Below are 47,495 nucleotides of genomic sequence, written 5' to 3' on the forward strand. Positions count from 1 at the left end.
TTCGATTATCTTGCGTCTTTTTGTTGTTTGTTCGTGTGGTGCACCGTGGGGGGCCCGGAGACGCAGGCCCCCCCCCCCCCCCCCGACACTGCTAGTGCCTCATGAACGACTTCCCATTCCTGAAGCACGTCCTTGCCGGAACCATCACTCCCCGGGTGAGGACCCCAGGTCGGGAAAGAGCCCGTTGCAACTTGTAGTCGAATGCGGGACCCTGACGCGAATCTGTGCGCGAGGGGGGCCAAAGGGATGGTGACCTGTCGTGTCAGTGTCTCCGGGATGCTGGTACGGCAGAACCCTTCCGACACAAACAGTGACTTTCCCTTTCGGTTGACCTCGCACATCCTGACGTGTATGTCCAAATGGCCTGCTGAAGCAGCCCTCAGAGCAAGCTCGACCTCAGGTGTGCCCATCACAAGAAGTGACTCGCTGAGGGATTCCCAAGTGTAGACGCGGACATCCTCGCGCTGCTCACGTTTGCTGTTGTCACATACAGGTGACTGAGGAAGGAAGGCTCTGATTCCCCCGACGGCTGGAGTGGGTTGGTCCTCGAGAACCAGTCTGCTTGTGCTGGCAGTTCCCGGTGGGTCTTCATGGAGCCGTTCTTGATGAATGTGGAGAGTCAGTTCCGAGGATAGTGGAGGCCAGACGTTCCACTCGGACCATCCCGGGCGTTCACCGGTAACCCAGATTCTTGCTCCCGATTCAATACGCATGCCCTTTGTGAGCTCCAGCGACTCCGGAAGTACGTGGCGGAGATAGTTGCTGTCCATGTGTTTCCATGGGCCCACCACGAGCCGGACGGACCGACCTTCTTTGATCAGGGTCTCGTAATCTTTGAGAGCCGCTTGAAGGTAGACGTCATGCCATCCGGCGGTGACGTGCCAGGTAGTGTTCTCGTTCCGCGCGGCGGCGTTCCGGTGTTCCGTGACAAGCCACCAGGGGTCCTCGGGTCCATGGGCGGCCCAGTCCCTGAACCAATCAACCTGACCGTAGCCGGCACGTTCGTCCATGGAGGAGTACGGCAGTTGTTCTGCCGCTCGACGCTCTCGGGACGTCGCTCTGAAGTCGGTTGCCAACCGCAGGAGCGAACTTTGTGCGCGAACGATCCGAACCCAGGCCAAGACATCGGCAATCGCGAGAGCTCCGTGCTGGTAGACGAACCCGTCGCGCATCGATGATGCGCCCAGTTGGACCACGCAGGCCGAGACGTCGGTCTCCTGCTGTGCGGCGAGAGCCCACTGGTTGTATCCCTCGTAGCTGGCGCCCCACAGCACGATCCGCCGGTCCTTCCCCCAGCTCTGGGCGCGTACCCATTGAAGCGTGTCGCAACCGTCTGCTGCCTCATTGACGAAGGGTTCGAACCGGCCTTCGGAGTCAAACGTGCCCCGGCAGGACACCACCACAACCATGACTCCGGTACTGGCGAGGAGTCGTGCGGTGAGTCCGGTTCCGAGGGCCCTTCGTCCGTACGGAGTCCTGATGATCACAACCGGCTGGGTCTCGTCCGAACGTGGAGCACCTGTCGGCCGAACGACGTCGGCCATCAACCGGACCCCATCGCGCATGGGGATCCCCAGTCGCTTTTGCGTCTCGGTTCGGTATTCCAGCAGATGCGCGACGCCCCACCTTCGCGAGCACAGGTACACGACCGCACGGGCAGCCGAGTTGTCAGCGGAAAACGCGGTACTCATTTGTGAGCCACCACCGCAACGGCGCTGCCTCCGGGGGTCAAGGACCGTGTTTCTGTCTGAGAGAAACCTACCTGTTCGAGTTCACTCACTATGTCGGCCGAGGCTGGCGGTGGCCACAGTCCATCGCTCAGCCGAAAGAGTAGCGAGTACTGTGCTGTCATCGGGTCACGAGACGCCGTGAGAAAGACAAGGATGAATGCACCGCCGTTGTTCAAGAGCTCATGGATGCGCTGGAAGAAATCCATGCGGACTGCGGGGGCGACGTAATAGATCATCTGCAGACCAAGAATCGCATCGAACTGCTCTTGATCGTCGATATCGCTCAGAGTCCCCAGTATGACCCGCATGCGGTGACTCAGATCATTCTTGCGGGCTTCCTCGTTGGCGATATGCACGACGGACGGGTCCATATCAAGGCCGACGCCACTCCAGTCGGGATGCTTGCCCAGAACGCTGAGGAGGTGGCCGCAATCACCACAACCCACATCCAGTATTCGCCCTGTGATTGGCAGAACAAGAGCCTCGAGTACAGGTGTTATGCAGTCGTCCAGCGCATGCGAGGCAGCGGATACCGCTGGTCCGGCCCTTTCAAGCGGGTTGGCTGATCCACCGTCTCGGAGGATGTCGGCCGACTCCGCCCAGACCTGGCAGTCCAAACGGTAGGTCTCGCGCAGCCGCCCAACCGTCGCTACCTCTGATTCGTATGAGAGGAATCGCGCCCAGCCCTTCAGCTCGTAACGATCCTCGCGCTGCCCGAGAACGTGCAACTCAACGCCTGCTCTGACGAATGCTTCGAGGTTCTCGTGCGACACACCGCTGACCTTGTTCAAAGCAGCGAGCGTCGCACCAGGTTGACCGAGTAGCGGAAGGATGCCAAGTTCTGCTGCAGACGCGAGGAAGCAAGTCCGCTGGAACTCCAGTAGCGAGCCGGCGAGTTTTGCCTCACCCCGCAGGCGTCGGAGCTGGTTACCTCGCCCCCACCACTGCCGTAAGGCCCTGAGCCAAATTTTTCTCGATGCTGGAAGAGGCGACCGTTGGAGTGGAATCACGTTCAGTCCTTACTGACAGCTGACTCATTTCCACGAACCACTCAGATAGTGCATCCTTATCGGGATGCTTGTCGGATTCGAGCCAGCCGGCTAGCAGCCCCCCTAATCCTGACAGCATACTGCGCCGCCGCACAGAACAATCCAATTGATCCTCAGCGAGGCAATCAAGCAGTTTTTCGAGAAATTTAGCCGCTATTTCTCGCTCGCCTCTTGTTTCCGCCTCGCACAGTATCGTCCGATAGAGGGCGGACCGTAGATGCATCTTCTTGAGCAGCCTGGAGAGGAACAGTGCTGGTTCATGAGTGCCTTGCGAGGCTTCTTTGAGGTCGTGATCGAGGATGCTGTTTACCAGCCCTTCCTTGCTCTGGTACAGCTGGTAGAAGCGAGATCTATTGATTCTCGCCAGAGAGGTGAGAGTCACCACCGAGACCGCCGAATAGGGCATCCGCTGACATAAATATGTCATCGTCCACGCGAGCCGACCAAAGCATTTACCCAGATCCACGACTTCCCCATACCTCCCATGCGCGTCATTTCGCCACCCTGGGCCCTGAGCCGTAAGTAACTTGGCGGCCGTTTGAACTCGCGGATACCGGGCGCTAATCCGATGCCGCCGAACTCGTCCGATCCTGAACTCCTGGCGCTGAAAGGGGTTGCTGCGGCTCCGCTTTCAGGGATGCGCGAAAGTCTATCCATGGGCGGGTCAAGCCCGGATCGAGATCTCAGTATTAACTCCCCTCTCAGGAATTTACAATAGAACATACGTACGACATTTAGGAATGATCAATTCCAGCTAAAAGAGTATTCCTGTAACCGCTGGTCACGACGTCGGAGTCATCCTGAACCCAGTGGCTGAGCGTTCTCGGCTGATGGGTGTGTGACCAGGTCGAGTGCGTGGTCGGGACGTGACCGGTGGTGATCTGCGGCTTCCGATTCCGGGTGATTGCTCCAGCGGACGAGGTTGGCCAGGGCGATCGTGGGGTTGCGGAAGGTGGCCAGGGCTCGGGGAGTGTTACCGGTACGCACGCGGCGGGCGTCCTTGTGGAGGGTGGTGTCACGGACGTGGTGCAATGCCTCCACTTGCCGGTGCCCGCCTGCGGCCTCGGCAGGTTGGGACGCAGTGGCCCTGCTCGGCGGTCAGGCTGATGACGGCGTAGACGCGCTCGATGGTGACTTTGCCGGTACGTATGTCGCGTCGGCGGCCGCACGACCTGAAGCGCCTGCACGGCGTGCGGGAAGGCGATCGGGTGACCGTGGCGGCCTTGAGCCGGCGGATCTCGTCGCGGCCGTGACCGGTCTGGCACGTCTTGTCCAGGAGCGGAACGTCCCGCCGGGCAGCTGCCCCACCACCGCTTGAAGGTCGGGATGGTCGGCCTTGACCAGCAATGCAGTGGGCGTTCTTCTCCTCGAAGGGCTCACAGCCCTTCGGCCGGTTCGACGCGGCCGACGAGCCGGTCTCCGACAGCCCGGTCCAGGACGTCGGCGTCGATCCGGGCAAACAGGCGCGCCCCAAGGCCCAGGCGCGGGGAACCCTCGGCCCCAGCCCGACACAGGCGCGGATCCCGGGCGGAGCAGCGGCCACGAACCGAGCGATCGCCACCAGGACGGCCACGACGGTACAGAACGCGAGCAAGGCCCCCAGACGATAACGGCGACCCTGACATCGACACGGACCCGGAAGACCTTCCAACACCTCTGCAAGGGCCAAGAGCTCCACCGAATCCGCAGTCGGCAAGTCCGCATCGCGGGCACAGTGGCAGGACAGAACCTCGATCGTGGAAACCGACATGCGGACGCGACACCTGAACGATCATTGGCTTCAGACACCTTGATCACCAGAGGTCGCGTCCGTCGTATGACCACCAGGCCCACCAGGCCGAACGCGCACGATCACAGCCAACTACTCATCCCGCCAGGCGAGAACGCTTCAGCCCTGCGGGGTCACCGTGACCGGGATGGCGTTGAGTACGGCGGTGCCGGACAGCGGGTCCAGGAGAGTGCCGTCGAGCAGCTGGTTGACGTTTGCCCCCGGGTGGGCGGCGGCTACCGACATCCGGGTGCCGGGGCGGCTGTGGCCCCAGCCGTGCGGGAGGCTCACCACTCCGCTGCGTACGGTGTCCGTGATCTCGGCCGGGGCCTCGATCCCGCCGCCCGCCGACTCGATCCGTACGGTGGTCCCGTCCGCGAGCCCGAGCCGGGCCGCGTCGTCGGGGTGGATCTGGAGGGTGCAGACGTTGGACCCGCCGGTCAGTGAACCGACGTTGTGCATCCAGCTGTTGTTGGAGCGCAGATGGCGTCGGCCCACGAGGACGAGCGGGGCGGGCCGGTCGCCCAACGCCCGGCGCAGGCGCGGCAGATCGGCGGCGATCGGGGCGGGGAGCAGTTCGATGCGGCCGGAGCGGGTGCGCAGGATCTCCGGGAGGCGGGGCTTCAGCGGGCCGAGGTCGATGCCGTGCGGGTGGGCGAGGAGTTCGTCCAGCGTCAGACCGTACGGGCCGAGCCGCAGCATGAGGTCCAGACGCCGTTCGGGGCCGCTGCGCCCGGTGAGGTCGGCGGCCAGCTCCGGCGGGGCCCCGGCCCTGGTCATCGCGGTGGTGATGGCCAGGTCGTCGACGGCGGAGGGCGGGGCGCCGTGCATTCCGCTCACCGCGAGGATCAGCCGGGCGTGGATCTCGCTCTCGTCCATCCGCCCGTCCTCCAGGGGGATGGGGGCGCGGGTGTAGCGGACCTGGTTGTGCACGGCGAAGGAGTTGAACGCGAAGTCGAAGTGGGCGCTCTGTGAGGGTGGCGGCGGGGGCAGGACGACGTCCGCGTGGCGGGAGGTCTCGTTCAGGTACGGGTCGACGCTGACCATGAAGTCGAGGTGACCGGCGAGGGCGGCATCGAGCCGGTCGCCGTCGGGGGCGGAGAGGACGGGGTTGGCGGCGAGCACGATCAGGGCGCGGATGCGGCCCTCGCCCGGCGTCTCGATCTCCTCGGCCAGGGCGGCGGTGGGGAGTTCGCCCTTGGCCTCGGGGTGGCCGGAGACCCGGCTCGCCCAGCGACCGAGGGCGAAGCCCTTGCCGGGGGTGGCTTTACGGGTCCCGGGGGCGGGCTCGCGCGGGGCGCCGTGGGCGGCTTCGCCCGGCGCTCCGGGGGTGGAGTTCTTGCCGAGGGTGGCGGGGTGCGGTGCCCGGGCCGTCGCGGAGAGCGGGAACAGCGCGCCGCCGGGGCGGTCGAGGTTGCCGGTCAGGATGTTGAGGACGTCCACCAGCCAGCTGGCGAGGGTCCCGTGCTCGACGGTGCAGCTGCCGATCCGCCCGTAGACGGCGGCGGTGGGGGCGGCGGCCAGCTCATGGGCGAGGGCGGTGATGGTGGCCGCGTCCACGTCGCAGGCGGCGGCGACCGCGTCCGGGGTGAAGTCGGCCAGGGCGGCGGCGAGTTCGTCCGTTCCCTCCAGGTGCCCGGCGAGCGGGCCCGGGTCGGCGAGCTTCTCCTCGATGAGCACATGGGCCATCGCGGCGAGCAGCAGCGCGTCGGCCCCCGGCCGGATCGCCACATGCCGGTCGGCCAGGCGGGCGGTACGGGTGCGGCGCGGGTCGATGACGGTGAGGGTGCCGCCGCGCCGCCGCAGCGCCTTCAGCCGGCCGGGGAAGTCGGGGGCCGTGCAGAGGCTGCCGTTGGACTCCAGCGGGTTGGCGCCGATCAGGAGGAGGTGGTCGGTGCGGTCGAGATCCGGTACGGGGATGGCGTGCGCGTCGCCGAAGAGCAGCCCGCTGGAGACGTGCTTGGGCATCTGGTCCAGGGTGCTCGCCGTGAACACGTTGCGGGTGCGCAGGGCGGCGAGCAGCAGGGGCGGGTAGAGGGCGCCCGCCATGGTGTGGACGTTGGGGTTGCCGAGCACCACCCCGACGGACTGCGGGCCGTGGGCCTCGGTCAGGGCCGGTATGCGGGCGGCGATCCGGTCGAACGCCTCGTCCCAGCCCGCCTCCCGCAGCTCCCCGTCCTCCCCGCGCACGAGCGGGGCGCGCAGTCGGTCGGGGTCGGCGTCCAGGCCCCCGAAGGACGCTCCCTTGGGGCAGATGAAGCCCCGGCTGAAGATGTCGTCGCGGTCACCGCGCGCACCCGTGACGGTGGTCCCCTCGATGGTGAGGGTGAGGCCGCAGGTGGCTTCGCAGAGAGGGCAGATACGCGGTGCGGTACGGGATGCGTGGGACATGGGCCCTCCCCGGGCGACGGCGGTGACTGTGACAGGTGACGGTGACGACAGTGACGGCACGGCGAGCATACCGACCGGTACGCATGGTGGGGAGGTGCGGGAAGACCGGGGCTTTCACGGGCTCGCGCCCGGCCCCCTCAGGCTCGCGGCCTCGCGCCCCGCCCTCTCAGCCTCGCGGGCTCGCTCCCAACCTCCCCAGCCTCACGGCCTCGCTCCCCGCCCCCTCAGTCCAGGATCTGCGCGAGGTACGCCCGTACCAGCGTCCGGGTCTCGGCGACGATCGCCGGATCGCCCGACGGGTCCGTACGGAAGGCGAGCTGGAGCAGCGCGTCCGCCGCCTCCACGCTCACCAGGATGGCCCGCAGCAGCTCCGGGCCGGGGTCGCGGCCCAGGTGCCCGGCGAGGAGCTCGGTGAGCCGGCCCGCGAGGCGGCGGTTGGCGTCGTCCTCCGCGTTCCGGTCCGGAGCCGGGGCCGGGGGCCCGAAGTCGACCAGGGCGAAGCCGGGCACCGTCCGCTTCATTGCCAGGTACTCGTCCAGCACCGCGTCGATGGCCCCACGCCAGTCGTCGGCGGGGATCGCTGCGAGCCGGTCGGTGATGCGCCCGGCGTAGAGGTCCAGATTGCGGAGCGCGAGGGCGTCGACGAGGGCCCGCTTGTTGGAGAAGAAGCGGTAGACGGAGCCGATGGGCACCTCGGCGCGCAGCGCGACGTCACGGGTGGAGAGCTGCTCGTAGCCGATCTCGTCGAGCAGTCCGGCGCAGGCGTCGAGTATCCGGGCGAGCCGGTCGGCGCTGCGCTGCTGCACGGGGGCGCGGCGGAGGTTCGGATTCGGGTGGGGCACGGTTCCATGATGCCGTGACCCTCCGGCGGGCCGCCCGGGGACCTCCCGCGATGCCCCTCGGCCGCCCCGCGCGCCCTGGACTCGCCCCCCTGGACTCGCCGCACCCCGAATGGCGCACCTCATGCCGTTGACGCGCCCCGCCCCTTATTCCTACGGTGTCCCATAGGATTCGTTGTCCGGCGGATTCAAGGGCTTCATGGGCACCGGGAGTGCGGGATGAGCGGCATCGAACAGGCGAGGAAGACAGCGAGGAAGACGGCGGAGGGGCTGACGTACTCCTCCGGTTTCGGCAACGAGCACAGCTCGGAGGCGGTTCCGGGGGCGCTGCCGCACGGCCGCAACTCACCCCAGCGCGCCCCCCTCGGCCTCTACGCGGAGCAGCTGAGCGGCTCCGCCTTCACTGAGCCCCGCGCGGACAACCGCCGCTCCTGGCTCTACCGGATCCGCCCCTCCGCCGTACACCCGGCCTTCACCCGGACCGACAACGGCGGTCTGCGCACGGCGCCCTTCACCGAGTCCGTACCGGACCCGAACCGGCTCCGCTGGAACCCGCTGCCCGACCCCGCGCCGGGCACGGACTTCGTCAGCGGGCTGTGGACCCTCGGCGGCAACGGTGACGCGGCACAGCGCACCGGTATGGCGATCCACCTCTACCACGCCAACTCCTCCATGGTGGACCGGGTGTTCAGCGACTCCGACGGCGAGCTGCTGATCGTCCCGGAGCGCGGCGGCCTGCTGCTCCGTACCGAACTGGGCCTGCTGCGCGCCGAACCGGGCCACATCGCGCTGATCCCGCGTGGCGTCCGCTTCCGGGTGGAGCTGCTGGACGAGACAGCACGCGGGTACGTCTGCGAGAACTACGGCAAGCCGTTCGTGCTCCCGGACCTGGGGCCGATCGGCGCCAACGGGCTCGCGAACGCCCGGGACTTCCTCGCCCCCGTCGCTGCGTACGAGGACGACGACCGGCCGGTGGAGGTGGTGAACAAGTTCTGCGGGAACCTCTGGTCGGCGACGTACGGCCACTCGCCGCTCGACGTGGTCGCCTGGCACGGGAACCACACTCCGTACGTCTACGACCTGCACCGGTTCAACGTGATCGGCTCGATCAGCTACGACCACCCGGACCCCTCGATCTTCACGGTCCTGACCTCGCCGTCCGACACCCCCGGACTGGCCGGTGTCGACTTCGTCGTCTTCGCCCCGCGCTGGCTGGTCGGCGAGGACACCTTCCGGCCGCCGTACTTCCACCGGAACGTGATGAGCGAGTACATGGGGCTGATCGACGGCGCCTACGACGCGAAGGCGGAGGGCTTCGTCCCCGGCGGCGGCTCGCTGCACAACATGATGTCGGCCCATGGACCGGACCGTGAGACCTTCGACCGGGCGAGCGCGGCGGAGCTGAAGCCGCAGAAGATCGACGACGGTCTGGCGTTCATGTTCGAGACCCGCTGGCCCGTCACGGCGACCGCACAGGCGGCGGGGGCCGACCACCTGCAGCGCGGGTACGACGACGTGTGGCAGGGTCTGAGCCGCAACTTCCGGCCGTAGAAGCCATAGAAGCCGAGAAGCCATAGAAGCCATAGAAGCCGTAGAAGCCGTAGAAACAGTCGGCCAGGCGGGCGGAGGGGCCCGGAGGACGGGACGGGGACGACGTGACGGAGAGCCATGAGACGACGACCGGGGCGGAGGCTGCGCACGGGGACTCGGACGCCCGGGCGGGGTCCGGGCCCGAGGTGAACCCGGTGGACCGGCCGCCGCATTCGCCCGCCTTCGCCCCGGACTCCCTCGTCCTCAACCGGAAGCTGCCGCTCTGGTACCAGGTCTCCCAGTCGCTGCGGGCCTCCATACTCGGCCGCCCGCAGGACGCCTCCCCCCGGCTGCCCACCGAGGAGCAGCTCGCCGCGCACTACGGGGTCAGCGTGCTCACCATGCGGCAGGCGCTGAAGGAGCTGGAGGCGGAGGGGCTGATCAGCAGGCACCGGCGGCGCGGCACGTTCATCGAGCCGCGCGCCCGGCGGGTCTCCCCGGTCCGGCTGCTGGGGTCGGTCGACGCGATCGTCGCCCAGCAGTCCGGGGAGGCGACGACGGTCCTCGGGCACGGGGCGGTGCCGGTGCCGGGCGATCTCGCGGAGTTCTTCCCGGGCTGCGCCGAGGTGGTCAGCTACCGGCGGCTGCGCCGCGACGGCGAGAGCGGTGAGCCGACCAACTGGGCGGAGAACGCCGTACGCCCCGAGGTCGCCGCCCGCATCGACGTGGCCGACCTCGAACGGTGGCCGATGACCAAGGTGCTGCGCGACGGCGTCGGGGTCCGGATCTCCCGGATCACCGACACGGTGGAGGCCCGGCTCGCCGACCCGGTCACCGCCGAACTCCTCCAGGTCCCGCTGCTCAGCCCGATCCTGCACTACACGGGCGTGACGTACGACGAGGAGGGGCGCGTGGTGGATGTGGCCCGCATCCGCTACCGGGGCGACCGGTTCTCGTTCTCCGTGACGGTGGAGGCGCACTAGGGAGCTCCGGCCCCGGTCCCGGGCGCGCGCCCCCGCCGTTACGATGCGAACGGTGTTCAGGGGTGACGGACAGGGCCGCCGGACAGGTTCAGCGGACTGGGGAGGACGGCTCGGTGGCAGCGCGCAGGACGGCGGCGGCAGCGGCCGGATCGGGCGAGGACGCGAGGTCCGTGGAGCTGGACGAGCTGATGCCGTGGTCGGTGCGGCCCCTGAGAACCGGCCGCTCCTGGGTGAGCGGCCCCGACCCCGCCGCGCTCCGGGCCCGCTGGGAGCGCCTGGCCGCCGCCGAGGGCGCCGAGCAGGACCGGCTGTTCCGGCCCACCCGCTCCCGTACACCGCACACCCCGGTCGCCGCGCTGCCCGGCCGGTCCACCGGGACGGGCCGCTTCGCCCGCGAGCCGGGTGCCTGCCCCGACCCCGTACGGATCGCGCACGGCCCGTTCGACGAGCAGTGGCTGCTCCCCGACCACCGGCTGATCGACGCGGCCCGCCCGGAGCTGTGGCGGATCGGCGACGAGCGGCAGCTCTTCGTGGCCGAACACGGTTACGTCTCCCGGGCCACCGGGCCCGCCCTGTCGGTGACCCACCTGCTCCCCGACGGGCACTCCCCCGCCGGACGGCCGGGCCGCATCCGCCCGCTGTACCGGCGGCCGGGCGCCATGGACCCCAACCTGGCACCGGGCCTGCCGGACCTGCTGCGTACCCGGCTGGGCACCGACGATCTCACCCCCGAGTCCGTACTGGCCTGGGTCCTGGCCGCCGCCCGGCCCTCCCCCTCCGGCTGCCGGGTGCTCCTGCCCGCCGACGCCGGGGTGTGGGCGGCCGGGGTGTCGCTCGGCCGTGAGCTGGTACGCATCCAGTTGCGCGGGGCCCGGGACGGGGAGCGCCCCCGGCTGCCGGGCGGGCGCAGGCCCTATGTGCGGGCGGCGCTCCCGGCCCGGCCGGACGGGATCGGGTACGACGCGGAGGCCGAGGCCCTGGTCATCGGCGAGGGCCGGATCTCGCCGGTACCGGCGGGGGCCTGGGAGTTCACGGTGAGCGGTGTACGGGTGCTGGAGCTCTGGTTCGGGCGCCGGGCGGCGGCAGCGGTGGGCGCGGTGCCCGAAGGGGCGGAAGCGGACGGGCCCGACGGTGCCGGGCTCGATGCGGTCGGGGCGCGCGGGTGGACCCGGGAGTGGACCTCGGAGCTGCTGGAGCTCATCTCCGTACTGGCTCTCCTGGACGGCCTGCGGCCCCGGCAGGAGGAGCTGTGGGCCCGGCTGGAGCAGGTGCCCCTGATCACCCGGGAGGAGCTGCGGGTCGCCGGGGTGCTGCCGGTCCCGGCCGCCGCGCGGCTGCCCGCCTCGGTGCTCGGCCACCAGGAGGAGGGGCCGGAGGGGCAGTTCGCCCTGTTGTGAGCCCGCTGTGCGGGGGCGGGAGTGGCAGATGCGCCGGTCACAGGGTAAGCACGGGGCCATGAACACATCGCCTCTCCCCCTCGACGGCGTCACCGTGGTGGCCGTCGAGCAGGCCGTCGCCGCCCCCTTCGCCACCCGTCAGCTCGCCGACCTCGGGGCCAGGGTCATCAAGGTGGAGCGCCCGGACGGCGGCGACTTCGCGCGCGGGTACGACACGGCCGCCCGCGGTCTGGCCTCGCACTTCGTCTGGTGCAACCGGGGCAAGGAGTCCCTGGCGGTCGATCTGAAGGACCCGCGCGGTCTGGCGGTGGTGCGGGAACTCGTCGCCGGGGCCGATGTGTTCGTCCAGAACCTGGCCCAGGGCGCGGCGGCCCGGCTCGGGCTGGACGCCGCCACGCTCTGTGCGGCGCACCCGCGCCTGGTGGCCGTGGACATCTCCGGGTACGGGGAGAGCGGACCGTACGCGCACAAGCGGGCCTACGACATGCTCGTGCAGTGCGAGGCGGGCCTGGTCTCGGTCACCGGGACCGCCGAGCAGCCGGTGAAGGCGGGCATTCCGGCGGCGGACATCGCGGCTGCCATGTACGCGTTCTCCGGGGTTCTGGCGGCGCTGCTGCGGCGGGGGACGACCGGGCGGGGCGGGCCGGTGGAGGTCTCCATGCTGGACGCGCTGGCCGAGTGGATGGGGCACCCGCTGCACCAGGGGATGCACGGGGCGCCGCCCCCGCCGCGTACGGGGCTCGCGCACTCGGTGATCGCGCCGTACGACGCCTACGGCACGGCGGACGGCGGGCAGGTGCTGCTCTCCGTACAGAACGACCGGGAGTGGCGGCGGCTCGCCGAACAGGTGCTCGGGCTGCCGGAGTTGGCCGACGACCCGGACTTCGCGACGAACACCGCGCGGACCGCGAACCGGAAGCGGACCGACGAGGTGGTGGGGCGGGTGCTGGCACGGCTGACGGGCCGGGAGGCGCTGGACGCGCTGGAGGCGGCGGGGATCGCCTGCGCCCGGCTGAACACGGTGGCCGATGTGGCGGCGCATCCGCAGCTCGCGGCGCGGGACCGGTGGCGGGAAGTGGATTCACCGGTCGGGCCGTTGCGGGCGCTGCTGCCGCCGATCACGCTGCCGGGCGGGGTGGAACCTCGGATGGGTGCCGTACCGGCGCTGGGTGAACACACCGATGCGCTGCTGCGAGCCCTGGGGATGACGGACGAACAGACATCGGTGCTGCGCCGGGACGGGGTGATCGCCTGAGCCGCCCTGAAGGATGGGCCGCTCTCAAGGATGAGGCGCCCTGAAGGATGAGGCGCCCCGAGCGGTAGGGGCCGCCCCGAGCGGTGGGCCGGCCCAGTGGCTGACGTTGCGTCGGTCAGCGGCGGCTGCCGAAGAGCGAACGCCGCAGTCGCCGCAGCGGGGCGAAGAGCGACACACGGGCGCTCCTGCTCCGGCGGGTGTGCGCGGCATCACGCGAGGTCAGCTCGCGCATCAGCAGCGTCGCTTCCGCCGACTCGCGCTGCGGGACGACAGGGCCGCCGAGCACCGCGAGATGGCGGTCGAGGCGCGTACTGGTCGCACCGCTTCCGCATGTGATGGCAGGCACCCGCGGCCTGCTCCGCACCGTTATCTGTTCCATGTCACTCCCCACCCGTACGAGGGCACCCGGTCCGGGCAGGTTAACCCTATCTCCCCACGGTGACACACGGGTATCCCGCCCGCAGGATCGAGCACACACATACGGAGGTTGACGACCAGTTACCGAATTCGCCCGATTCCCGGGCGACTACGGACAGTTCGGATGGCCTGTTCGGTGGAACGGGAGGCCCCGGGGTCCGGAACCTCCCGCGCGGGTAGCCGGTTGACGGACCAACTGGCTTGTCAGGCAGCCGAGTTGAAGACGGGCAGATAGCCGCCCGACTGTCCGGCGGCGGTGGGGTGGTAGGACTCACCGATGTTGAGCCAGTTCACGCTGTGCAACCACGAGTTGCTGGAGCAGATCTCGTGTCCGGTGAAGGTCGTCCTGACGTCACCGAAGGTGAAGCCGTGGTCGGCGGCGCGCTTGGCGGTGGCGGTGTTCAGGTGGTCGGAGGCGGCATTGATGGCGGCGCGCTCGCGCTCACTGAGGCCCGCCACGCAGCTGCCGCTGAGCTGGTAGAAGCGGGGGTAGCCGAGGACGACGACCCGGGCGGAGGGGGCCTTGGCCTTGATGGCGGAGTACACGGAGTCGAGCCGGCCGGGCAGGGTGGAGTCGACGTAGGCGCGGGCGGTGGCGATGCGGTTGAGGCAGGTGGCCTCGGACTGGAGCACACAGGTCGTCATGACGTCGGCAAACCCCGCGTCGTTGCCGCCGACGGAGATCGAGACGAGGTCGGTGGAGGCGTTGAGCGGTCCGAGCTGACTGCTGGTGACGTCGTTGGTGCGGGCGCCCGAGCAGGCGGTGAAGGCGAAGGTGGAGGGGGAGTTGGCGTTGGCCCAGAGCCTGGGGAAGGCGCGGGTGCTGCGCTTGCAGTTGCCGCTGGCGCTGTCGTAGCTGCCGGCGCCGACGCCGGAGGAGTACGAGTCGCCGAGGGCTACGTAGTCGACGGCCTTGACGGAGGCGTCGGCGTTCGCGATCCCCGCACCGGTCAGGGCGAGGGCGGCACCGAGCAGGAGCGAGGACGAGAACGCCACGAGTCTGGACATTTTCATGGGGGGACTCCTTGAGCAGGGGATATCTGCGCTACTCCGTAGTAGCAGCGCACCGGGCCCGCTGGAAGTGTCCATGCCAAAAATAAGTGGTGAGTGCTTCCGCCCGCCCCCTGGAGTTCAACGGGCGCGCCTTGACGCGCCGGTGGTGGTACGTCACCTCGATGCGTACGGTGGCGGCCCGGCGGGCGCCCGCCGGGCCGGGGAAATCCGGTGCGCGGGGCGGGTCCCGTACCGGATCATGGGCGCCATGTCTGCCAACCCCGAGTCCGCTCTGCCGATCCGGCTCACCCTCGATGACAGCGACTCCCCCTCCGACGTCATCGACGCACTCTTCCTCGGCCGCTTCACGACGGGCGAGCAGCCGTACTCCCACAGCTCCTCCCTCGACCGGATCAAGGCCGGGGCGCCCCTGCTGCCCCCGCACGCCTCCGTGCTCCGGGTCGCCCGGGACGACAACCGCAGCACCACGCTCGCCGAGGGCGACGGCTGGACCCTGCTGGTCTCCCGGTGGAACCAGGGCGCGGACGTCACGGTCACCGCGACCAGTGCCGAGCTGGCCCGGAAGGTCCTCGGAGAGGTGACCGACGGCGCCCGGGACGAACCGGAGGCGCAGCCCGACAACGTCACCATGGGCTTCTGGTACGTCTCCCCCGTCCGCGGCCCCTACCGCACCACCCGGCGGATCACCGCCGGGAGCTGGGACGAGGTCCGCCCCAACTACACCGCCCCGGTGGCCGACGCCATGGACCGGCTGATGAAGGTCACCCCGGACGACATCGCGGGCCGGCTGCTCCTGCTGCACGGGCCGCCCGGCACCGGCAAGACGTCCGCGCTGCGCACTCTGGCCCGGTCCTGGCGCGACTGGTGCCAGGTCGACTGCGTACTGGATCCGGAGCGGCTCTTCAACGACGTCGGCTATCTGATGGACATCGCGATCGGCGAGGACGACGGCACGGAGAAGGGCCGGTGGCGGCTGCTCCTCCTGGAGGACTGCGACGAGCTGATCCGGGGCGAGGCCAGGCACACCGCGGGCCAGGCCCTGTCCCGGCTGCTGAACCTGACGGACGGTCTGCTCGGCCAGGGCCGGAACGTGCTCGTGGGGGTCACCACCAACGAGGATCTGGAACGGCTGCATCCGGCGGTCGTCCGGCCGGGGCGCTGCCTGGCCCGGATCGAAGTGGGCCCGCTGACCCGACAGGAGTCGGTGGCCTGGCTGGGCACGGGGGAGGGCGTGGGCCGGGAGGGCAGCTCACTCGCCGAGCTGTACGCGCTCCGCCGGGGCATCGGCCCCGCGTCGGTGCCGAAGCAGGACGCGGGGGCGGACGCGGGGCTGTATCTGTAGCCGGTACGGGGGTGGGCGATCCGCAGCCGGTACGGGGGTGGGCGCGGGGGGCTTGGAGGCGCGGGGGGGGGCTTGGGGGCGCGGGTCCCGTCAGCGTGTACGCGGCCGGGCTTGGAGGCTCGGGCCCCGTCAGCGTGTGTACGTGGCCGAGGCTCGGGGGCTCGGGGCCCCTCAGCGTGTGTACGCGGCCCGTACCGCGTCCTGCGCGAGCGACAGCGCCCGGTCCCGGGGCAGGCCGAGCCGCTGGGCGGTCTCCGCGTAGCTCTGCGCAGCGGCGGCCGCCTTCTGCTCGGCCGCTCCCCCGGCGGCCGCGATGAACGTCCCGTTGCGCCCCCGGGTCTCGATCACGCCGTCGGCCTCCAGCGCGCGGTAGGCCTTGGCCACGGTGTTGGCGGCGAGGCCCAGCTCCTCGGCGAAGCCGCGTACGGTCGGGAGCCGGTGGCCGACGGGGAGCGCGCCGGAGCGGGCCAGTTCGGAGAGCTGGGTGCGCAGTTGCTCGTACGGGGCGATGCCGGAGTCCGGATCCAGGACGATCTTCTCAGTCACGGGCCGATTCTCCCCCACGGATCTCCCCGCGGATCGCCCCGCGCACGGAAAAAGGGGAGGCGTCCGGGCACCGGCTGCGCCTACTGTCCCCCGCATGACTGTGATCGTGCGCGATTTCCGGCCGTCCGACGCGGAGGCGTGGACCCGTGTCCGCCGGGTTTCGGTCCCCTATCTGGTGGCCACCCCCGAGCAGGTTCTCCATGACCTGACCCACTCCCATCCCGACCGGCACTACCGGCTTCTGGTCGCCGAGGAGGACGGCGAGATCATCGCCACGGCCCAGGCGGGCATCGCCCACGACAGCGCGGAGCCGGGGCAGGGGTACTTCACCCCGCACACACTCCCCGGCCGCACCAACCGCGGGGCGGGCTCGCTGCTGCTGAGCACGGCGGAGGAGCACCTGATGGCGGCCGGGGCCACCACGCTGTACGCCTGGGTCCTGGACAACCCGGAGAGCCTGGAGTTCGCCCGCAACCGGGGCTACCGTCCCAGCCGCTCCGCCCACTTCCAGCACCTGGACCTGGCGGGCGGCGCGCTGCCGCCGCGACAGGAGGTGCCGGCGGGCGTCGAGCTGAGGACGGGGGCCGACTTCACCGACGATCCCCGGCCCCTGTTCGACGCGGACGTCGAGGCGACGGCCGACGAGCCGGGTGACATCGACGTCGAGCTGGACGACTACGAGGACTGGCTGACGAACATCTGGCAGCACCCGGCCTTCGACGAGGAGCTCACCTCGGTGGTACTGGTGGACGGCAGGGTGGCGGCGTTCAGCGCGGCCAACACCGACGGCCTGCGGACGTATCTGAGCGCCATGACCGGCACCCTGCGGGAGTTCCGGGGGCGGGGCCTGGCGAAACTGGCGAAGAACGACTCGCTGCACCGGGCGCGGGCGGCCGGCTACACGGACGCGTACACCTCCAACGACGCGGACAACGGCCCGATGCTGGCCATCAACGAGTGGTTCGGCTACACGATCTGCGCGACGGAGGTCCGCCATGTCCGCACCCTCCCCTGAGCCCGGCGCGGCCGGTGGCGAGGGTGTGGTCGTCGCCCTGACCAAAGCGGGCCGCACCAAGATCAGATACCCGGCGGAGCTGGTCCACGACGACGGCACCCGCGTCTCCGTCCGGGCACCGTGGGCCGCGCCCGGGGTGCGGGACTTCGGCTTCGTCCGGTTCGAGCCGGGCGATGTCCTCACCGAGCACTACTGGCGGGACCGGTGGTTCGCGGTGAAGGAGGTCCGCACCGGTAACGGCGCGCTGAAGGGCTGGTACTGCGACATCACCCGGCCCACGGTCCTGGCCGACGGGGTCCTGACGGTCGAGGACCTGGACCTGGACCTGTGGGTGTCGGCGGACGGCACCTCCGTACTGCGGCTCGACGAGGACGAGTTCGAGGCGAGCGGCCTGGCCGGACGCGACCCGATGGCGGCCGAGGAGGCGGTCCGGGCCCTGGCCGAGCTGGAACACCTCGCCCGGGCGGGAACCCTGACCGGGCTGCTTCACCTTCCGGGCTGACCGATCGCCGTACGGGGGCGGGGCCCGGGCTGGAAGCCACCGGGGACGCAGGCACGGCACGCATCCGCGAACCCCTGTGTCCGATGCGCCGCCGTCGTGCGGGATTCACCTCCAATTCCCCTCCCCCTCACCGGCCTTGCGGGATACTCGCAAGTAACCTGACCGCCACCCGGGAGGACCCACCCGTGAAGTTCCGACCGCAGCTCGCCGTTCCCCTCGCCGTCTCCGCCGCCCTCCTCACCGCCTGCTCCGGGCCCGGCCAGGAGCTCGGGTACGGGGAGAAGGCCACGGGTGACGACATCGATGTGACGGTGCTGCGCGTGGAAGCGGGCAGCACCGAGGACCTGGCCGTACTGGAGGACGCGTCGGAGTACGCCGGACGGACGCCGCACTACCTCCACTACCGCGTCACCAAGACCAAGGACGGCTCCGTCAAGGGGCCCGACTTCGACCTGACCGGCGACGGCAAGAACCTCACCCTGCTGAGCATCATGCCCGGCTTCGGCACCCCCGTCGTCAGCGAGGACGGCGATGTCAGCTACTCCGAGGCGCCGAAGTTCGACAAGTGCACCGACGACAATTCCTACGTGGAATTCAACAAGGCACCCGCAGGGGAGAGTTACGAATCCTGCTCCATCTACCTCACCGCCGAGGGCGACAGCGCCGCACCGTCCGAGGTCACCTGGGTCGAAGGCAGGCAGCGGGAACCGCTCGCCGTCTGGAAGTGACCGCACCGGCCGCCGTACGGGGCCGGGGCCCGGGGATCAGGCGCCGGAGCCGGCGACCAGCTCCACCTCGTATCCCGCCGGGTCCTCCAGATAGGCAGCGCGGTGGCCGTCGCCGCCCGCATACGGATGGCGGTCGGGGAACAGCAGCCGCCAGCCGTACGCGGGTGCCTCGGCCGTCAGCGCGTCAAGGACGGCCCGGTCCGCGACGTGGAACGCCAGGTGGTTGAGGCCGGGGCGGTGGCGGTCGTGATGGCCGGCCGCGAGGCCGGGCGACTGCTCGACGACCACGTAACTGTCGCCGCGCCGCCAACTGCGGCCGTGTTTCCAGCGTTGGTGCGGGAGATGCCCGAGCCGGCCCAGCAGCCAGCCCCAACTGCGCTCCGCCACCGCCAGGTCCGCCACCCACAGCTCGATGTGGTGGACCCGCCCGGTGACGTCCCCGGCGGCGGGCAGCGCCACGGCCCGCCGCACGCCTTCCGGCCGGTGGGCGATCGGGTCGCCGTCCTCGTGCCAGTGGAGCATGAAGTGCTCGCCCGCCCGGTAACCGTCCAGGCCCGCACGGCAGTACGCGACCATGTCGTCCGGCAGGGCGTCCAGCGGGAACCAGTCCAGCCCGGAGCACTTCTCCGGCTCCGCGTTGCGCGGCGGGCGCTCCTCGTCGTACTCCGCGACGAAGAACCAGCCCATGCGCGCGCCACCACCGGGCCCCCGGTGCTGCATCACCAGGGCGACCCGCAGCTCCTCCGGGTCCAGCTCGACGCCGATCTCCTCGGCGGCCTCCCGGATCATCGCCTCGCGGACGTCCTCCCCGTCCTCCGCATGGCCGGAGGGCAGGTTCAGCAGGCCGTCCCCGTAACCCGTGTTCGCCCGGCGGGCGAGCAGGACGTCCGGGCCCCGGCGCAGGATCAGGTGGACGTCGACGACCTCCGTGTGCCGGTGCGGCGGCTCCGCGCGGGCCACCAGGACGTACCTCTCGTCGTCGACCTCCTTGCCCCACAGGCGCGGGTCGGCGGCCAGGTCCTCGTGGTGGACGCGCTCGGTGTGCGGGGCGAGCAGGGCGGTGACCCGGGCGGCGGAGAGCCCGGCACCGCCCCACACCCCTTCGATCAGCACCAGCCGCCCGCCCGGCTTCAGCAGGGCGAACCAGTGGGCCAGGGCCGCCGCCGGGTCGGGCAGCAGCCAGACGACATGCCGGGCCATCACCACGTCGAACACCCGCTCCCCCACCGGCGGCCGGGCGGCGTCCCCGACGACGACCTCCGCACCGGTCCCGGCGAGCTTGGCGCGGGCCCGCCCGGCCATCCCGGGCGACCGGTCGACGGCGGTGACCCGGTGGCCCTGCCCGGCGGCGAGCAGGGAGAGACTCCCCGTACCGCACCCCAGGTCCAGCACCTCGCTGCGGGTGGCGGGCAGCCAGCTCTCCAGCCGGCCGGCCCAGGCGTCGCGCACGGCGGGGTCGAGGAGGCCGTGGTCGGGCTCGTCGTCGAAGGAGTCGGCCGCCGCGTCCCAGTCGATCGTGGTCATGGTCCCGATGATCCCAGCCACCACTGACAGCGGTCGCGAGCGGCGGACCCCGGGGGCTTTCTGAGCGGCCTCTTAGCCGGACCTTAAACGCACCATAAGGATCCCCTCCACCCCGTCCCAGCAGGCTTTTTCGCCCTTCCGAGCGGCTAGCTTGCTGATCGCCGGGGCGGATTCCGCATCGGCGCCCCACCGTTGTGCCGCTTTGAAGGAGAACCCTCCATGACCGCTCGTCGCAAGGCCGCCGGGATCGTCGCCCTCGGTTTCGCACCGCTCGCGCTGGCCGGACTCACCGCCACTCCGGCGCTCGCCCACGGTTCGCTGACCGACCCGGTGAGCCGGGTGTCCGCGTGCTTCGCGGAGGGGCCGGAGAACCCGGTGTCGGCGGCGTGCAAGGCGGCGGTGGCGGCGGGCGGTACGCAGGCGCTGTACGACTGGAACGGGGTGAACATCGCCAACGCGGCGGGCAAGCACCGTGAGCTGATCCCGGACGGCAAGCTGTGCAGCGCGGCCAACGACAAGTTCAAGGGGCTCGACCTGCCGCGCGCCGACTGGCCGGCCTCCCCGGTGAAGGCGGGCAAGCACACCTTCAAGTTCCGTGCCACGGCTCCGCACCGGGGCTCCTTCGAGTTGTACCTGACCAAGGCCGGCTACAACCCGTCGAAGCCGCTGGCCTGGTCGGACCTGGAGGCGAAGCCCTTCGCCCAGGCCACCGACCCGAAGCTGGTGGACGGTTCGTACGTCTTCGAGGGGAGCATCCCGGACCGGGCGGGACGGCAGCTGATCTACACGGTGTGGCAGCGCTCCGACTCCCCCGAGGCGTTCTACGCCTGCTCCGACGTGGTCTTCGGCGGCGGTTCGGCGGGCACGGGCGGTTCGACCGGCGGGGACGCTTCGGGTGAGAAGCCCGCGGGTGAGGCTCCGAAGGCCGAGGAAGGGGCTCCCGCGCCCGCGCCCTCCGCCCCCTCGGAGGACGCGATCACCGAGGGCGCCGAGAAGTCCTCCGTCGAGCACAACGGGCACGGCGACGACGACGCGAACACGGGGGCGAAGGTCAACACCGCCGCTCCCGCCGCCGCCCCGGCCGCCGGGACCGAGGACGAGGCACCGAAGGGCAACGCGCCCCAGGCCAACGGGGCCGGTCAGGAAGACGTGCTGGCCGAGACCGGCGGCTCGGGCACGAGCACCTATCTCGCGATCGGCGGGGCCGCCGTGCTCGCCGTCGGTGCGGCCGTGCTGTTCTCCTCGCAGCGCCGCCGGGCCGTCGCCCCGACCGGCCGGCACAGCCGCTGACCCGTCTCCCGCCCCGTAATCCCGGGGTGGAACGGCCATGACACGGGCCGAGGACCGCCACCCGCCCCACCGGGCGGCGGTCCTCGGCCCGCACGTTTCCGGACGTCAGCCGATCACCGAGGCGCAGGTGGTCGGGGTGGTGCGCGACGGATCGAGGGCGTTGGCCACTTCGTGGAAGGCGATCCGGTCGATGGTCCCGATCGCCACGTGCTCGGACAGGTCGAGCGGGCACAGGTTCTGGAGCAGGACATTGCGTACGTTCGGACCGTCCAGGTACTGCGTTCGGTACGGGGTCACCACCTGGTCGTACTTGGTCGCGATGACGGTGTAGCGGACCCCGGGGACGGTGTCGCCGCCCGCGGTGAGCTTGGTGATGAAGGGCGAGCCGACGACCTGGTCGGCGAGGGCGGGGGTCTTGTCGCCGATGAACCTCTCGACGCCGGGGAAGTACGGCAGCAGCTTAGTGAGGCCGAGCAGCGTGGTGCCGTGGTTGCTGGGGGCGATGCCGATGAGGGCGTTGACCTTGGCGGCGCCGCCGAGGAACTTGAGGTAGTAGTTCGGCATCATGCCGCCCTGGGAGTGGCCGACGATGTCGGCCTTCGGCGCCCCGGTGGCGGCGAGCACCTTGTCCACGAACACGTCGAGCTGTTCGGCGGACTTGTCGATGGGGCCGAGGCCGTGGAAGAACGGCACGCCGGGGATCTGGCCGTAGTCGAGGGAGAAGACGCAGTAGCCCCGGTTGACCAGATAGGGGGCGAGGACGAGCCAGTTGTCGATCGAGTTCCCGAAGGTTCCGTGGACCAGGACGACCGGGCGGGGATGGGCGGCGGAGGGCTTGCAGGAGTAGTCGTTCCAGCCACGGGAGGTGGCCGCCGCAGCCGAGGGGGCGGCTGCGGTCGCGGTCGCCGTGGGGGCGATCAGGAGAGTGACGGCGAGGAGCAGGGCGGCGAATACGCTGCGCGTGCGTGGGGTGCGCGCAGCACGGAACCAGGGCAGCATCGTGTGGTCTCCTTGCGGCTCAAGGGAGGTGCGATGGCGGTGCGCCCTGTGGCCCGGACCACAAGCTTTATGTGCTCATGCCAAATTACGCACGAGTAAGGTTGTGAGGGAAGTTACGCGTCGGTAAAAAATGCCGCACCCTCCCCGTGGATCGGGTAGAGGCGCCGACCCTCGCGATCCAGCCCCTCCCCCCGCCCCCCGTCCCGGACCTCCGTCAGCAGCGTCAATCGAACGAACGTGCGAAGATTGAGTTAGGGTGCTCTTCGCGATCGAGATGATGCGAATGGCTCGAATGGCGTGAATGGCAGAAAAAAGGGGGGCTCATGGGAAGCAGGAGGTGTGTATGTCGTTTACGCATCTCCATGCCGCCAGCGGCTACTCGCTGCGTTACGGGGCCAGCCATCCCCACGCACTGGCCGAGCGCGCCGCGGAGCGCGGGCTCGACGCCCTGGCACTGACCGACCGGGACTCGCTCGCGGGTGCGGTGCGCTTCGCCAAGGCGTGTGCGCGGGCCGGGATCCGGCCGCTGTTCGGCGCCGATCTCGCGGTGCCCGGCGTGCCGACGGGCGGCCCCGGGATGCCCGGGCGGCGGCGGACTCCGGCCAAGGGCGGCGCGTCCGTGACGGAAGCACCGTTCCGTGCGGTGTTCCTGGCCCGGAGCGCCCACGGCTGGGCCGAGCTGTGCCGCCTCGTGTCGGCCGCCTCGGACCAGGGCATCGCCTGGGCGGACCTGGTCTGCCCGGACGACGAGCTGTTCGTCCTCCTCGGGGCGGAGTCCGAAGTGGGGCAGGCGCTGGCTTCGGGGCGTCCCGACCGGGCCGCCGCGCTGCTCGGCCCGTGGCGCGAGAGGTTCGGCGCGTCGTTGCGCATCGAGGTGTCGTGGCACGGGCGGCCCGGCGCCGGGCCCGGGTCGCTGCGGCTCGCCGCACGGCTGGCGGGGTTCGCCGCCGAGCAGCAGGTGGAGGCCGTGCTGAGCAACGCCGTGCGCTATGCCGATCCGCATCAGGGCGAGGTCGCCGACATCCTGGACTCGGCCCGTCTGCTGGTCCCGGTCGACATCCGGGACGCGTCCCGCCTGGACGGCGGGCAACGATGGCTGAAGGACACCGGGGAGATGGAGCGGATCGCCGGACGGATCGCCGAGGCGGCCGGCGGGCGGGGCGTGGACGCGCGGCGGCTGCTGACCGCGACCGAGGAGACGGCCGAGGCGTGCGTGGTCGATCCGGGCGAGGCGTTCGGGCTCGGGCGGCTGAACCTTCCGGAGCCCGAACTGGTGGGCGCGATCGACGGGTCGGCGGACCGGGTGCTCGCGGACCGGTGCGCGGCGGGCATGCTCAGCCGCGCCTACCACCGGGACAAGGAGCGCTGGGACCGGTTGGAGGAGGAGTTGCGGATCATCACCGGGCACGGTTTCGCCGGGTACTTCCTGACCGTCGCCGAGGTCGCGGCGCAGGCCCGGCGGCTCGGCGTCCGCGTGGCCGGGCGCGGCTCGGGCGTGGGCTCGCTGGTCACGCATCTGCTGGGGATCAGCCCGGTCGACCCGGTGGCACACGGCCTGGTGATGGAGCGCTTCCTGTCCGAGCACCGCTCGGCCCTGCCCGACATCGACCTGGACGTCGAGTCGGCCCGCCGCCTGGAGGTCTACCAGGCGGTACGGGAGCGGTTCGGGGCCGACCGGGTGGCGACGCTCGCCGTCTACAAGACGTACCGGGCGCGCGGGGCGATCGAGGTCGTGGCCCGCGCCCGTGGCCTGGCCCCGGACGAGGCGGCCCGGCTGGGCAAGGCGTTCCCGCACATCCGGGCCAAGGACGTGCGGGCCGCGCTCGACGAGCTGCCGGAGCTGCGCGAGGTCGCCGCCGAGGACCACGGGCGGCTCTGGGAGCTGGTGGAGGCGCTCGACGAGCTGCCGTTCGAGGCGGCGATGCACCCGTGCGGGCTGCTCGTCTCCGATGCGGCGCTGGTACGGCGCACCCCGATGGCGCCGACCACCGTCGAGAACATCGCGATGTCCCAGTTCGACAAGGAGGACATCGAGGACACCGGGCACCCGAAGATCGACGTCATCGGTGTACGGATGCAGTCGGCGCTCGCGCACGCGGCCGCCGAGATCGAACGCGTCACCGGCGAACCCCTCGACCTGGACGACCCCGCACAGGTGCCGCCGGACGACCCCGCGACGTACGACCTGATCTCCTCCGGGGACACCCTGGGCACCTTCCAGCTGGAGAGTCCGGGCCAGCGGGAGCTGGTACGGAATCTGCGGCCCCGGTCGTTCGACGACCTGGCGCTCGACATCAGCCTGTTCCGGCCCGGACCGGTCGCGGCCAACATGGTGGATCCGCTGATCAAGGCCCGGGACAGCCGGAACGGGACCCGTTACGCGCACCGCCACCTGGAGCCGATCCTGGCGGAGACCGAGGGGCAGGTGGTCTACCACGAGCAGGTGATCGCGATCATGGTGACGATGACCGGCTGCGACCGGGGCACGGCGGACGAGGCCCGCCGCGCCCTGTCCGTCCCCGAGCGGCAGGGCCGGGTCCGGGCCTGGTTCGCCGATCTGGCCCGCAGGCGCGGCTACTCGGTCCAGGTCGTACGGGACGTGTGGAAGCCCCTGGAGAACTTCGGCAGCTTCGGCTTCGCCAAGGCGCACGCCGCCGCTTTCGCGCTCCCCGCCTACCAGTCGAGCTGGCTCAAGGCCCACCGGATGGCGGCCCTGCTCGCCGGGCTGCTCACGCACGATCCGGGGATGTACCACAAGCGCGTCCTGGCCGCCGACGCCCGCCGCCACGGCGTGCCGCTGCTGCTGCCCGACATCAACCGTTCCCAGGCCGCACATATAATCGAACTGGTGTCCGGTAAGTGGGGTGTACGGATCGGCCTCTCGCAGGTGCGCGGCATCACCGAGGCCGAGAGCGGGCGCATCACGGCCGGGCAGCCGTACACCTCGCTGGAGGACTTCTGGGAGCGGGCCCGGCCCAGCCGCCCGCTGGCCGAACGCCTGGCCCGGGTCGGGGCGATGGACTCCTTCGGCCCCCGCCGCGAGCTCCTGCTGAAGATCGGCGAGCTGCACCGCTCCGGCCGTGGCCAGGGCTCCTCAGCGGGGCAGCTCCCCATGGAGAACGGCGCCGGCACCGAGCCGGACGACACCATGGCCACGGGCCTGCCCGCCATGAGCGGCTCCGAACAGCTGGCCGCGGAGCTGGACGTGCTCGGCATGGACGTGTCGCACCATCTCCTGGAGGACCACCGGTCCCTGCTGACCGACATCGGCGCGACGCCCGCCGCGGATCTGTCCCGGCTGCGGAACGGCACCACCGTGCTGGTCGCCGGTGTCAAGGTCGCCACCCAGACCCCGCCGATCCGCTCGGGCAAGCGCGTCATCTTCGCCACCCTGGACGATCCCACCGGCCTGTCCGACCTGGCGTTCTTCGAGGACAGCCACGCCCGCTGCGCCCATACGGTCTTCCACAGCGGCCTGCTGCTCGTCCGCGGGACGCTGGCCGTCCGCCCACCGCGCGCCTTCAGCATCACCGGTACGGCCGCCTGGGATCTGGCCGAACTGATCGAGCTGTACGGCGACGGGGGCCCGGCCGCCGTCGCCGACCGGCTCACCCGTTCCGCGCCCGCCGCGCACCGGACCGGTACGCGCCGGACCATCACCCAGCCGACCGGCGCCGCCCTCCACCCCTGGGCCGATCTGAAGCCGCCCGGGACCCCCGCCGCGCTCACCGCCCTCGACGGAAGGACCTTCCACCACGCGAGCCCCGGAAGCGCGGGGTGAGCGCCGATGATCCTCCACCTCCACTTCGGCCCGCAGCCCGAGGCCACGTACCACCGGCTCATCGGCATGGTCGGCGAGTTCACCCCCGTCTCCCAGGCGCTGCCGCCGGATGCCGTACTCGCCGATGTCTCCGGGAGCATGCGGTACTTCGACCGCGACGCCGCCGGTCTGGCGGCGCTGATCCGGATGCGGGCGGCGGCGGTCCTCGACGTCGACACGACCATCGGCATCGCCCCCAACCCCCTGCTCGCCCGGCTGGCCGCCCATCGCGGGGCCCCCGGCGCCATCCGTGCCGTCCCCGACGATCCCGCCGCCGTCGCCGCGTTCCTCACCGGCCTGCCCGCCGCCGCGCTGCCGGGGGTGGGCCCGGCGACGGTGCGCACCCTGGCCTCCTACGGGCTGTCCACCGCCGACCGGATCGCCGCCACCCCGCTGCTCACGCTCCAGCGGATCCTGGGCACGGCGGCGGGGCGGCAGCTCCATCGGCGCGCGGCCGGTCTCGACTCCACCCGGGTCACCCCCGGCGCCCCGCCCCGCACATTCAGCGCCGAACACCGCTTCGCCCGCGACGAGCTCGACCCGGACCGGCAGCGCGGCGCCCTGACCCATCTCGCCGAACGCCTCGGCACCCGGCTGCGCGGCGAGCGGCAGGCCTGCCGCTCCCTGGTGCTGACCGTCCAGTACGCCGACCGCTCGACGACCACCCGCAGCCGCACCCTCCCCGAACCCACCGCGCACAGCCCCCGGTTGCGCGAGACGGCCCACACGCTGCACACGGCCCTGGGGCTGCAACGGGCCCGGGTCCGGTGCGTCACGCTGGGCGCGGAGGATCTCTGCGACGCGGGTACGGCGTCCCGGCAGCTGACTTTCGGGCCCGACGACGACAAGGCCCGCCGTATCGAGGCCGCGGCCGACCGGGCCCGGGCACGCTACGGCCCGGACGCGGTACGGCCCGCCAGCACCGCCGGGATGCCGTGACCGCGCCGCCGGAGGTTCCGGTTCCGAGCGCCCGTAGGCGCGCACTCTTTGAGTACCCCACGCATCCGCACTGAGTACCCGGGCCGGTGCGGCGGGCGGGGGGACCGCGTTGGATCAAGGCATGAACACAACAGCACCGCAGCCGACCGCCCCGGACCGCACGCGCTTCTGGTCCGGCCTGTCCGCCGGGCTCTTCGTGCCCGCCGCGCTGCTGGCGGGCCTGCTGGTCCTCAGCAGTGAGCGGGCGGGGCGCTGTATGACGTACGGGCAGCAGTGCGGCGATTCACTGCCTGGCCGGCTCTTCGGCTGGAGCCTCGCCCTGGCCGCCCTGGCGTGTGTCGTCGCCCTGGCCGCGACCACCGTACGCATGCGGCAGACGGCGTTCGCCGCGCAGCTCCTGGCGGAGTTCGTGGCACTGACGGTGATCCTGAGCCACACCTGACCCACGGCGCCGAGTCAGGTGGCCCTCGGCCCCGACCGGCCCACGGTGCCGAGGCGGTCCCCGGCCCCCAACCCGCCACCGGCCGGGGCAGCGGCGGTCCCCTTGGTCCATTCGGCCCCGCCCCGCCTGCGCGAAGACCGGTCCGCCCGGACGGTGAGGGCATGACTTTCGTCGACGAGGTGAAGAACGCCGTCACTCCACGGGCCGCCCTGCTCGTCATCGGCGTACTCGGGCTGCAACTGCTGTTCATCGCGTCGTACGTCGGGGCGCTGCACAAGCCGAAGCCGACGGATGTCGCTTTCGGGGTGGTGGCCCCGCAGCAGATGTCCCAGCAGCTCATCACCCAGCTCGACGGGCTCCCGGGCGGACCGCTGGACCCCCGGGCGGTGAGCAGCGAGGCCGAGGCGCGCGAGCAGATCGTCAACCGTGAGATCGACGGCGCCCTGATCGTCTCGCCGCAGGGCCGGACCGACACCCTGCTGGTCGCCTCGGGCGGCGGGACCGTCCTGTCCAGTGCCCTGGAGCGGATCCTCACCCAGGCCGAGGGGGCCCAGCAGCGGACGGTACGGACCGTGGACGTGGCACCGGCCTCCGCCGACGACTTCGACGGGCTCTCGTCCTTCTACCTGGTGGTCGGCTGGTGCGTGGGCGGCTATCTCTGCGCCTCGATCCTGGCGATCAGCGCCGGGACCAAGCCCGCCAACCGGCAGCGCGCGCTGATCCGGACCGCCGTCATGGCGCTGTACGCGATCGCGGGCGGCATCGGCGGCGCGGTCATCATCGGCCCGATCCTCGGCGCGCTGCCGGGGAGCCTCTGGGGCCTGGCGGGGCTCGGCGCCCTGGTCGTCTTCTCGGTCGGCATGATCACGCTCGCCCTGGAGGCCCTCACCGGGATCGTCGGCATCGGCCTGGCCGTCCTGATCATCGTCGTCGCGGGCAACCCGAGCGCGGGCGGCGCCTTCCCGCTCCCGATGCTCCCGGACTTCTGGCGGGCGATCGGCCCGGCCCTCCCTCCGGGCGCGGGCACCTGGGTGGCCCGCTCCATCGCCTACTTCCAGGGCAACGCGGTCACCGGCCCGCTGCTGGTGCTCTCCGCCTGGGCGGTCGTCGGTACGGCGCTGACCCTGCTGCTGTCGATGCGGCACCGGCCGGGGCGGGGCGACGGGAGCGCGGATACGGAGACGGGGACGGGGGCGGGGACGGCCTCGTCGGCCGGGGGGTCGACGGCGGTCTGACGCCGGGTCCGTCCCCGCCGCCCCTCTGTCCGACGTACACCCCAATTCTTGATGTCCGTTCGGTGCGACCTCTAGGCATGACAGGTGCATGACGACATCCTGGAGCCGCCTCGTACCACCCGACGAGGAGCACGGCCAGGACAGCTCTTTCCCCACCCCCACGGAGGTCGTTCATGCGTCGTCGTCCCACGGCTTCGCTCGCCGCAGTCGCCCTGTCGCTCCCGCTCACCCTGATCACCGCCGCCTCCGCCTCGGCCGCCCCGGCCGACAAGCCCCAGGTGCTCAGCTCCTGGACCCAGACGAGCGCCTCCAGCCACAACGCCTGGAACGCCGCCCGCAACAACCAGGGCGCCTGGTCCGCGTACGGATTCAACTGGTCGACGGACTACTGCAGCAGCTCCCCCGACAACCCCTTCGGCTTCCCCTTCCAGACCTCCTGCGCCCGCCACGACTTCGGCTACCGGAACTACAAGGCCGCCGGCACGTTCTCCGCCAACAAGGCCCGCATCGACTCCGCGTTCTACGAGGACCTCAAGCGCGTGTGCGCCGCCTACTCCGGCGCGACGCGGACGTCCTGCAACAGCACGGCCTGGACCTACTACCAGGCCGTGAACATCTTCGGTGTCGCCCCGGCCAAGGCGGACTCCGGCCGTCTGGTGCAGGCCGCCTGACCCGGGCCGTCCGCCGGGCGCGCGGAGAGGCCCCCGGCGGACCGGGGGCCTCTCCTTGCCGTGCTGCCGGGTCGTCAGCCGATCTCGACCCCGTAGGCGGCCAGCGCCTCAGGGACCGGCTGGAAGAAGGTCGTACCGCCCGAGGAGCAGTTGCCGCTACCGCCCGAGGTCAGGCCGAGCGCGGTGTCGCCCGCGAAGAGGGCGCCGCCGCTGTCGCCCGGTTCGGCGCAGACCGTCGTCTGGATGAGGCCGTTGACGATGTCGCCGTTGCCGTAGTTGACCGTGGCGTTCAACGCGGTGACCTGGCCCTCGTGCACCTGGGTGGTGGAGCCGCTGCGGACGACCGACTGGCCGACCGTCGCGTCGCCCGCCCGGGTGATCGCCTGGGTGGAGCCGTTGTACAGGTTGACCTCGCTCGGGTGCGCGATGTCCGAGGTGTACTTGACCAGGCCGTAGTCGTTCTCGGGGAAGCTGGAGCCCTCGGTCGTCCCGATCGCCGAGCCGCCCTGGCTGTCCGACCAGCTGGCGACCGACTCGGTGCAGTGGCCCGCGGTCAGGAAGTACGGCTCCCCGTCCTTGACCACGTTGAAGCCGAGCGAGCAGCGGGAGCCGGAGCCGAAGATCGCGTCGCCGCCCGCGATCAGCGGCTTGAACTCGCCTTCCGTCTTGTTCAGTTCGGCCTTGCCGCCGAGCCCATCGACCACGGCCGAGAGCTTCTTCCAGGCCGCGCCGTCGACCGTGGAGTCGGCGGTGACGACCACCTTGTTGCTCACCGGGTCGACGGCCCAGGAGGTGCCCGGGATCGTCGCCCTGTCCGTGAGGGTCTGCCGGGCCGTCTTCAGCTCGGCGAGGGAGTTCTCCACGACTCTGGCCTTGCCGCCCGCCTGGCGGACCTGCTCGGCTGCGGCCTCGTCGACGACGTTCACGACGAGGGCCTTCGTCTTCGTGTCGTAGTACGAGCCGGCCGCGTCCGCGCCCAGGTTCCGGTCGAGCGTGGTGGCCAGCTTTCCGGCCGCGTCCGCGCTGAGCGTCCTGACCGTGAACTCCGGCACCTCGTCACTGGCGTTCGCACTCTGGAACGTAAATCCCGCGGCGACCAGGGCGATGACGGCCGATCCGGCCAGCGTCGCGCGCTTCCTGGATATGCGTCGATGCTTCAACTTCGACCTCCTGTGGGGCCGTGCACGGAGCAAGTGGGGTGCCCGTACACGGAGGATGAGGCGCCCACTATTCCTAGGCGGCCTGGGGCACACAAGGTCGACTTCCGGACGTGCACACGACGCCGACGCTTCGCCCCCGGCATGTTCACTTACCGCCGGTCATGCCATGTCGGTTCCGTTCGCGAACACTCGCTGCAACGACCGGCGGCCCCTGGGTGAGGACTAGTCCTGTCCGGTATTCGCCCCCGCCGGTCCGGATGTTGTCCCCACCCGTCCGGATGGAGCCGGAAATCTTCCGCCACAAGCACCTCGGAACCTTCACCGTTCCCGCCGTCACAGTTCCTGCCGCCGAGGAGTCCCCGTAACGCCTCTGATGGGTCATCATCGGAACGGGCAGCACACGCCGGGCGCACCGTGCCCGGGCCGGCCGGGGGAACCGAGCTGAGGAGGCGCGGGTGCGCGATCGGGTGCGCGCGGCGGACGGACGGCGTCTGATGGTGGAGCGGCTGGGGGATCCCCGGGGCAGACCCGTGTTCCTGCTCCACGGGACCCCGGGCAGCAGGCTCGGGCCCGCTCCCCGCGGCATGGTTCTGTACCAGCGCCATACGCAGCTGATCACCTACGACCGTCCGGGGTACGGCGGCAGCGACCGGCACGAGGGCCGCCGGGTCGGGGACGTCGTCGAGGACGTCCGGGCCATCGCCGACTCGCTGGACCTGGAGCGGTTCGCCGTCGTGGGCCGCTCCGGCGGGGCCCCGCACGCGCTGGCGTGCGCGGCGCTGATGCCCGAACGGGTCACCCGGACCGCCGCCCTGGTCGGCCTCGCTCCCCGGGACGCGGCGGGTCTCGACTGGTTCGACGGGATGGCCGCGTCCAACGTGCTCGCGTACTCGACGGCCACGGCCGACCCGGACGGTCTGGCCGCGTCCTTCATCACCCGCTCGGCACAGATCAGGCAGGACCCGGGCCGGCTGCTGGACGATCTGCGCCGGGAGCTGACCGACTCCGACCGGGCGGTGGTCAGCGATGCCGGAATCCGGTCCATGCTGCTGCGCAACTACCGCGAGGGGCTGCGCACTTCGGCGTACGGATGGATCGACGACGCCATCGCCTTCTGCACCCCCTGGGGCTTCGAACCGGCCGGGATCACCGGGCGGGTGATGATCTGGCACGGCGAGAAGGACGTGTTCTCCCCGGTCGGCCACTCCCGCTGGCTGGCGGGCCAGATCCCGGGCGCCACCGCCGTACTGGAACCGGCGGCGGCCCACTTCGACGCGCTGTCCGTGCTCCCCGGCGTCCTCAACTGGCTGCTGGACGACCGGGACCGGCCGGACCGGCCCGCGACGGCCGCCGTGCCGGACGGCTGAGGCGGTGTGACGGGTGCCGGGCCCGGCCGGACCGGAAGGCGAGCCGGGCCCGGCACCCGTAACGCCGTAAGACCGGCACCCGTCACACCGACATCGGCTCCAGCTCGCGCCGGAACCGTATCTCCGTCCGCGCTATGCGGGTCAGCGGATGGTCGTCGCCGAGCTGCCGTGACAGTTCGACGACGAGCTCCGACCGCAGGTGCAGCGCCTCCTCCTCGCGTCCCATGGCGTCGAGCGTGACCGCCATGTTCGAGGTCATGGCCAGGGTCTCCGGATGGTGCGCGCCGAGCGCCGAGCGCAGTTGGACAGCGAGCTTCTGTTCGGTCTCCAGCACGATGTCGAGCTCTCCCCGGTCCGCCGTGGCGTTGGCCAGGTTCATCACACAAAAAAGGGTGTTCGGGTGCTCGCGGCCGAACGCCTCGCGCATCGAGGCGACCACCAGCTTGAGCACCTTCTCCGCCTCCTCCGGCTGCCCGGTCCCGGTCAGGTAGATGGCGAGGTTGTTCTGCGCGGCCAGGGTGTACGGGTGCTTCTCCCCCGGCACCTTCCGGTACTGGTCGACCACCTCCTGGGCCGTGTTCCTCGCCTCGACGGTCTCCCCCGCCGCGAACAGGTCCGCGGCCAGGTTGAGGTCGCAGGCCAGCGAATCGGGGTTGGCGGTGGTGTACTTCGCCCGGTACCGGCCCCGGGTCGCCACCGTCAGCCTGCGGGCGTCCTCCAGCCGGCCGGCCCTGCGCAGCGAGACCGCGAGGCTCTTCGCGGCGCTGAGCGTGGCGGGGAAGGAGCGGCCCATGGTCCGCTTGAAGCTCTCGTAGGCACGGCTGAGCAGCGCCACGGAGTCCTCGTACCGGCCGACCTCGCGCAGATCACGGGCGAGGTTCATGGCGGAGGAGAGGCTGTTCGGGTGCTCCGGGCCGAGCACCTGGGAGCGCAGGTCGTAGACGTCCTGGTCGATCTCGCGGGCCCGGGCGTACTGGCCGACGCTGCGCAGGTTGAGCGCGAGGTTGTTGGCGGCGGCCAGGGTCCGGGGGTGGGAGTCGTGGAAGATCTGGCTGAAGCCCTCGTGGGCCTCGGTCGCCATCTCGATAGCCGTGCCGTAGTCGCCGAGCAGACCGAGGTCGATGGCCAGACCGCTGGTGGTCATGTACGTGTGCGGGTGCTCGGGGCCGAGCACCTCCCGCTGGAGCCGGAGGGTCAGCTCGTCGAGCTCCTTGGCCTCCACGTACCGCCCGCGGGTGCGCAGGATGTTGGAGAGGTGGAAGCAGAGGTAGAGGTACTGGAGGTCGCGCTCGCCCAGCTTCTCCAGCCAGGCCTCCCGCAGATCGTTGCCCAGCGTCCCCGCCGTTCTGACGTCCCCGCGCTTCCACAGGTAGCGCACCCGGTCGATCAGCAGCCTGCGGACCTCCGGCTCCTTGCAGTGCCGGGCCTCGGACGGGCCGAGGTGCGGCCAGATCGTGGCGAAGCGCGGCCAGGTGTCCGGGTTGTCGATCGGTTCGTCGCCGTCGGGCCGGGCCCCGGCCAGGATGCGGTGGACGACGTGCCGGGTCTCGCGCTGCTCCTCCTCGCTGAGCTGGGCCTTGATCACGGCCTGGACGAGGCGGTGCACCTGGATGGAGTTGGAGACCTGGTCGACCTTGGCGAGGGCGAACCGGCCGATCTCCCGGATGACCCGGCCCAGCACCAGCTTCTCCTGGAGCGAGGAGTCGTACGGCTTCAGCGCCTCGATCATCTCCTTGCTGTACAGGAGGTTGGCGGAGATCGGCTCGGGGGCGAAGAAGGCGCAGAGCTGGAGCAGCCGCACCGCCGCCGGTGAGCGCTCCTGCAGCCGGGCGATGGAGACGTTCCAGGTGGCGGCGACGGGCTCCGGGTAGCCCGGGGGCTGGTTGAGGGCGAGGACCTGGGGCGCCTGCCGGGAGAGCTGGTCGAGGTAGGTGCCGATGGGGGTGGCGGTCTCCGCGATCCAGGCCGCCGCCTGCTCGACGGCGAGCGGCAGGTCACCGACGGCGGTGGCCACCTGGCCGGCTTCCTCGATGCTCAGCCCCGGGGCCCGGCGCCGGAGGTGCTCGATGGACTCCTCCCGCAGGAAGACGTCCACGGGCAGCGCGTCCCCGTGCTGGGACCAGCTCTGGTTGCGGGAGGTCACCAGGATGTGGCCGGAGCCGCCCTGCGGGAAGTAGCGGCGCAGCTGTTCGGGGTCGTCGGCGTTGTCGAAGACCAGCAGCCAGCGGTCCGAGGGCACACCGCGCCGGAGCAGGTCGACGGCCTCCTGCGAGGCGGCCGCCATGTCGTCGCCGCCCTGGGCGCCGAGCCGGACGGCCAGTTCGGCGAGGGAGGCGACCACGTCGTCGGTCTGCTCGGACGATATCCACCAGATCAGGTCGTAGTCGGCCATGAAGCGGTGCACGTACTCCAGGGCGACCTGGGTCTTGCCGACGCCCCCGAGCCCGTACAGCGCCTGGGGCTGCGGCAGGACCACGGCCATGCCGCCGCCGAGCTGGTCGCGTATCCGCTCCAGGACGAGCGAGCGGCCGGTGAAGCCGGGGTTGCGGGGCGGGGCGTTCCAGATCCTGGGGACCGTGCCGGGGAAGCGCGGCCCGGGCGAGGTCCCGTCGGTGAGCTGCACCGGCCGGTCCAGGGCCCGCATCAGGGCGGTGGTGGCGTGCACCTCGTCGAGCCGGAAGAGGTCGACCGGGTTGCGGTCGATGTACGGGGCACTCAGGCGTACGTCCCCGACCCGCAGCGGCAGCAGTTGGCGCCGGCCGCCGACCGGGTCCTCGGCGGCCGCCCGCTCCCAGACGTCCACCGCGCGCTGCGACTTGAGGTACGCGGCGGAGAGCAGCACCACCGTGCGGGTGGCGCTCTCCGGGGTGAGTTCCGTCTCCTGCGGGGGACGTTCGGCGGAGACGTCACGGGGGACGACCCGGAAGCCGGCCCGGGTCAGGACCGATTCGATCCAGTCGGCCCACATCCGGTTCTCCGCCACATAGCTGAGGAAGAGGTCGGCGGGCAGGGCCGGGCGGCGGCGGGTGAAGGCGTCCCGGATGCGCAGGCGCACCTCCTCGCCGACCGGGGGCATCGAGGTGATCTCCTGACCGGTGATGACGGCGGTGAGCCGTTCGAAGGCGGAGAGGAGTGAGTTGGTGAGCCCGGACTCGTCGCCGAAGGTGGCGAGCGTCTCCTCGTAGGCGTAGTAGGGGCGGTAGGGGATCTCCACCGCGCCCCAGTAGGCGGTGAGTTCGTCGCCGGACAGCTCGCGGGGCAGCCGGTCGAACTTGAGCCGGGCCAGCGCCCGTCCGGCGTCCGCCTTCTCCTTCTCGCCCTCGTCGATGCGCATCGGGACGGGGAAGATGGAGATGGGGCGGCCGGTGTAGCGCTCGGCGATCTGGCGGGCGACGGAGGCGGCGCCGTCGATGGACTGGTCGCTGAGGGTGAAGCAGTCGACGAGGATGTCGGGGAGGTGGACGGTGCAGATGTCGGCGATGTCGCTGAGGCCGGTCCGGCTGTCGATGAGGACGTAGTCGTAGTTGGCCTTCATGTCCTCGCGCAGCGCGTCGAAGAAGTGGCCGCCGCCGAGCCGGTCGTAGAAGTTGTCCCAGTCGAAGGTGGAGACGGTGGCGCTGTACTCGCGGTTCTGCCGTCCGGCGGAGACGAAGTCGAGGGTGCCGCCCCGCGGGAACTCCCAGCCCAGCGCCTCCGGGGTCAGCGAGACGGCGTGCGGCTGGATGCGGGCGTAGTCGCGGTGCCAGTCCTCCGCGCGCTCGGCGGGGCTGGTCGCGGCCCAGGCGTACTCGGTGATCAGGTCGATCACGCCGGTGGTGGCGCCGAGGGTGGCGGGTTCGAGGAAGGGGTGGAAGAACCGGTGGAGTCCGGGCGCCTCCAGGTCCCAGTCGACGGCCAGGACGCGTTTGCCGTTGGCCGCGAGGATCCAGGCGGTGTTGGCCAGGGCCATGGTGCGCCCCGTGCCGCCCTTGTACGAGTAGAAGGTGACGATGCGCCCGTCACGACCGGCACTCATAGGTCCTCCGCTTCCGTCGCAGGGTCGTGCGGGTCGGGGGTGAAGCTCGTGTCGCCCATGGGTCCCGTCAGCCGGGTCCGTTCGCCGTGTCCTCCGCCGGGGCCCGGCGGATAGGCCGTCGCATGTCTCAGGTACTGCTGGGCCGCCACCTCGACGACCTGGGGCAGGATCTGGCCGAACGCCTCCATCGTGGGCACTCCTCTGGCCGCGGCCCGGCAGAAGGTCCGTCCGTGGCGCATCTTGGCCGGCATGGTCGCTTCGAGCTTCTCGGTGAGTTCGGCCTCCGCCGCCCGGCTCTGGTGGTCCTCGCGGCTCCACGGCACGACCATGGTCACCCAGGGCCGGTTCTCCGCGTCGAAGGCGGCGAGCCTGCGCCGGCGGTCCTCGTCCTGGAGGGCCCAGCGGTCGACGAGGAGGATCTCGGGGGTGCTGGGCGGCGCCTTGCCCTCGGTCCGCCCCGACTCCTCGTCGAACGAGGTGATCCGGGCCTGGTAGTTGAGCGAGCGCACCAGCTCCTCGGCCACATAGGCCAGCGGGCGGGCGGCGGCCGGGTGGTAGGGGTTCCAGTCCTGCGGGTGGTCGCCGTAGTAGTCGCCGATGCGGCCCTCGGGCAGGTCGTGGCGGGTGGGGGCGGCGATGGTGATCCGCATCGGCCGGGGGGCGCCGACCCCGCTGCTCGGGGAGCCGAAGGCGCTGGGGGCGAGACGGTAGTCGACGGGCCTGCCGGTATCGATCCGGACCGTGTCGGCGACGCTGACGATGCGTTTGGCCAGTTCGTAGACGGCCCGTTCGTACTCCTGGGCGAAGAGTCTGAGCTTGATCAGCCCGTAGAGGCCGTCGCTGACGTACCGCTCCCCGAAGTCGCGGTGGTTGAACTGCAACCGCTCGGCCGATCCCGGGAGTTGGCTCGGCGGCACCGGGACCCAGAGGGCCGGGACGATCGCCTCGGCGGGCTGGTTGCGGCGGGCCCGGTGGTGGATGGCCCGCTGCTCGAAGGCGTGCCACTCCTTGCCGCACATCTCACTGGCGAAGTAGCGGGGCGAGAACAGCGGGACGAAGACCCGGCAGGTGGCGAGGACTTCACCGAGCCGTTCCGACCAGCCCTCCCCGGAGCGTATCTCCCGGTCCATGAAGCCGGGGGAGGCGCCCGCGGGGAGGTCGGTCATGGCCAGCACATGGCCGCACAGATCCCGGAAGAGCCGCTCGACCCACATGTCGGGGTCCGTTCCGCTGCCGTGCCCGGGCGTGTGGGCGTAGCTCAGAAAGAAGTACGGCCGATGGTCCGCCGCTCGCTGCTGCGTCGATGCGTGCACACGCCCCCCGTCCTGTGTGAGCACTCGCACCCGAGGATGAGGAAAGGAATGCGAGCGAATTCATCATTCCGGAGCGGAGTGCGCTCCATCCCCCTGCCGTCCGGTCATTGAACCTCGCTTTCCGGTCAACCGTCAGGGTGTTCGACACATGACCCGCAGGGCCGGAAGGGCCTTGCCACCATTCCTCCCGGATGTCCCCTGTGTGCCACCGGCCTCTTTACGGAGAGCGGCGATCAGTTGTTTTCCGTCGATGGTCGGCTCGGCCGCCGATTCGATCATGTCGAGTGCTTCGGGTACGCCGTCGAGGAAGCGCGGCTCGAAGAGGCCGAGCCCCACGCGTTCGAATGTTTCGGCGAGGAGGCGGGAGAACGGAACGGGCTCGTCGTGCCAGGGAGTCCGATGTTCCCAGGAACCGTCCGAGGCGTAAAGATCCGTCACTTCGGTGAGCGCCCGCAATTTCGTCCGGCGGAATCCGCTCAGCAGTCCGAGCGCCCGTTCTTTCGCGTCCCCCGTCACCGCGAGCCCGACCGCACCGTAACCGTGGCGTCCCGGTCCGGACGGGGTGCGCGGGAGCGGGGTCAGCGTGGTCAGCGTCCTGGCCGCCTCGGCGCACTGGCCCGGAACGGTCTCCTCCAGCAGGGCCCAGGCCGCACCGATCCCCGCCGCCCAGGCATCGGCCTCCGCCCGGCCGAGCCGCCCGGCCGGGGGGACGCCGAAGCAGTCCCGGTACGGATCGAGGTCGTCGAGGGCGAAGGCGGGCGCGGGGCCGGAGCGGAGCGTCCGCACGGGCTGCCAGTGGGGGGTGTCCACCGCGCCGCGCCCGGTGAACGGCTCCGTGCCGCCTCGCCCGAAGGGCAGCCCCGCCGCGCCGAGTTCGATGCGCAGCTCCGTGCCCGGGCCGGACCGGTCCCGCCGCACCAGGAACCCCTCCCCCGTGGCCCGGACCACGGCCGTGCCCCGTTCGCCCGGCCCTCCGGCCCGTACGGCCCCGAGACCGGGCAGGAGCAGGCCGCCGTCCCGGTGGCCGACCGGCACGGGCAGGTCGAGTCCGGCCCGTACGGCCGCGGCCGCCACCGTGGCGCCGAGCCGCTCCACCGGGAGGGCGGCGCGGCCCCCGGCCCGTACCGCGCCCAGGGCGTCGAGCAGCCACGTACGCGTATAGGGGTGGGAGAGCACCGCGTCGAGCGCCGCCGCCCCTTCGGCCGTCCGCTCCACCTCCCCGGCCAGCTGCCAGGCTTCGTCCCAGAGAGGACCGCCGGCTCCGTCGAGCTCGTCGTGGAGGAGCGCGAGCAGGGTGCGGGTCAGGTCCTGCTGGGCCGCGACGAGTTCGGCCGGGACCCGGACGGTGGCCGATTCGGTGGCCGCGGCCGTACGGTCCTCGATGCCCCGGACCAGGGCGGCCAGGTCCGCACAGTAGACCGAGGGGTTGTCGAAGCCGTTGGCGGAGCGGTAGCGGTGGGTGTACAGCCCGCCCCCGCACGAACGTACGACGGGGCACCTGCGGCAGGTCTCGCTGACGCCTGCCAGACCGAGCTGGCGGGCGCGGACCCCGGGGTGGGCGGCGACCTCGTCGAAGGTGTTGGTGAAGACGTCGAACCCGGTGGCCGCGGCACCCTCGTAGGCGGTCTTGAGCGAATCGACCTGTTCGAGCTGGCCGTCGGTCTCGATGACGACGAGATCGGTGGGGGCCAGCCCGAGCGACTCGGTGAGACTGGGGCCGCCGCCGAGGCTGGAGAGCACCGAGGAGAAGAGCCGCACCGGCACCGGGCGGCCCTGGTCGGTCCAGCGGTCGAAGATCGTCAGCAGCCAGTCGGCGTACGCCGTGGCGGAGCCGTCCGGCCGCAGCGGCGGCTGGTCCCAGGTGGCGTGCGGCAGCAGGAAGTCGACCATCGGCGGGGCGAGTTCGGCCAGCGCCTCGTACACCGCGACCGGGTCGTTGCGGATGTCGACCGTGCAGAGCAGACCGAGGTCGAGATGGCGGTAGCGCTCCTCGCGCAGCAGCTCCACGGCGCGCAGAACGAGCGGATGGCTGGTGCGCCCGTTGGCGAAGCGGCGGTGCCGGTCGTTGGCCTCGCGGTCGCCGTCCAGCGAGATGCCGACCTTGACGCCGAACTCGGCGAACAGGTCGAGGTAGCGGGGGCTGAGCTGCACCCCGTTCGTATGGATCCGCAGATCCAGCTCGGCGATGCCGTCCAGCGCCGAGCCGAGCTCCTCGCAGACCCGTCGCAGCCGCGCGGGGCCCGCCAGGAGCGGTTCCCCGCCGTGCAGGATCACTGCGAGGGAGGGAAGCGCATGCGTGGCCGCATGCTCGGCCAGCCGCCGGGCGGTCCAGGAAACAGCCTCGTCGGAGATGGTTTTCGGTCGGGTCTGCCAGCTCTGGTCCGCGTGTTCGTAGACATAACAATGGTCACAGGCCAGGTCGCACCTGCTGTGCACCTTGAGGACGAATTCACGGAAGGGGACCAGGGGTCCTGTCATTCCGCCATTCTAGCCATCGCCGAGGTCCGGATCAGAGGGCCGAACTGAAGGTGGAAGTCCGGATGGAGCGGCCGGTCGAAGCACCGAATACACGGTCGATCTTCCTCGCGGCCTCGGCGCTGCGGGCGTCGGTCGCGGCGAGGGTGGTGCGGGGCTTCGCCGGGGCGAAGGCAGGGGTGGTTCCGTAGGTCTTCACGGCCGTCCTCGGGGATCCTTGATGGTCTGTTTCCGGACATTGAAATACTGCCGGTTTCCGCGTCGTCGCAGAGTCCGGAAAGGCAGACTTTACTCCCACGTCATCCCTTGCACACGCCGGAGAACAAGCCGTCACATGCCGTTTCTCCGATCGGGACCCCGCCTTCATTCACCCGGCCGAGTGAGGCCGGTCCCGGACATCTCTAGGGCGGGTCCGGGGAGGCCGGCAGGGCCGCGCGCGAGCCGCGTACGCAGTCCAGGATCCGTTCGTGGCTGTCGCCCACGACGTCCGTGACCCGCACCCGTATGTGCAGTGCGTCGATCTCCTCGACGAAGCGCCGCGAGAACGCACCGGCGAGCACGGTCTCGTACCCGGCGGTGCCGGTCAGCGGGAACCCCTTGCCGAAGGCGACGAGCTCGAAGTCCTTTCCGGCGCGCAGCCCGTGGGCCGTGAGCGTGGCCACGGCGTCGGAGAGGTCGCTCCAGGGCGCCGCCCCGGCGTCGGGGTCGCCGCGGCGCACCACCCGGAAGTCCCAGCTCTCGACCACGGCGATGTGCTGACCGCCGTTCAGCACCCCCACCCGCCAGACGGGCGCGTCCCCCGCGAGGAGTCCCGTGGTCCAGGAGCCGCGCCACCCCAGGTAGGGCCGGACGGTGCGGGCGTACTGCGCCCTGGCCAGCACGGCACCGGCCGCGACGGCCAGCAGGCTGCCGAGCGCCTCCATGTCCAGCAGTTGCAGCCGCCAGGGCCAGACCTCCCGGGCGCCGGGGGACACATTGGCCCGGACGGCCTCCCAGAGCAGGATCAGGATCAGTACGGCCAGCAGCACCAGCGGGGCGGCGAAGAGCAGGGGGCTGCGGCGCACCCTGCGCTGAGTGTCCTCAAGCGGTCTGCCGCCTTCCCCGCCCGTGCTGTCCGGTTCGATGACCCCTCCCCCGCCGAGAGCCGTTCCCGCTCCCTCACCTGGAGCTGCAACTCGGTTACCAGTAAATCCAGTTGGGAAAATCCTCTCATACGTCCCGCCCGCCCCGAAGGCCTTCGGGGCACGTGGCCGAAGTCCGCCCTCCGGGGCCCGCGCGGACCGGTGGCACCCTTGCCGCACCCGGGCCCCGGACCTACTCTCGTTGCCCCGGACGGGGGGCGGGGGCAGCCGTGCGAACGGCCGGGGTCCCACCGGCAACTGGAGACGGGGGTGACCATGACGGCGCTGCCTGGACCGCTGAGATCCATGGTCTTCAGGAACGAGGACCTTCCGGCACTGTTCCACCACACGGACGCCATAGCCGTCGCCCGGCAGCGCGAGGCCGTGAACACCACGCGCGGCCAGTTGGCCCTGCTCGTCCTGAGCGCCGTACCCGCGGCCCTGCCCTGGCAGGTCACGGCCGGGGAATCGGTCCATCTCCTGTACGCCCTGGCCGGGTTGGGGTACCTGGGGGTGCTGTTCACGACCTTCCTCGCCTCCCGCCGCAAGGCCGCGTCGCACTGGCAGCTGAACCGTTCGGCGGCGGAGTTCATCAAGTCCAACTGCTGGCGGTACGCCGTGCACGGCTCACCGTTCGACACCGCCGCGCCACATCCCGAAGCGCTCTTCGCCAACCGGCTGGAGGAAGGTCTCCAGGAGCTCAGGAAGGTGGGGTGGGCCGACCCCCGCGAGGAGCTCGCGGATGCCGGGGACGGCCTGATCACGGAGTCCATGCGGGAGTTGCGGGGCAAGGCCTACACCGTCCGCAAGGAGACCTACGTACGGGACCGGCTCATCGAGCAGCGCCGCTGGTACCGCAGACGCAGGCAGGGCTCCCGGCGCGGGGCGCTCCTCTGGTCGGGCGCCGTCGTCGCCCTGACGCTCCCGGCGCTCGCGCTCAGCGTGCTCCAGACCTTCGGGGTGGGGCACTCCTTCGGGCTGACGGGGGCGCTGTCGGCGGCGGCGGCGGCCTGTCTCGCCTGGAACGAGCTGCGCCGCCACCAGCCGCTGGTCTCGGCGCACTCGCTGGTGGAGGAGGACCTGGAGTCGATGCAGGCCGCGATGGAGACCACGCTCACCGAACGGCAGTGGCCGATCGCGGTCTTCGAGACCGAGCGGATCGTCTCACCGGAGCACACGGACTGGCTTGTGCGGCACCGCCCCTGACGCTCCCTCAGCCCCGCTCCACGCCGTCGCGCCAGATGACGGTGACCGGCCGGCCCAGCGTACGGGCGTACGTCACGATGTCGCCGGTGCCGCCGAGGCCCCGGGCCGGGCGGCCGTCCCAGACGGCCAGCAGCAGATCGCAGTGGTCGGCGATGTAGGCACCGGCCGCGTAGTACGCCTCGTCGGTGGAGTGCGGGAAGTCCAGCCGGACCTCCTGGGCCGCGCGGGACTTGAGCAGCCGGTAGTGGTCCAGGTCGGCGGTGGACTCGAAGCAGGCCTCGTAGTCACCGCTGGGGATCACCACCGTCAGCTTGGCGCCGCAGTCGAGGGCGAGGCCGGCGAAGAGCTGGTCCGCGCCGACGGCCAGGCTGGAGAGCGCCTCCGTGGCGCCGTCGAGGCCGCACAGGGCGGACCGCAGTCCCGCGAGCACATGGGCCCGGACCTCGGCGGGGATGGAGCGGTGACCGGTGATGCCGATGCGATTCACGGACCTGGAACCCCCTGGTGTCGGCGCTTCCCGTGCCTCCGGTCGTGCGCGCCATCCTCTCAAGAGCCGTGGGCGCGCGGGAGCCCCCGTCCGGAATTCCGGACGGGGGCTCATATGTGCGGACAGCTCCGGGCGTGGCCGGTGCGCGGGCCGGGGAACCCGGTGCGCCGGTGGGGATACCCGGTGTGCCGCTCGGGGGAGCCGGTGCGCCGGTCAGTAGACGCTGACGCCGTACGCGTTCAGGGCCTCGACGACCGGCTGGAAGAAGGTCGTACCGCCGGTGGAGCAGTTGCCGCTGCCGCCGGAAGTGAGACCGATCGCCCGGGTGCCGGAGTAGAGCGGGCCGCCGGAGTCACCGGGCTGGGCGCACACGTTGGTGCGGATCATTCCGGTCACGACGTCGCCGCCGCCGTAGTTGACGGTGGCGTTGAGGCCGGTGACCGAGCCGCTGTGGGTGCCGGTGGTGGAGCCGCGGCGGGTCACGGCCATCCCGACGGTGGCGTTGGCGGCGCTGGTGATGTCCTGGCCGCCGACCGTGCCGTCCTTGGGGATGGTGGTGTTCGTGTAGCGGACGATGCCGTAGTCGTTGCCCGGGAAGCTGGAGCCGGCGGTCGTGCCGAGCACGGTGGTGCGGCCGGAGTTGGCCCACCAGGTACCCGTCCCGTTGGTGCAGTGGCCTGCGGTCAGGAAGTAGTAGGTGCTGCCGCTGCGGACGTTGAAGCCCAGCGAGCAGCGCCCGGTGTTGGAGTAGATCGCGTCGCCGCCGGAGATCAGCTTGCTGAACTTCCCGGGCGTGCGCTCGATCGTGAGGGCGGCGGCGTTGCCGCCCGCCGACTTCTTGATGTGGGCGATCTCCGCCTGCGAGACCGTGCTGTCCACGGTCACGACGAGGCGGTTGGTCTTCGGGTCGATGTTCCAGGCGGTGCCCGCGACATCGGCGCCGAGCACGGCGTCGCTCGCCGCGGTGAGCTGGTTGGCACTGAACGTGCCGGTGGGTTCGGCACTGGCGCTGGCGGTGGGGATGGTGAACGCCGCGACGGCGGCGAGTCCGGCGAAGACGGCCGTGGTGCGGGTGCGTCTCGCGTGGCTGCGGCGGGGGTTGGTGCGCTTGATCCTCACTTCGGGTTCCTCCGAGGGGAATCGGGGGCCCTCCTGTGGGGTGGCGGGCCCGTGAGGCGCAGTCGGGGGCTGTCCGGATTCCGGAGTTGCCGTGCCCCTGACAATCGCTGACGGGAGTATCGAGGGGGCCGCGCAGGAGGCGCAAGGATGCCTTTCGGCCACGCACGCCTCACACGCACCGGCCCCCGACAGCCATCGGGCTGCCGGGGGCCGGGGGCCGGGAGGGTCGCGCGGTTCAGGCGTCCAGGCGGTTGCGCTCCCCCGCCGGGACCGGCACAGGGAGGGTGTTGCCGGGGGGAGGGAAGGGGCAGATGAAGTGATCGGCGAAGGCGCACGGCGGCAGCAGGGCGCGGTTGAAGTCGATGTCCACGCTGCCGTCCCCGGCCGGTGCGCCGGGGCGCAGGAAGCGGAAGCGGTAGCTGCCGTTCCCGCTGGTGGCGTCGGCGAAGACGGCCCAGAGCGAACCGTCCGGCTCGACCGCCACCTGGAGGGTGTGCTCGTCGCCGCCCACCGTGAAGGCGATCTCCCCGCCGAGCCCGAGCCCCCGCTCGACGCCGTCCGCGTTGGGGACCCGTACGGCCCGCTCCTCGGCGTACGGACGGAAGGTCCCCGGCAGCGCCCAGTCGGGGTCGTACGGGGTCGCGTCGATGGTCGAGAAGGCGTGCCGCGACGGGGAGGCCGGGTCGAAGTCCCGTACCGCCCAGAGCCCTTCGCGGCGGAGCACCACCAGCCGCCGCTCCCCCCGAGCCACCCGGGAGTCGTCGACGGGCCCGCTGTCCGCGACGAGCCGGACCTCGCCGGTCAGCGGCTTGCCGTCGACAACGATGCCGTCCTCGGCGGTGGCGGTCAGCACCACCTCGTCGCCGTCCTCGCGCCACTGTCCGGGGACGGCCGGAATTCGCCCTTCCGGGTAGTCCGAGAGCCAGTGGGTTCCGGTCAGGGAGAGGGGGCCGTAGGGGGCGGCGACCGCGAGGACGCACCCCTGGTGCCACCGCTGCCACTCCTGGGCCGCCCCGTCCGGTCCCCCGGCCTGCTGGTCCTGCTTGTTCTGCTGGCCCTGCTGGTTCTGCTGGTTCTGCTCGCCCTGCTGGTTCTGCTGGTTTTGCCGGCCCTGCTGGTTCTGCCCGTTCTGCTGTGCGTCGGTGCTCATGCGATCAACCTTTCCACACCGGCTCCGCGAGGCCGAGGTGCGACCGGAGCGTGGAGCCGGAGTACTCGGAGCGGAAGGCTCCGCTTTCCTGGAGGAACGGGACGACCCGGTCGACGAAGTCGTCCAGGCCGCCCGGGGTGAGATGCGGTACGAGGATGAAGCCGTCGGCCGCCCGTGCCTCGACGAACGAGATCAGCTCCGCCGCGACGGACCGCGGGGAGCCGATGAACGACTGCCGGGTGGTCGTCTCGATGACCGTCTGCCGCAGGGAGAGCCCCTTGGCCTCGGAGACCGCGCGCCAACGGGCGGCCACCCCGAGCGGGTCGGCGTGCCGGACCCGCCCCTGGACCAGGTCCGATTCGAGGTCGGGGTCGAACTCGGGGAGCGGCCCGTCGGGGTCGTACGCGGAGAGGTCGCGGCCCCAGATCTGTTCGGCGGCGAGGATCGCGTTCTGCGGGGAGACCTGCCGGCGGCGGATCTCGTACGCGTTCTCCTGCGCCTCGGCGTCGGTGTCGCCGAGCACCACGCTGACCCCGGGCATGATCTTGAGATCGTCGGCCTCCCGCCCGTACGCGGCGAGCCGGGCCTTGACGTCGGCGTAGAAGGTGCGGCCCTCCTCCAGGGTGCCGTGCCGACTGAAGATGATGTCGGCGGTGGAGGCGGCGAACTCCCGGCCCTCGCCGGAGTCCCCGGCCTGGATCACCACCGGGTGGCCCTGCGGGGAGCGCGGGACGGTGAACTCACCGGAGATCGTGAACTGTTCGCCCTCGTGTGCGAAGGGGCGCGAGCGTCCGTCGGGCGTCCAGGAGTCCCACAGCTCCCGGGCGGTGGCGACGAACTCGGCGGCCCGGGTGTAGCGGTCGGCCCGGTCCAGATAGCCGCCCCGGCGGAAGTTCTCCCCGGTGAAGGCGTCGGAGGAGGTCACCACGTTCCAGGCGGCGCGCCCCTCGCTGAGGTGGTCGAGGGTGGCGAGGCGGCGGGCCAGTTCGTAGGGCTCGTTGAAGGTGGCGTTCACCGTGGCGGCGAGGCCGAGCCGGTCGGTGACGGCGGCCAGCGCGTTCAGCACGGTCAGCGACTCGGGCCGGCCGACCACGTCCAGGTCGTGGACGCGGCCGTTGTGCTCGCGCAGCCGCAGCCCCTCGGCGAGGAAGAAGAAGTCGAACTTGCCGCGCTCCGCCGTCCTGGCCAGGTGCTCGAAGGAGGAGAAGTCGATCTGGCTGCGGGAGCGGGGGTCGGCCCACACGGTGGTGGCGTTGACGCCCGGGAAGTGCGCGGCCAGATGCATGGTGCGGGGCACGGTCAGGCCTCCTTCGACGAAGCCGATGAGGCCGACGGGGCGGATGCGGCCGACGCGGCTCTGGCGCTCGCGTAGCGGCTGGCGGGGCGGACGAGCCCCAGGTGTTCGCGCAGGGTTCCGCCCGGATAGAAGGTGCGGAAGAGGCTGCGGTGCTGGAGGAGGGCCACGGTGCCGTTGACGATCCTTTCGAGGTCGCGCTCGGGGGTGATGGGCGTGAGGTGGAAGCCGTCCGCCGCGCCCGAGCGGTGCCACTGGGCGATGAGGTCGGCGAGGTCGACCGGGCCGCCCCGGAAGTAGGTGCCGCGTCCGGCGAGCTGGGGTCCGCTCTCCAGGCCGGGTTCCGGTGCGCTCTCGACGTCCCCGAGGTCCACCGTGAGCGCGACCAGGACCCGCAGTGCGTCGGGGTCGCGCCCGTGGGCGGCGGCCCGCTCCCGCAGTTCGTCCCGGAGCGCGGCCGCCTGCTCGGGGCCGGTGGCCCGGATGTGGACGACGTCCGCGTGCCGGGCCGCCGCCTCCTTCGACGGGGCGCCGATGGCGTCGATGACGGTGACGGGCCTGCCCTGGGGCGGGCGCGGCACGATGGCGGGGCCCCGCACCGAGAAGGTGGAGCCCTCGAAGTCGACGTAGTGCAGCCTGTCCCGGTCGATGAAGCGTCCGGTCGCGGTGTCCCGGATCTCCGCGTCGTCCTCCCAGCTGTCCCAGAGCCGCGCGGAGACATCGGCGACCTCTCCGGCCTCCTGCCACAGCGCGGCGGGCGGGGCCGCGGGGCGTCTGCCGAAGAGCCGGGCCTCCGCCTCGGTGGTGGACACCTCGGCGTGCCAGCCGGCCCGGCCCTTGCTGACCCAGTCCAGGGAGGCGACGGCCGAGGAGACGTGGAAGGGCTCGGTGTGGGTGGTGGTGACGGTCGGGACGAGGCCGATGCGGTCGGTGGCGGGCGCGATACGGGCGAGGACCGCGAGCGCGTCGAGCCCGGGGCGGGCGAAGGAGTCGCCGAGGGTGACGAAGTCGAGGGCGCCGCCTTCGGCGAGCCGGGCGAGCCGGAGGTAGTGGCCGGCGTCGTAGTGCGGCGGGCCGCCGATCTCGGCGGCCAGGTGGAGGGGGGTACGGGCGGACATTGCGGGACCTCTCGGGTCGACGGTCGGGCGGGGGCCTCGCCCGGGGGCGTCCGGTGTGATCGGGTCCGGACGTCTCCCGGCGGTCATCGGCATCGCGAGACCCCGTGGAGAGACCTGCCGGGCCGCGGGGGGGGCGCGCCGGCGGGGGCCCCCCCGCGCCCCCCGGGGCCCGGGGGGGGTTGTGGGGGGCGGGCGGGGGGTGTATGGGAGAGGAGAACGACCGGCCCCGGCCGGCCCCCCCCCA

General features: G+C 71.3%; 37 protein-coding genes. 16 read left to right on the plus strand and 21 right to left on the minus strand.

Annotated elements, in window-relative coordinates; translation table 11 throughout:
- Window positions 1-5 precede the first annotated feature (5 nt).
- The 5 genes from ACFW9Z_RS34265 to ACFW9Z_RS34285 all read right to left on the minus strand — a co-directional run bounded on the left by ACFW9Z_RS34265 (window position 6) and on the right by ACFW9Z_RS34285 (window position 7,780).
- Window positions 6-1,691, minus strand: coding sequence for a CocE/NonD family hydrolase (locus ACFW9Z_RS34265; protein ID WP_384647207.1), 1,686 nt, complete (start codon window positions 1,689-1,691; stop codon window positions 6-8).
- Window positions 1,688-2,521 carry an SAM-dependent methyltransferase gene (locus tag ACFW9Z_RS34270; RefSeq protein WP_384647208.1) on the minus strand — a complete coding sequence of 278 codons (834 nt, stop codon included), beginning with the start codon at window positions 2,519-2,521 and terminating at the stop codon, window positions 1,688-1,690. The genes ACFW9Z_RS34265 and ACFW9Z_RS34270 overlap by 4 nt, the downstream gene beginning before the upstream one ends.
- Before the next feature lie 136 nt (window positions 2,522-2,657).
- Window positions 2,658-3,245 carry a hypothetical protein gene (locus tag ACFW9Z_RS34275; protein WP_384647211.1) on the minus strand — a complete coding sequence of 196 codons (588 nt, stop codon included), beginning with the start codon at window positions 3,243-3,245 and terminating at the stop codon, window positions 2,658-2,660.
- Window positions 3,246-4,667: 1,422 nt separating this feature from the next.
- Window positions 4,668-6,938 carry a molybdopterin-dependent oxidoreductase gene (locus ACFW9Z_RS34280; protein WP_384647214.1) on the minus strand — a complete coding sequence of 757 codons (2,271 nt, stop codon included), beginning with the start codon at window positions 6,936-6,938 and terminating at the stop codon, window positions 4,668-4,670.
- A 224-nt stretch (window positions 6,939-7,162) separates the two neighbouring features.
- A complete protein-coding gene (locus ACFW9Z_RS34285) occupies window positions 7,163-7,780 on the minus strand; it encodes a TetR family transcriptional regulator (protein WP_384647217.1) in 618 nt (205 codons plus the stop codon).
- Between the two features lie 216 nt (window positions 7,781-7,996).
- Between ACFW9Z_RS34285 and hmgA the strand changes: the two genes are divergently transcribed.
- From hmgA to ACFW9Z_RS34305, 4 genes are all read left to right on the plus strand, one after another.
- Window positions 7,997-9,328, plus strand: a complete 1,332-nt coding sequence (gene hmgA / locus ACFW9Z_RS34290; protein ID WP_384647219.1) for a homogentisate 1,2-dioxygenase — start codon at window positions 7,997-7,999, stop codon at window positions 9,326-9,328.
- 104 nt (window positions 9,329-9,432) lie between these two features.
- Window positions 9,433-10,290, plus strand: coding sequence for a GntR family transcriptional regulator (locus ACFW9Z_RS34295; RefSeq protein WP_384647222.1), 858 nt, complete (start codon window positions 9,433-9,435; stop codon window positions 10,288-10,290).
- Between the two features lie 113 nt (window positions 10,291-10,403).
- The gene (locus ACFW9Z_RS34300) at window positions 10,404-11,687 is read left to right on the plus strand and encodes a type ISP restriction/modification enzyme (protein WP_384647224.1); all 1,284 of its coding nucleotides are present in this window, start codon (window positions 10,404-10,406) and stop codon (window positions 11,685-11,687) included.
- 58 nt (window positions 11,688-11,745) lie between these two features.
- A complete protein-coding gene (locus ACFW9Z_RS34305; protein ID WP_384647226.1) occupies window positions 11,746-12,942 on the plus strand; it encodes a CaiB/BaiF CoA transferase family protein in 1,197 nt (398 codons plus the stop codon).
- A gap of 115 nt (window positions 12,943-13,057) precedes the next feature.
- Here the strand turns inward: ACFW9Z_RS34305 and ACFW9Z_RS34310 are convergent, their stop codons facing one another.
- Both ACFW9Z_RS34310 and ACFW9Z_RS34315 read right to left on the minus strand, forming a co-directional pair.
- Window positions 13,058-13,321: a hypothetical protein gene (locus ACFW9Z_RS34310; RefSeq protein ID WP_003970092.1), complete on the minus strand. Its 264-nt coding sequence runs from the start codon at window positions 13,319-13,321 to the stop codon at window positions 13,058-13,060.
- Window positions 13,322-13,563: 242 nt separating this feature from the next.
- On the minus strand, window positions 13,564-14,373 hold the full coding sequence (locus ACFW9Z_RS34315) for an SGNH/GDSL hydrolase family protein (RefSeq protein WP_384647228.1): 810 nt from the start codon (window positions 14,371-14,373) through the stop codon (window positions 13,564-13,566).
- A 247-nt stretch (window positions 14,374-14,620) separates the two neighbouring features.
- Here ACFW9Z_RS34315 and ACFW9Z_RS34320 point away from each other — a divergent pair, with 247 nt between their 5' ends.
- On the plus strand, window positions 14,621-15,715 hold the full coding sequence (locus tag ACFW9Z_RS34320; RefSeq protein ID WP_384647230.1) for a DUF5925 domain-containing protein: 1,095 nt from the start codon (window positions 14,621-14,623) through the stop codon (window positions 15,713-15,715).
- Between the two features lie 171 nt (window positions 15,716-15,886).
- Here the strand turns inward: ACFW9Z_RS34320 and ACFW9Z_RS34325 are convergent, their stop codons facing one another.
- Window positions 15,887-16,261 carry a GntR family transcriptional regulator gene (locus tag ACFW9Z_RS34325; RefSeq protein ID WP_384647232.1) on the minus strand — a complete coding sequence of 125 codons (375 nt, stop codon included), beginning with the start codon at window positions 16,259-16,261 and terminating at the stop codon, window positions 15,887-15,889.
- Between the two features lie 94 nt (window positions 16,262-16,355).
- Between ACFW9Z_RS34325 and ACFW9Z_RS34330 the strand changes: the two genes are divergently transcribed.
- The 3 genes from ACFW9Z_RS34330 (at window position 16,356) to ACFW9Z_RS34340 (ending at window position 18,506) form a co-directional block, all read left to right on the plus strand.
- Window positions 16,356-17,276, plus strand: coding sequence for a GNAT family N-acetyltransferase (locus tag ACFW9Z_RS34330; protein ID WP_384647235.1), 921 nt, complete (start codon window positions 16,356-16,358; stop codon window positions 17,274-17,276).
- Window positions 17,257-17,778 (plus strand): DUF402 domain-containing protein, encoded by a 522-nt coding sequence (locus ACFW9Z_RS34335; protein ID WP_384647237.1) that lies wholly within the window; start codon window positions 17,257-17,259, stop codon window positions 17,776-17,778. The genes ACFW9Z_RS34330 and ACFW9Z_RS34335 overlap by 20 nt, the downstream gene beginning before the upstream one ends.
- A 185-nt stretch (window positions 17,779-17,963) precedes the next feature.
- Window positions 17,964-18,506, plus strand: a complete 543-nt coding sequence (locus ACFW9Z_RS34340) for a hypothetical protein (RefSeq protein ID WP_384647239.1) — start codon at window positions 17,964-17,966, stop codon at window positions 18,504-18,506.
- A gap of 36 nt (window positions 18,507-18,542) precedes the next feature.
- Here ACFW9Z_RS34340 and ACFW9Z_RS34345 read toward each other — a convergent pair whose 3' ends face one another.
- Window positions 18,543-20,030 carry a trifunctional class I SAM-dependent methyltransferase/NUDIX hydrolase/VOC family protein gene (locus tag ACFW9Z_RS34345; RefSeq protein ID WP_384647241.1) on the minus strand — a complete coding sequence of 496 codons (1,488 nt, stop codon included), beginning with the start codon at window positions 20,028-20,030 and terminating at the stop codon, window positions 18,543-18,545.
- A gap of 219 nt (window positions 20,031-20,249) precedes the next feature.
- On the opposite strand from ACFW9Z_RS34345, the gene ACFW9Z_RS34350 reads away from it, so the two are divergent.
- Window positions 20,250-21,320 carry a lytic polysaccharide monooxygenase gene (locus tag ACFW9Z_RS34350; RefSeq protein WP_384647243.1) on the plus strand — a complete coding sequence of 357 codons (1,071 nt, stop codon included), beginning with the start codon at window positions 20,250-20,252 and terminating at the stop codon, window positions 21,318-21,320.
- Between the two features lie 105 nt (window positions 21,321-21,425).
- Here ACFW9Z_RS34350 and ACFW9Z_RS34355 read toward each other — a convergent pair whose 3' ends face one another.
- On the minus strand, window positions 21,426-22,319 hold the full coding sequence (locus ACFW9Z_RS34355) for an esterase/lipase family protein (protein ID WP_384647245.1): 894 nt from the start codon (window positions 22,317-22,319) through the stop codon (window positions 21,426-21,428).
- A gap of 343 nt (window positions 22,320-22,662) precedes the next feature.
- Here ACFW9Z_RS34355 and ACFW9Z_RS34360 point away from each other — a divergent pair, with 343 nt between their 5' ends.
- From ACFW9Z_RS34360 to ACFW9Z_RS34380, 5 genes are all read left to right on the plus strand, one after another.
- Complete coding sequence (locus tag ACFW9Z_RS34360) at window positions 22,663-26,100, plus strand: DNA polymerase III subunit alpha (protein WP_384647247.1); 3,438 nt, start codon at window positions 22,663-22,665, stop codon at window positions 26,098-26,100.
- Between the two features lie 6 nt (window positions 26,101-26,106).
- Window positions 26,107-27,078, plus strand: coding sequence for a hypothetical protein (locus tag ACFW9Z_RS34365; protein ID WP_384647250.1), 972 nt, complete (start codon window positions 26,107-26,109; stop codon window positions 27,076-27,078).
- A 121-nt stretch (window positions 27,079-27,199) separates the two neighbouring features.
- Window positions 27,200-27,520, plus strand: a complete 321-nt coding sequence (locus ACFW9Z_RS34370; RefSeq protein ID WP_384647252.1) for a hypothetical protein — start codon at window positions 27,200-27,202, stop codon at window positions 27,518-27,520.
- A gap of 161 nt (window positions 27,521-27,681) precedes the next feature.
- A complete protein-coding gene (locus ACFW9Z_RS34375; RefSeq protein ID WP_384647254.1) occupies window positions 27,682-28,755 on the plus strand; it encodes a DUF3533 domain-containing protein in 1,074 nt (357 codons plus the stop codon).
- A 173-nt stretch (window positions 28,756-28,928) separates the two neighbouring features.
- The gene (locus ACFW9Z_RS34380) at window positions 28,929-29,426 is read left to right on the plus strand and encodes a phospholipase (RefSeq protein ID WP_384647256.1); all 498 of its coding nucleotides are present in this window, start codon (window positions 28,929-28,931) and stop codon (window positions 29,424-29,426) included.
- A gap of 74 nt (window positions 29,427-29,500) precedes the next feature.
- On the opposite strand, the gene ACFW9Z_RS34385 is transcribed toward ACFW9Z_RS34380, so the two are convergent.
- Window positions 29,501-30,586 carry a S1 family peptidase gene (locus ACFW9Z_RS34385; RefSeq protein ID WP_384647258.1) on the minus strand — a complete coding sequence of 362 codons (1,086 nt, stop codon included), beginning with the start codon at window positions 30,584-30,586 and terminating at the stop codon, window positions 29,501-29,503.
- Window positions 30,587-31,041: 455 nt separating this feature from the next.
- On the opposite strand from ACFW9Z_RS34385, the gene ACFW9Z_RS34390 reads away from it, so the two are divergent.
- Window positions 31,042-31,953 carry an alpha/beta fold hydrolase gene (locus tag ACFW9Z_RS34390; protein WP_384647261.1) on the plus strand — a complete coding sequence of 304 codons (912 nt, stop codon included), beginning with the start codon at window positions 31,042-31,044 and terminating at the stop codon, window positions 31,951-31,953.
- 82 nt (window positions 31,954-32,035) lie between these two features.
- On the opposite strand, the gene fxsT is transcribed toward ACFW9Z_RS34390, so the two are convergent.
- The 5 genes from fxsT to ACFW9Z_RS34415 form a co-directional block, all read right to left on the minus strand.
- Window positions 32,036-35,968, minus strand: coding sequence for an FxSxx-COOH system tetratricopeptide repeat protein (gene fxsT, locus ACFW9Z_RS34395; RefSeq protein WP_384647263.1), 3,933 nt, complete (start codon window positions 35,966-35,968; stop codon window positions 32,036-32,038).
- Entirely contained in the window at window positions 35,965-37,281 is a 1,317-nt protein-coding gene (fsxC, locus tag ACFW9Z_RS34400; RefSeq protein WP_384647265.1) for an FxsC protein, read from the minus strand. Before fsxC ends, fxsT begins: the two co-directional genes overlap by 4 nt.
- 132 nt (window positions 37,282-37,413) lie before the next feature.
- Window positions 37,414-39,759, minus strand: a complete 2,346-nt coding sequence (gene fxsBH / locus ACFW9Z_RS34405; RefSeq protein ID WP_384647268.1) for a radical SAM/SPASM protein FxsBH, inactivated beta-hydroxylase extension form — start codon at window positions 39,757-39,759, stop codon at window positions 37,414-37,416.
- 31 nt (window positions 39,760-39,790) lie between these two features.
- A complete protein-coding gene (locus ACFW9Z_RS34410; RefSeq protein WP_384647270.1) occupies window positions 39,791-39,955 on the minus strand; it encodes an FXSXX-COOH protein in 165 nt (54 codons plus the stop codon).
- Window positions 39,956-40,157: 202 nt separating this feature from the next.
- Window positions 40,158-40,820, minus strand: coding sequence for a hypothetical protein (locus ACFW9Z_RS34415; RefSeq protein WP_384647272.1), 663 nt, complete (start codon window positions 40,818-40,820; stop codon window positions 40,158-40,160).
- Window positions 40,821-41,153: 333 nt separating this feature from the next.
- Here ACFW9Z_RS34415 and ACFW9Z_RS34420 point away from each other — a divergent pair, with 333 nt between their 5' ends.
- A complete protein-coding gene (locus ACFW9Z_RS34420; RefSeq protein ID WP_384647274.1) occupies window positions 41,154-42,083 on the plus strand; it encodes a DUF4231 domain-containing protein in 930 nt (309 codons plus the stop codon).
- A gap of 7 nt (window positions 42,084-42,090) precedes the next feature.
- Here the strand turns inward: ACFW9Z_RS34420 and ACFW9Z_RS34425 are convergent, their stop codons facing one another.
- From ACFW9Z_RS34425 to ACFW9Z_RS34445, 5 genes are all read right to left on the minus strand, one after another.
- Window positions 42,091-42,570, minus strand: coding sequence for a hypothetical protein (locus tag ACFW9Z_RS34425; RefSeq protein ID WP_384647276.1), 480 nt, complete (start codon window positions 42,568-42,570; stop codon window positions 42,091-42,093).
- Between the two features lie 213 nt (window positions 42,571-42,783).
- The gene (locus ACFW9Z_RS34430; RefSeq protein WP_384647278.1) at window positions 42,784-43,689 is read right to left on the minus strand and encodes a S1 family peptidase; all 906 of its coding nucleotides are present in this window, start codon (window positions 43,687-43,689) and stop codon (window positions 42,784-42,786) included.
- Window positions 43,690-43,924: 235 nt separating this feature from the next.
- Window positions 43,925-44,839 (minus strand): DUF1684 domain-containing protein, encoded by a 915-nt coding sequence (locus ACFW9Z_RS34435; protein ID WP_384647280.1) that lies wholly within the window; start codon window positions 44,837-44,839, stop codon window positions 43,925-43,927.
- Window positions 44,840-44,843: 4 nt separating this feature from the next.
- Window positions 44,844-46,124 carry an NtaA/DmoA family FMN-dependent monooxygenase gene (locus ACFW9Z_RS34440; protein ID WP_384647285.1) on the minus strand — a complete coding sequence of 427 codons (1,281 nt, stop codon included), beginning with the start codon at window positions 46,122-46,124 and terminating at the stop codon, window positions 44,844-44,846.
- A 14-nt stretch (window positions 46,125-46,138) separates the two neighbouring features.
- Window positions 46,139-47,251, minus strand: a complete 1,113-nt coding sequence (locus ACFW9Z_RS34445) for an LLM class flavin-dependent oxidoreductase (RefSeq protein ID WP_384647282.1) — start codon at window positions 47,249-47,251, stop codon at window positions 46,139-46,141.
- Window positions 47,252-47,495 lie beyond the last annotated feature (244 nt).

Origin of the sequence: Streptomyces sp. NPDC059452 (assembly GCF_042750035.1) — a bacterium.
GTDB lineage: Bacteria > Actinomycetota > Actinomycetes > Streptomycetales > Streptomycetaceae > Streptomyces.

Bases quoted from the DNA above. Each gene is read 5' to 3' on its own strand.
- fxsBH (WP_384647268.1), bottom strand. From the start codon at position 39,759: ATGACAGGACCCCTGGTCCCCTTCCGTGAATTCGTCCTCAAGGTGCAC.
- ACFW9Z_RS34360 (WP_384647247.1), top strand. From the start codon at position 22,663: ATGTCGTTTACGCATCTCCATGCCGCCAGCGGCTACTCGCTGCGTTAC.
- ACFW9Z_RS34320 (WP_384647230.1), top strand. From the start codon at position 14,621: ATGTCTGCCAACCCCGAGTCCGCTCTGCCGATCCGGCTCACCCTCGAT.
- ACFW9Z_RS34280 (WP_384647214.1), bottom strand. From the start codon at position 6,938: ATGTCCCACGCATCCCGTACCGCACCGCGTATCTGCCCTCTCTGCGAA.
- ACFW9Z_RS34445 (WP_384647282.1), bottom strand. From the start codon at position 47,251: ATGTCCGCCCGTACCCCCCTCCACCTGGCCGCCGAGATCGGCGGCCCG.
- ACFW9Z_RS34435 (WP_384647280.1), bottom strand. From the start codon at position 44,839: ATGAGCACCGACGCACAGCAGAACGGGCAGAACCAGCAGGGCCGGCAA.
- ACFW9Z_RS34350 (WP_384647243.1), top strand. From the start codon at position 20,250: ATGACCGCTCGTCGCAAGGCCGCCGGGATCGTCGCCCTCGGTTTCGCA.
- ACFW9Z_RS34370 (WP_384647252.1), top strand. From the start codon at position 27,200: ATGAACACAACAGCACCGCAGCCGACCGCCCCGGACCGCACGCGCTTC.
- ACFW9Z_RS34365 (WP_384647250.1), top strand. From the start codon at position 26,107: ATGATCCTCCACCTCCACTTCGGCCCGCAGCCCGAGGCCACGTACCAC.
- ACFW9Z_RS34265 (WP_384647207.1), bottom strand. From the start codon at position 1,691: ATGAGTACCGCGTTTTCCGCTGACAACTCGGCTGCCCGTGCGGTCGTG.
- ACFW9Z_RS34330 (WP_384647235.1), top strand. From the start codon at position 16,356: ATGACTGTGATCGTGCGCGATTTCCGGCCGTCCGACGCGGAGGCGTGG.
- ACFW9Z_RS34420 (WP_384647274.1), top strand. From the start codon at position 41,154: ATGACGGCGCTGCCTGGACCGCTGAGATCCATGGTCTTCAGGAACGAG.
- ACFW9Z_RS34440 (WP_384647285.1), bottom strand. From the start codon at position 46,124: ATGCATCTGGCCGCGCACTTCCCGGGCGTCAACGCCACCACCGTGTGG.
- ACFW9Z_RS34380 (WP_384647256.1), top strand. From the start codon at position 28,929: ATGCGTCGTCGTCCCACGGCTTCGCTCGCCGCAGTCGCCCTGTCGCTC.
- ACFW9Z_RS34375 (WP_384647254.1), top strand. From the start codon at position 27,682: ATGACTTTCGTCGACGAGGTGAAGAACGCCGTCACTCCACGGGCCGCC.
- fxsT (WP_384647263.1), bottom strand. From the start codon at position 35,968: ATGAGTGCCGGTCGTGACGGGCGCATCGTCACCTTCTACTCGTACAAG.
- ACFW9Z_RS34305 (WP_384647226.1), top strand. From the start codon at position 11,746: ATGAACACATCGCCTCTCCCCCTCGACGGCGTCACCGTGGTGGCCGTC.
- ACFW9Z_RS34345 (WP_384647241.1), bottom strand. From the start codon at position 20,030: ATGACCACGATCGACTGGGACGCGGCGGCCGACTCCTTCGACGACGAG.
- hmgA (WP_384647219.1), top strand. From the start codon at position 7,997: ATGAGCGGCATCGAACAGGCGAGGAAGACAGCGAGGAAGACGGCGGAG.
- ACFW9Z_RS34335 (WP_384647237.1), top strand. From the start codon at position 17,257: ATGTCCGCACCCTCCCCTGAGCCCGGCGCGGCCGGTGGCGAGGGTGTG.
- ACFW9Z_RS34355 (WP_384647245.1), bottom strand. From the start codon at position 22,319: ATGCTGCCCTGGTTCCGTGCTGCGCGCACCCCACGCACGCGCAGCGTA.
- ACFW9Z_RS34310 (WP_003970092.1), bottom strand. From the start codon at position 13,321: ATGGAACAGATAACGGTGCGGAGCAGGCCGCGGGTGCCTGCCATCACA.
- ACFW9Z_RS34315 (WP_384647228.1), bottom strand. From the start codon at position 14,373: ATGAAAATGTCCAGACTCGTGGCGTTCTCGTCCTCGCTCCTGCTCGGT.